The organism is Microlunatus soli (assembly GCF_900105385.1).
Lineage (GTDB): Bacteria > Actinomycetota > Actinomycetes > Propionibacteriales > Propionibacteriaceae > Microlunatus > Microlunatus soli.
This window is the reverse complement of record NZ_LT629772.1, coordinates 2,690,054-2,747,724: the sequence shown is the minus strand read 5'-3', so window position 1 is coordinate 2,747,724 and position 57,671 is coordinate 2,690,054. Positions and strand designations below refer to the sequence as shown.

The 57,671-nt window shown below is 66.1% G+C and carries 52 protein-coding genes (2 of these 52 running past the window's edge); 34 read left to right on the top strand and 18 right to left on the bottom strand.

Features of this window, described 5'->3' with window-relative positions:
• Together BLU38_RS12680 and BLU38_RS32050 are read left to right on the top strand one after the other, a co-directional pair.
• Positions 1 to 191: the end of a Gfo/Idh/MocA family protein gene (locus tag BLU38_RS12680; RefSeq protein ID WP_091525281.1), read on the top strand. It extends 844 nt beyond the left edge of the window; only the last 191 of its 1,035 coding nucleotides appear in the window; the start codon falls outside the window, past its left edge; the stop codon is at positions 189 to 191.
• Positions 191 to 316, top strand: coding sequence for a hypothetical protein (locus BLU38_RS32050; protein ID WP_269458175.1), 126 nt, complete (start codon positions 191 to 193; stop codon positions 314 to 316). The genes BLU38_RS12680 and BLU38_RS32050 overlap by 1 nt, the downstream gene beginning before the upstream one ends.
• 28 nt (positions 317 to 344) lie before the next feature.
• On the opposite strand, the gene BLU38_RS12675 is transcribed toward BLU38_RS32050, so the two are convergent.
• From BLU38_RS12675 to BLU38_RS12660, 4 genes are all read right to left on the bottom strand, one after another.
• Positions 345 to 1,121, bottom strand: a complete 777-nt coding sequence (locus BLU38_RS12675) for an SDR family NAD(P)-dependent oxidoreductase (protein ID WP_091525279.1) — start codon at positions 1,119 to 1,121, stop codon at positions 345 to 347.
• 59 nt (positions 1,122 to 1,180) lie between these two features.
• Positions 1,181 to 2,836 carry an extracellular solute-binding protein gene (locus tag BLU38_RS12670; RefSeq protein WP_091525277.1) on the bottom strand — a complete coding sequence of 552 codons (1,656 nt, stop codon included), beginning with the start codon at positions 2,834 to 2,836 and terminating at the stop codon, positions 1,181 to 1,183.
• 77 nt (positions 2,837 to 2,913) lie between these two features.
• Positions 2,914 to 4,956 (bottom strand): DUF4962 domain-containing protein, encoded by a 2,043-nt coding sequence (locus BLU38_RS12665; protein WP_091525275.1) that lies wholly within the window; start codon positions 4,954 to 4,956, stop codon positions 2,914 to 2,916.
• The gene (locus BLU38_RS12660) at positions 4,953 to 6,293 is read right to left on the bottom strand and encodes a heparinase II/III domain-containing protein (protein ID WP_231920315.1); all 1,341 of its coding nucleotides are present in this window, start codon (positions 6,291 to 6,293) and stop codon (positions 4,953 to 4,955) included. The genes BLU38_RS12665 and BLU38_RS12660 overlap by 4 nt, the downstream gene beginning before the upstream one ends.
• A 534-nt stretch (positions 6,294 to 6,827) precedes the next feature.
• Between BLU38_RS12660 and BLU38_RS12650 the strand changes: the two genes are divergently transcribed.
• Positions 6,828 to 7,868 (top strand): LacI family DNA-binding transcriptional regulator, encoded by a 1,041-nt coding sequence (locus BLU38_RS12650; protein ID WP_231920314.1) that lies wholly within the window; start codon positions 6,828 to 6,830, stop codon positions 7,866 to 7,868.
• A gap of 101 nt (positions 7,869 to 7,969) precedes the next feature.
• Here BLU38_RS12650 and BLU38_RS12645 read toward each other — a convergent pair whose 3' ends face one another.
• Both BLU38_RS12645 and BLU38_RS12640 read right to left on the bottom strand, forming a co-directional pair.
• Entirely contained in the window at positions 7,970 to 9,274 is a 1,305-nt protein-coding gene (locus BLU38_RS12645) for an ABC transporter substrate-binding protein (RefSeq protein ID WP_091525267.1), read from the bottom strand.
• Between the two features lie 47 nt (positions 9,275 to 9,321).
• A complete protein-coding gene (locus tag BLU38_RS12640; RefSeq protein WP_091525265.1) occupies positions 9,322 to 10,170 on the bottom strand; it encodes a phytanoyl-CoA dioxygenase family protein in 849 nt (282 codons plus the stop codon).
• A gap of 246 nt (positions 10,171 to 10,416) precedes the next feature.
• On the opposite strand from BLU38_RS12640, the gene BLU38_RS12635 reads away from it, so the two are divergent.
• A complete protein-coding gene (locus BLU38_RS12635) occupies positions 10,417 to 11,253 on the top strand; it encodes an IclR family transcriptional regulator (protein WP_091525263.1) in 837 nt (278 codons plus the stop codon).
• A 12-nt stretch (positions 11,254 to 11,265) separates the two neighbouring features.
• Entirely contained in the window at positions 11,266 to 11,646 is a 381-nt protein-coding gene (locus tag BLU38_RS32360) for an ArsR/SmtB family transcription factor (protein WP_197680100.1), read from the top strand.
• 36 nt (positions 11,647 to 11,682) lie between these two features.
• Here the strand turns inward: BLU38_RS32360 and BLU38_RS12625 are convergent, their stop codons facing one another.
• Entirely contained in the window at positions 11,683 to 12,705 is a 1,023-nt protein-coding gene (locus tag BLU38_RS12625; RefSeq protein WP_091525261.1) for a fatty acid desaturase family protein, read from the bottom strand.
• A gap of 226 nt (positions 12,706 to 12,931) precedes the next feature.
• Positions 12,932 to 14,266 (bottom strand): MFS transporter, encoded by a 1,335-nt coding sequence (locus BLU38_RS12620; RefSeq protein WP_091525259.1) that lies wholly within the window; start codon positions 14,264 to 14,266, stop codon positions 12,932 to 12,934.
• A 100-nt stretch (positions 14,267 to 14,366) separates the two neighbouring features.
• Between BLU38_RS12620 and BLU38_RS12615 the strand changes: the two genes are divergently transcribed.
• From BLU38_RS12615 to BLU38_RS12600, 4 genes are all read left to right on the top strand, one after another.
• A complete protein-coding gene (locus tag BLU38_RS12615) occupies positions 14,367 to 15,260 on the top strand; it encodes a dihydrodipicolinate synthase family protein (protein ID WP_091525257.1) in 894 nt (297 codons plus the stop codon).
• 39 nt (positions 15,261 to 15,299) lie between these two features.
• Entirely contained in the window at positions 15,300 to 16,055 is a 756-nt protein-coding gene (locus BLU38_RS12610) for a GntR family transcriptional regulator (protein WP_091532359.1), read from the top strand.
• 151 nt (positions 16,056 to 16,206) lie between these two features.
• Entirely contained in the window at positions 16,207 to 16,545 is a 339-nt protein-coding gene (locus tag BLU38_RS12605; RefSeq protein WP_091525255.1) for a hypothetical protein, read from the top strand.
• Positions 16,538 to 17,212: a hypothetical protein gene (locus BLU38_RS12600; protein WP_091525253.1), complete on the top strand. Its 675-nt coding sequence runs from the start codon at positions 16,538 to 16,540 to the stop codon at positions 17,210 to 17,212. The genes BLU38_RS12605 and BLU38_RS12600 overlap by 8 nt, the downstream gene beginning before the upstream one ends.
• A gap of 16 nt (positions 17,213 to 17,228) precedes the next feature.
• Here BLU38_RS12600 and BLU38_RS12595 read toward each other — a convergent pair whose 3' ends face one another.
• From BLU38_RS12595 to BLU38_RS12585, 3 genes are all read right to left on the bottom strand, one after another.
• Entirely contained in the window at positions 17,229 to 18,446 is a 1,218-nt protein-coding gene (locus BLU38_RS12595) for a glycoside hydrolase family 76 protein (RefSeq protein WP_091525251.1), read from the bottom strand.
• 236 nt (positions 18,447 to 18,682) lie between these two features.
• Positions 18,683 to 19,330 (bottom strand): FadR/GntR family transcriptional regulator, encoded by a 648-nt coding sequence (locus BLU38_RS12590; protein WP_172836129.1) that lies wholly within the window; start codon positions 19,328 to 19,330, stop codon positions 18,683 to 18,685.
• Positions 19,331 to 19,463: 133 nt separating this feature from the next.
• The gene (locus tag BLU38_RS12585) at positions 19,464 to 20,432 is read right to left on the bottom strand and encodes a glycosyl hydrolase (RefSeq protein WP_091525247.1); all 969 of its coding nucleotides are present in this window, start codon (positions 20,430 to 20,432) and stop codon (positions 19,464 to 19,466) included.
• A gap of 370 nt (positions 20,433 to 20,802) precedes the next feature.
• Between BLU38_RS12585 and BLU38_RS12580 the strand changes: the two genes are divergently transcribed.
• On the top strand, positions 20,803 to 21,762 hold the full coding sequence (locus tag BLU38_RS12580) for a sugar-binding transcriptional regulator (protein ID WP_091525245.1): 960 nt from the start codon (positions 20,803 to 20,805) through the stop codon (positions 21,760 to 21,762).
• Between the two features lie 42 nt (positions 21,763 to 21,804).
• Here the strand turns inward: BLU38_RS12580 and BLU38_RS12575 are convergent, their stop codons facing one another.
• The 3 genes from BLU38_RS12575 to BLU38_RS12565 form a co-directional block, all read right to left on the bottom strand.
• Positions 21,805 to 23,301: a sulfatase-like hydrolase/transferase gene (locus BLU38_RS12575; RefSeq protein WP_091525243.1), complete on the bottom strand. Its 1,497-nt coding sequence runs from the start codon at positions 23,299 to 23,301 to the stop codon at positions 21,805 to 21,807.
• 7 nt (positions 23,302 to 23,308) lie between these two features.
• Complete coding sequence (locus tag BLU38_RS12570) at positions 23,309 to 24,628, bottom strand: MFS transporter (RefSeq protein ID WP_091525241.1); 1,320 nt, start codon at positions 24,626 to 24,628, stop codon at positions 23,309 to 23,311.
• 215 nt (positions 24,629 to 24,843) lie between these two features.
• Positions 24,844 to 25,839, bottom strand: coding sequence for a LacI family DNA-binding transcriptional regulator (locus tag BLU38_RS12565; RefSeq protein ID WP_157683424.1), 996 nt, complete (start codon positions 25,837 to 25,839; stop codon positions 24,844 to 24,846).
• Between the two features lie 253 nt (positions 25,840 to 26,092).
• On the opposite strand from BLU38_RS12565, the gene BLU38_RS12560 reads away from it, so the two are divergent.
• The 21 genes from BLU38_RS12560 to BLU38_RS12460 all read left to right on the top strand — a co-directional run bounded on the left by BLU38_RS12560 (position 26,093) and on the right by BLU38_RS12460 (position 53,172).
• On the top strand, positions 26,093 to 27,340 hold the full coding sequence (locus BLU38_RS12560; protein ID WP_157683423.1) for an ABC transporter substrate-binding protein: 1,248 nt from the start codon (positions 26,093 to 26,095) through the stop codon (positions 27,338 to 27,340).
• Positions 27,337 to 28,269: a carbohydrate ABC transporter permease gene (locus BLU38_RS12555; protein ID WP_231920313.1), complete on the top strand. Its 933-nt coding sequence runs from the start codon at positions 27,337 to 27,339 to the stop codon at positions 28,267 to 28,269. The genes BLU38_RS12560 and BLU38_RS12555 overlap by 4 nt, the downstream gene beginning before the upstream one ends.
• The gene (locus BLU38_RS12550) at positions 28,266 to 29,087 is read left to right on the top strand and encodes a carbohydrate ABC transporter permease (RefSeq protein WP_091525233.1); all 822 of its coding nucleotides are present in this window, start codon (positions 28,266 to 28,268) and stop codon (positions 29,085 to 29,087) included. The genes BLU38_RS12555 and BLU38_RS12550 overlap by 4 nt, the downstream gene beginning before the upstream one ends.
• 90 nt (positions 29,088 to 29,177) lie before the next feature.
• Positions 29,178 to 32,387, top strand: coding sequence for a glycoside hydrolase family 38 N-terminal domain-containing protein (locus tag BLU38_RS12545; RefSeq protein WP_091525231.1), 3,210 nt, complete (start codon positions 29,178 to 29,180; stop codon positions 32,385 to 32,387).
• A 41-nt stretch (positions 32,388 to 32,428) separates the two neighbouring features.
• Positions 32,429 to 33,625 (top strand): MGH1-like glycoside hydrolase domain-containing protein, encoded by a 1,197-nt coding sequence (locus BLU38_RS12540; protein WP_091532355.1) that lies wholly within the window; start codon positions 32,429 to 32,431, stop codon positions 33,623 to 33,625.
• Positions 33,626 to 33,827: 202 nt separating this feature from the next.
• Positions 33,828 to 35,180, top strand: coding sequence for an MFS transporter (locus BLU38_RS12535; RefSeq protein WP_197680099.1), 1,353 nt, complete (start codon positions 33,828 to 33,830; stop codon positions 35,178 to 35,180).
• A complete protein-coding gene (locus BLU38_RS12530) occupies positions 35,177 to 36,442 on the top strand; it encodes an alpha/beta fold hydrolase (RefSeq protein WP_091525227.1) in 1,266 nt (421 codons plus the stop codon). Before BLU38_RS12535 ends, BLU38_RS12530 begins: the two co-directional genes overlap by 4 nt.
• A complete protein-coding gene (locus BLU38_RS12525; protein ID WP_197680098.1) occupies positions 36,439 to 37,926 on the top strand; it encodes an aldehyde dehydrogenase family protein in 1,488 nt (495 codons plus the stop codon). The genes BLU38_RS12530 and BLU38_RS12525 overlap by 4 nt, the downstream gene beginning before the upstream one ends.
• Before the next feature lie 10 nt (positions 37,927 to 37,936).
• Positions 37,937 to 38,875, top strand: coding sequence for an NAD(P)-dependent oxidoreductase (locus BLU38_RS12520; protein WP_091525225.1), 939 nt, complete (start codon positions 37,937 to 37,939; stop codon positions 38,873 to 38,875).
• A complete protein-coding gene (locus tag BLU38_RS12515; protein WP_157683422.1) occupies positions 38,872 to 39,726 on the top strand; it encodes an N-acyl homoserine lactonase family protein in 855 nt (284 codons plus the stop codon). The genes BLU38_RS12520 and BLU38_RS12515 overlap by 4 nt, the downstream gene beginning before the upstream one ends.
• Positions 39,707 to 41,173 (top strand): FAD-dependent tricarballylate dehydrogenase TcuA, encoded by a 1,467-nt coding sequence (gene tcuA, locus BLU38_RS12510; protein ID WP_091525221.1) that lies wholly within the window; start codon positions 39,707 to 39,709, stop codon positions 41,171 to 41,173. Before BLU38_RS12515 ends, tcuA begins: the two co-directional genes overlap by 20 nt.
• A 56-nt stretch (positions 41,174 to 41,229) precedes the next feature.
• On the top strand, positions 41,230 to 41,850 hold the full coding sequence (locus BLU38_RS12505; RefSeq protein ID WP_091525219.1) for a GntR family transcriptional regulator: 621 nt from the start codon (positions 41,230 to 41,232) through the stop codon (positions 41,848 to 41,850).
• Between the two features lie 375 nt (positions 41,851 to 42,225).
• On the top strand, positions 42,226 to 43,134 hold the full coding sequence (locus tag BLU38_RS12500) for an alpha/beta fold hydrolase (RefSeq protein ID WP_197680097.1): 909 nt from the start codon (positions 42,226 to 42,228) through the stop codon (positions 43,132 to 43,134).
• A gap of 378 nt (positions 43,135 to 43,512) precedes the next feature.
• Positions 43,513 to 49,377 carry a polymorphic toxin-type HINT domain-containing protein gene (locus tag BLU38_RS12495; protein ID WP_172836127.1) on the top strand — a complete coding sequence of 1,955 codons (5,865 nt, stop codon included), beginning with the start codon at positions 43,513 to 43,515 and terminating at the stop codon, positions 49,375 to 49,377.
• Positions 49,378 to 49,400: 23 nt separating this feature from the next.
• Positions 49,401 to 49,637 (top strand): hypothetical protein, encoded by a 237-nt coding sequence (locus BLU38_RS12490; protein WP_231920312.1) that lies wholly within the window; start codon positions 49,401 to 49,403, stop codon positions 49,635 to 49,637.
• A gap of 390 nt (positions 49,638 to 50,027) precedes the next feature.
• The gene (locus BLU38_RS12485; protein ID WP_172836126.1) at positions 50,028 to 50,366 is read left to right on the top strand and encodes a hypothetical protein; all 339 of its coding nucleotides are present in this window, start codon (positions 50,028 to 50,030) and stop codon (positions 50,364 to 50,366) included.
• Positions 50,367 to 50,800: 434 nt separating this feature from the next.
• Positions 50,801 to 51,031: a hypothetical protein gene (locus tag BLU38_RS12480; protein ID WP_091525208.1), complete on the top strand. Its 231-nt coding sequence runs from the start codon at positions 50,801 to 50,803 to the stop codon at positions 51,029 to 51,031.
• 335 nt (positions 51,032 to 51,366) lie between these two features.
• Positions 51,367 to 51,690, top strand: coding sequence for a DUF4926 domain-containing protein (locus BLU38_RS32355; RefSeq protein ID WP_157683421.1), 324 nt, complete (start codon positions 51,367 to 51,369; stop codon positions 51,688 to 51,690).
• Positions 51,635 to 52,120, top strand: coding sequence for a hypothetical protein (locus tag BLU38_RS31390; protein WP_197680095.1), 486 nt, complete (start codon positions 51,635 to 51,637; stop codon positions 52,118 to 52,120). Before BLU38_RS32355 ends, BLU38_RS31390 begins: the two co-directional genes overlap by 56 nt.
• A gap of 285 nt (positions 52,121 to 52,405) precedes the next feature.
• Complete coding sequence (locus BLU38_RS12465) at positions 52,406 to 52,819, top strand: hypothetical protein (RefSeq protein WP_091525202.1); 414 nt, start codon at positions 52,406 to 52,408, stop codon at positions 52,817 to 52,819.
• A 2-nt stretch (positions 52,820 to 52,821) separates the two neighbouring features.
• Positions 52,822 to 53,172, top strand: coding sequence for a hypothetical protein (locus tag BLU38_RS12460; RefSeq protein WP_091525199.1), 351 nt, complete (start codon positions 52,822 to 52,824; stop codon positions 53,170 to 53,172).
• Between the two features lie 9 nt (positions 53,173 to 53,181).
• On the opposite strand, the gene BLU38_RS12455 is transcribed toward BLU38_RS12460, so the two are convergent.
• The gene (locus tag BLU38_RS12455) at positions 53,182 to 53,727 is read right to left on the bottom strand and encodes a TetR/AcrR family transcriptional regulator (protein ID WP_231920311.1); all 546 of its coding nucleotides are present in this window, start codon (positions 53,725 to 53,727) and stop codon (positions 53,182 to 53,184) included.
• An 85-nt stretch (positions 53,728 to 53,812) separates the two neighbouring features.
• Here BLU38_RS12455 and BLU38_RS12450 point away from each other — a divergent pair, with 85 nt between their 5' ends.
• Together BLU38_RS12450 and BLU38_RS12445 are read left to right on the top strand one after the other, a co-directional pair.
• Entirely contained in the window at positions 53,813 to 54,553 is a 741-nt protein-coding gene (locus BLU38_RS12450) for an SDR family oxidoreductase (protein ID WP_091525191.1), read from the top strand.
• 108 nt (positions 54,554 to 54,661) lie between these two features.
• Positions 54,662 to 55,582 carry an alpha/beta fold hydrolase gene (locus BLU38_RS12445; RefSeq protein WP_157683420.1) on the top strand — a complete coding sequence of 307 codons (921 nt, stop codon included), beginning with the start codon at positions 54,662 to 54,664 and terminating at the stop codon, positions 55,580 to 55,582.
• A 19-nt stretch (positions 55,583 to 55,601) separates the two neighbouring features.
• On the opposite strand, the gene BLU38_RS12440 is transcribed toward BLU38_RS12445, so the two are convergent.
• The 3 genes from BLU38_RS12440 to BLU38_RS12430 all read right to left on the bottom strand — a co-directional run bounded on the left by BLU38_RS12440 (position 55,602) and on the right by BLU38_RS12430 (position 57,173).
• A complete protein-coding gene (locus BLU38_RS12440) occupies positions 55,602 to 56,249 on the bottom strand; it encodes a class I SAM-dependent methyltransferase (RefSeq protein WP_091525186.1) in 648 nt (215 codons plus the stop codon).
• Positions 56,250 to 56,291: 42 nt separating this feature from the next.
• Positions 56,292 to 56,813 (bottom strand): hypothetical protein, encoded by a 522-nt coding sequence (locus BLU38_RS12435; RefSeq protein ID WP_091525182.1) that lies wholly within the window; start codon positions 56,811 to 56,813, stop codon positions 56,292 to 56,294.
• An 84-nt stretch (positions 56,814 to 56,897) separates the two neighbouring features.
• Positions 56,898 to 57,173 carry an excalibur calcium-binding domain-containing protein gene (locus BLU38_RS12430; protein ID WP_091525179.1) on the bottom strand — a complete coding sequence of 92 codons (276 nt, stop codon included), beginning with the start codon at positions 57,171 to 57,173 and terminating at the stop codon, positions 56,898 to 56,900.
• 236 nt (positions 57,174 to 57,409) lie between these two features.
• On the opposite strand from BLU38_RS12430, the gene BLU38_RS12425 reads away from it, so the two are divergent.
• Positions 57,410 to 57,671, top strand: partial view of a hypothetical protein gene (locus BLU38_RS12425; RefSeq protein ID WP_091525175.1) — the 5' portion only. Its footprint extends 1,421 nt past the window's final position; 262 of the gene's 1,683 nt are visible here — the first part of the coding sequence; it begins with the start codon at positions 57,410 to 57,412; the stop codon falls past the right edge of the window.

The window sequence follows — 57,671 nt, the reverse complement described above, 5'->3', positions numbered from 1 at the left end:
CGGATCCGGACGCCGTCAGATGGACCGACACGGCCTTGGCCGAACCGTACGACGCGCTGCACTATCAGGCTATCGCCGCTGCCGGCTACATCGGCGAGGGGTTGGTCGAGTCACCGATCCACACCCATCAGGAGACGACGGCTGTCGTCGGTGTGCTCGAGCAGGCTCGGCGGCAACTGGGCGCACGCTGATGCGCCGCTACCTGCTCGATGATCTGAGCCGCATGACGTACCGCGACGCCTCGTCGGCCCGGAACGTTTTCCGGGCCTTCACGATAGAGAGCCGGGTGATTGTCGGCGACAGGATCATCAGCTGATTCCGGTGGCTGGATCCGCCGACGGACATCAGTGGAACCAGGCGCCCCCGGTGATGTCGACCGTCGTACCGGTGACGAACGCTGCACCGTCCGAGCACAGCCAGGTGACAGCCGAGGCCACCTCACTGACCTGACCGGCGCGGCCCAGCGGGATGCCGGCGATCATGGTCTGCTGGGCCTCGGGCGGGGAGAAACGATCATGGAACGGGGTGTCGCCGATGAAACCGGGCGCCAGCGCGTTGACCGTGGTTCCCGAGCCAGCGATCTCCTTGGCCAGCCCCTTGGTGAAGCCGAGGACGGCGGATTTCGCGGCCGCATAGATGGTGGAGCCATTGCCGCCGCCGTTCTGCGCGGCCAGCGACGACATGGTCACGATCCGACCGTGATCGGACTTCTCCAGGTGGGGGAGGGCAGCCCGGACCGTGCGGAACGTCGCTCCGATGTTCACCTCCATCACCGACGCGTAGTGATCGTCGGTCATCGTGGCGACGGCTTCACGTCCGACCAGATGGCCGGCGTTGCACACCAGGATGTCCAACCCACCCAGGAAATCCACGGAATCGGCGATCAATCGGTCGACCTCGACGGTCCGGGTGACGTCGGCCTGCAGGATCGTGCTGCGGACACCGTGCCCGGCAACCTGCTGGCGAGTCTGTTCCGCCTTGTCCGCGGACTGTCCGTAGTGCACGACGACATCGGCACCCGCCGCAGCCAGCGCCGTGGCGATGCCCGCGCCGATGCCGTGCCCGGAGCCGGTGACGAGTGCTCGTCGACCTGCCAGCGATCCGTTCGTTCCATCGACCATGTGAATTCTTCCTTCCACGTCGGGTGCGGCCCTTCGACAGGCTCAAGGGCCTTTGGGTGTCAGCCCTTCTTCTGCAGCTGGTCCAGGTATTCCTTCCGGATGGTGTCGCCGCCGCCGGAGCGCCAGCTGTCCAGCAGGCCGTCCAACTCGGTCAGCGGCTTGCGGCCCTGGATGATCTGGTTGACGCCGTCGTCGAGGTTCCCCGAGATCGTGTCGCCCTTGGACGCGAAGGTGTCGGAGAACAGCCCGAGCGTCGGATCCTGGATCCCGGTCGGGATCTCCTTGCTCTGATAGGCGTGCTGCAGCTTGACGTCCTGCGGCCGTCCGGGCTCATAGATCACCGACGGCGCGTCGGCCAGATACTTCGCCGGGACGACGGTGTTGGTCAGGCCGGTGGAGGTCAGCACCGGGTCGCCATCGGCGGTGAGCTTGTGATCAACACCCTCCTGACCGTAGATCCGGTACAGGTATTCCTCGGTGCCGAAGGGTGCTGCCAGCCAGTCCAACACCCGCAGGATCAACTTCGTCTTGTCCTTGCTGTCCTGCTTCTTCAGTCCGGTGAACGCGGTGTGGAAGATGCCCGGACCCTCGTGCCAGTGCGCGAGCGCGGTGCCGTCCCGGTTGTAGCTCTCCATCAGACCGAGCTTGAAGCCGGGAACCGTCTTGCCCTCGGCGGTGAACTGGGTCCAGGTCACGTAGCCGTCGTTGGCGTTGATGCAGCAGGTGCCGCCCATGAACAGCGCGGCCTTGTTCTGCGAGTCGTCGAAGGCATTCGGGTGGATGACGCCGCTCTTCCACATCGTCGCCAGATCGCTGACCGTGCGCCGGTATTCGTCGGTCTCGACCTGGTTGGTCAGCTTGCCGTCGGCGTAGCGCCAGCCGTTCGGCTCGTTGTTCATCATCCCCAGCAGATTGCGCGGTTGCTGGACCAGGCTGAACGCCCACCGCCGCTTCTTGGCATCGGTCAGCGCCTTCGTCGTCTCGACCAGCTCGTCGTAGCCCTTGGGGCTGCTCGACACCCCGGCCGCGTCGAACAGGTCCTGCCGGATGAAGTTGTAGTTCATGATCGTCGCGCGCGGGATCGGGATGCCGTAGATGTGGCCGTTGTAGATCGTGTGTTGCCACGCGACCGTCGGGACGTTGGCCAGGTTGGGGTAGTCCTTGATCGCGTCCCCGGCAAGGAACTCGTCGAGTGGCGTGAACAGCTTGTCCAGCATCTGCGGGAAGTTCGCCTGGACCTCGAGCAGCATGGTGTCCGGCAGATCCGACCCGGCGATCACCGTGGCGAGCTTCTTCTCGTAGTCGGTGCTGCCGACCATCTGCATCTGAAGATCAACACCGAGACGTTCGTTCAGCCCTGCCCAGTAGCTGTTGCTCTTCGGCCCCGGTGGCACGGCGTAGTAGATCGGCGCCATCCCGGTGATGGTCTCCTTGCCGGTGCCCGGCTTGTCGGCGACCGCGTTGGGTGGATCCTTCGGGTAGCTGAAGAAGCCGGGCATCACGCCGGTCTCGGTGCCGGCGAGGTCGGGTTTCGCACCGGTGTACTCGGTGTAGGTCGGCAGCTTGGTCGACGCGTTCTTGGTGGCGGTGTTGGCCTGGTCGGTCGACTTCGGGCTGCAGCCCACCGTGGTCGCGACACCTCCGACAAGGGCGGCCGACCCGGCTCCGGCAAGTAACGATCTCCGACTGAGCCGGGGATCCGAACTGATGGACATAGCTCCTCCTTGAGCTGATCAGGAATGCGCGTAGCTGGTCACGTCTCGCTGCTGGTGGACGGCCGCGGCGGTGGTGATCACTGCTCGACCACTCCGGTGTACGGACTGTCCCACCGGACGGGTGGTCCCTCCGGCCGTTCGATCTCGGTGGCGGCGACGACCGCCAGTCGCCCGCCGGAGAAGATCACCGCCCTCGCCCGACCTCGGACGTTGCGACCATCTATGAGACCCTTCCGACCGACGGTGATCCACTCGGCTCCGAAGTCGTAGCTGTCACCGTCCACCTCACGGAGCGCGGCCGGTGCGGGGTTCAGCGCGGAGGTGGTCTCCAGCACCGTACGGAAGGTCGCCTCGGTGACCGGTTCGGTCTGCCACGCGGTCGTCTGCAGGGTCCGGGTGATCAGCAGGCTCGGCGTCGACCCGGTCGGATTCGCCTGCACCTCGGTGGGTTCGAAGGTACGGTCCGTCGGAGTCCCCGGCAGCCGGATCACCCGGGCCATACCGGGTCCGCTCCGCAGGATGACCGACCGTTCGTGCGGGATCGGGAACGTCCCCGGATCCGGCGGCAACTCCTCGGCGGGCCAGTCACCATGCAGCAGCCACCGCCAACGGCGCGGTTGATCGGCGCGGCAGTCGTCCAGCACGAGAACGCGTCCCTGCGGGGTGGCGATCAGCGTACGGTCCAGCCGGGTGACTCCCAGTGCCGGGTCGAACATCATCGCCGTCCGCGAGGTCGCGTGCAGAAATCCCTGTTCTGCCAGCACATCGACCAGCTCCGGGCGGGCATCGTAAGGGAGGTCGCGGTAGGCGTTCTTGCCGCCCTCGCCGTGCCAGCCCTGTCCGTCAACCAAGATCAGATTGTGCTGCGCCGCGCGTTTGTTGTTGGCGTAGCCGTCGTCGACCACCAGCAGTGCGCCGTGCCCGGCCAGCAGGAACGCGCCGGCGTCGGGATGATGGTGCCCGGCGTTGAGCGTCTCCAGGTCCTGCTGCCGGCGGAACCGTTCCGCGGCATCCCAGGCGGTGTGCCCGCCACCGGGAGCCGAAGTGAAGCTGACGACCGTCGCGTCCGGATCGGTCCACGACGTCCGGGAGACGACCTGACCAAGATCAGGAAAGTGGGCGGTGACCGGATCGTCGTCGGGCGGCGTCGGTGTCACGCTCGGGTCATACCAGAGCAGCTCCAGGTACGCCTCCGGCTTCACGCCCGGCTTGATGCCCGACTCGTACGCTTCACGCCAGAACAGCTTGTCGGCAACGAGATCGGCGAGCCAGGCGGCCCGACCGTCCCGGTAGGCGGCGGCCAGCCGGTAGTACAGCGCGACACTGTGACCGCTGCGCCGATCATGGCAGTCACCGATGCCGAAGCTCTCCCCGAAACCGGGCAGGCTCTGCTGCAGCCGCCAACCGATCGTGTTGGCCAGGAAGTCGCAGTGCTGCCACAGATCCTCGCCGGTCGTCCGCTGCACAAGATCGAGATAGATCGCCAACCACGGCACGCCGTAGCGCCAGTAGGCGACACCCTCATAGTCGGAGCCGTCCGCGGCGAGCAGTGGCAGCACGGTGTCGAAGTTCGTCCGGGCACGTTCGGCCCACTCGTCGCGACCGAGCACCTGTGCAGCGGTCGCGAGTCCCGCGTAACAGATCCAGTTGTGATTCTGCCAGTAGTTGGTCGACCAGCCGTGGCCCTCGGTCTCGGCGGCGTAGTCGTAGAGCCGCTTCCCCTGCAGCTCCAACTTCGCTCGGAGCCGGTCACGCCGCGCATCATCAAGATCATCACCCAGCCAGTCGTAGGCCAAACTCAGACCGTGCAGCAGCCAGCCGGCGTCAAGATCATGATCGGGCAGCTTCGCCTTGCCCCAATGCGGATAGCCGATACAGGTCGAGATCCAACGCCATGCCTCCTCCCGGTAGTGCGGCTGGCCGGTCAGTCGATAGGCCAGCGCGAGATTGGCTGCGGCCGGGCCGAAGTAGGTGATGCTGGCGGTCGGGTGCTCGGTTGGCGGGACCTGTTCGCGATAGCTGTTGCACTGCTCGTACAGCCGCTGCCACTGCCGGGCCCGGGTGCTGCCGAGTTCGGTTCGCAGTTGCTCGAGGTGGCCGGAGTCACCGATCAAGATCATCGCGTGACCTCGTTCGCGGCTCGGTCGCCCTCGAGTGGCGGGGCGACCCGGTAGTGGGAAGTGAAGGTGATCTCCCGGCAGTCCTCGGCGATCCAGTCGATCTGCGGTACCTCCCGTTGCGGGTCGTCCGCCGGGCCAGGTCCGGGCCGAACAATCGGTTGCGCCGGTCCGGTCGCCTGGTGGGAACCCATCAGCACCTCCGCATCGGACGAACCGTGCCAGACGGTGCTGAAACCGTCGGCGGTGACGAGGGTGTCGACCGGGCCCACCGGGCGTAGCTGCAGGGCGACTCTGCGCGGCCGGTCGCAGCGTACGGTCACCTCGTCGTCGAGCCCTTCGACGGTGTGCCGCAGGGTCCGCGTGATCCGCACGCCAGGGTAGGCGGTGTCACAGCCGACGGTGACGGAGTCGTCATCGCGGCCCAACAGACTGCCGGTGCAGGCGGACTGGTCGGTGTCGTCGATGATCACGGTCGGGTGGGCCGCCGTGCTGGCGTAGTGCCTGCGCCAGAAGCGATTCCCGTACGGCACCTGCCCGGGATCGGCCTGCCAGCTGGTGGTGCGGCCGTAGAGGCTGAGGGACAACTTGTCGAAGTGTCCGTGCGACCCACCATGCGGTCCGAACGCGAGGATCGCGTGCAGGCCAGGACGGGACAGGATCGCATAGCCACCGTCGGGTTGGACGGTGATCGTCGCCGGGGCACCCACTGTTGCGCGGTCGGTCTCGTCGAGGTCGAGTTCGGCCAGCTCCTGGTCGTAGCCGTCGCGGCGATACGGACCGTCGTGCAGGGCGGGGAGTTCACCACCCGGCGACCGCAGCTCCCGCAGGACCTGGTGCATGGCTCGCAACCGTTCGGCAACCTCGGGCGGCGGAACGGCACCGGGAACGTTCGCGATCGCGATCAGGCATGCACGCAGCACGAACGAGTGGTAGTAGGTGCTCGCCTCCCATTGCCAACCGTCGGAGAGGGTGGCGGCCAACAGGTGCGGATAGATCCCGTGATCGCCGCTGAGCCACTGCTCGTCGCGACTGCAGACGGCACCGGCTGCGTCCAGCCAGGCCAGGTAGTTCGACGTCGAGCGATCTTGGTCCAGCAGCGTTGCCCGGCTGGCCACGGCAGCGCGGGTCAACTCGGCGAGCAGCTCGGTCACGGCCGTCGGCAACGTGACGCGATGATCATGAAGCGTCCAGGCGGCCTGTCCGATGTTGACCGCCCAGATCGCCTCGGTGAGGGCTTGGTGGAAGAGTCGGCCGGCCAGCATCCAGCCCTGGGCGCCGTCATGATCACCGGGCAGGCTCAGGTAGCGATCGGCGCAGCAGGTCAGAAAGTCCAGCACTCGGCGTCCCGACTCGCCCTGTGGGTCAACGGTCGCGAGCCGGCGAGCTTGTCGCGCGCGTGCCTGGTGAGCCAGCGTCGTCCAGGCTCCGCGGACGGCCGTCGTGTCGAGGCGGCAACCGTGTGGACACCGTGCGCCACCGTCGGGAAACTCGCCGATCAGCATGTTGTCGTGCAGGAGTTCGGTGCCGTGCGCGGGGCAGACGAAGTCGTGCCACCAACCACCACGTCCGGCCGGTGGGATCAAGACCTGCCCGGAGGCCGCGCTGTGCGGAGGCCGTGACTGGCGGATGCCGTGTGGCAAGGCTGTTGCTCCGATCGTGCGATGGCCGCGCCGATGTCGGTGATCACGTGTGGAGGCGTCGTTGTGCGACTCCGTCGCCGCTGAGTTGGTGCATCGGTTTACCGAGCCTAGAGCGAGACCTTCCGAGATGTCAACGATCGTCGTCCAGGCTGAAATGCGCCGTGTGACCGGGAAGTTCCGCGCGAATGTGTGCCAGACTGCGTGGTGGGTCGGTCTGCCGAGGAGGATCAATTGGGTGTAACGATCTACCAGGTGGCGCGAGCCGCTGGGGTGTCGCCGAGCACGGTCTCGAACGTGCTCAACGGTCGGGACGGGCGGATGCTGCCGGAGACCCGTTCCCGGGTCGTGCGTGCGATGCAGGACCTCGGCTACCGTCCCAACCATGCGGCCCGGCAGCTGCGCACCGGCCGGGCCAGCGCGATCGGCCTGGTCGTCCCGTCGGTGGCGAACCCGTTCTGGGGAGCGTTCGCCCAGCGGGTCGAGGCGGCTGCGCTGACCCACGGTCAACACGTGCTGCTCTGCAACAGCGAACGCGATCCCGATCGGGAACGGGCCTACGTCGACGAGCTGTGGGCCGAGGGGCTGCGGGCGATCGTGCTGTGCACGTCGCTGCCGTCCCTTGATCATCTTGCCGACAAGATCAGCGCCGGGCTGCGGCTGGTCGCCTTCGACCGGACTGCTCAGCTGGGTGATCCCGATCAGGTGATCAACATCAGCATCGACAACGTGCTCGGGACCAAGATGGCAACTCAGCATCTGCTGGACCTCGGGCATCGTCGGATCGCCTTCATCTCGGGGTCGTTGGGCAGCATCAACCGCAAGGAACGGCATCGAGGATTCGTCGAGGCGGCCGCAGCCGCGAAGCTCGGCGACGGAGCGATCACCTGGGCTGCCGACGATGACGATTTCGCCGATCTGGACGCTGCGGCACTCGGCCGGGCAGCCGTCGCGGAGTTGCTGCAACGCCCCGAGGAACTACGTCCGACCGCGGTGCTGACGATCAACGACATGACCGCGCTCGGCGTCTGTGCCGGCGCCCGTACGGCCGGACTGACACCCGGTCGGGACCTGTCGGTGATCGGCTTCGACGACATCCTGCTGGCCGAGCTGGCCTGGCCGCCGCTGACGACGATCCGGCAGCCGTTGGATGCGATGGCCACTGCTGCCGTCGACTATCTCCGGGCAGATCCCGACGGGGCGGTCACCGCCCCGTCGGTGCTGATCCGTCCCGAATTGGTGACCCGGGACTCCACCGGACCCGCAACGGCTTGAGTCGTGTGCGCCACCGCCGACCCAGGGTCGGTGCGCGGCTGGACTTCTGATCCACCGGGTGCGCGCGTCGGTCCGGGCGGATTGCGCAGCTGAAGGCGGGGTTAGGTGCTCGCCAGTGCTGCCTCGACCTGGCTACGGGCGGCGGTCAGGGCTTGCTTCGCCGTGATCTCGCCGGTGATGGCGCGCTGCAGTTGTGGCCGGTAGATCGCAACTGCCGCGGCAGTGCCCGCGGAGAAGTTGATGGGCTTGCTGTGGTCCTGGGCGTCGACGAACAGCTTGATGTTCTTCGGGTACTTCCCGGGGCTCGTCAACGACTCGGCCGCCTTCTTGTTGATCGGCACCACCAGGCCTGCCTCGGCCAGGACCTTGCCGCCCTCCGGGCTGATGATGTAGTTGAGGAAGTCCCAGGCATGATCCGGATTCTTGGCCTTCTCCGGGATCGTGTAGACGATCTGACCGCCCTCCTGGAACTGATGCTGGTTCCCGGGCACGGGGGCGATGTCCCACTCGAAGTCCTTCACGTTCTCCGCGTAGTAGGCGATCGCCGACGACGGCGCGAACAACATGCCCAGCTTGCCTCCGGCGAACAGTCGCTGTTCGGCGCCGTCGGCCTGGATGTCGCCGTAGGCCGGGGTGACCTTGTGTTTCAGGGTGAGGTCGTACACCCACTGCAGTGCCTCGACACCCGGCCCATCGGCCAGCGTGAACTTCTTGCCGTCCGCGGAGAACGTGCCGACGCCACCGTTGTTGAGACAGAAGGTGTTCTCGTACGCCGTGTCCTTGACGACCACCGCGCCCCAGGTTGTGGACCCCTTGGTCAGGGCCTTGGCAGCGCTCAGGAAGTCGTCCCACTTCCAGCCGTCATCGGTCCACGTCGTGGGAGGCAGGGGAATGCCTTCCTCCTTGAACATCGTCTTGTTGTAGATGATGCAGCGGGCCAGGGACCCGATGGACATGGCCCGTTGAGTGTCGCCGCGCTTGGTGAAGTTGAACGGTTTCTCGAAGAAGTCGGAGGTGTTGATCTTGGACTTCTGCAGATAGGGAGTCAGGTCCTGGGTCAGCTTCTTGTTGGTGACCTCGGCAACGAAATCGTCGTTCACCTCCAAGATGTCCGGTGGTTGGCCACCGGCCAGAAGAGTCCGCCACCGCGTCTGGTAATCGGCGAACGCGACACTGGCCTGCGGTTGCAAAGTGACACCCGACTTCGCCGCGAACCCCTTCGCGATCGGTCCGTAGATGACATCGGTGATCGGGTCGACCCAGGCGGCTGAGGTGATCGTGTTCTTGGTTGCGGCGACTGTCCCGGTTCCCTTGGCGCAACCGGTGGCAGCGGCCATGCCTGCCGCGATCCCGGCGGCGGCCAGAAATCGACGGCGGGACAGTGGTGATCGTGCGGTCGTCGACATTGGCGTCGGCCCCTCACCATTCTCTGAAGGTCGATTGCGTCCGTGGACTACTTCTCTGCGTGCCGTTCCTGGTCCACATCAGAGGGGCTGTGTTCGGCGAGCCAAGCCCGCAGGGGTACGTCGTCCTCGGTCGGGGTGTAGCAACCGTTGGCGCTGGTCGCATAGCCCAGGAGTTGCTTGCGGATCGGGTCGCTCTGGTCCCAGTACTCGGACAGGGTCATCTCGTCCTTCGGCTTGATCCAGCGATGTCCGTAGCCGTAGAAGAGCACCTTCCGAGTGATGTCGGACCAGTTCGGGCTGGCGGCGTGCCACAGTCTGCGGTCGAAGAGCACAGCCATGCCAGGCTTGGCCAACACCGGGACGGCACCCTCGGGTTGGCCGTCCCCGTCCGGAATCGTGACGTCCTCGTTCTTGTGGCTGCCCGGGATCACCCAGAAGTTGCCGCGGCCCGCTTCCGACACGTCGGACAGGAAGTAGGCGACCTTGACCGACAGTCGGGGGTGCGGGCCCGGCATGTCGAAATTCACCCGGCCGGAGTCCTGGTGCCAGCCGAACGTCTTCTCCGATCGGGTGGCACCCGAGGGCGGCGTCACGATCAGGTGGGAGTGATAGAGCGAGAGGTTCCAGCCGAGGATCCCCCAGATCTTGGGCAGGATCGGCTCGTAATCGACGAGGTCGAGATACAACTCGTCCTCCGGGATGAAGTTGGGCACGAACATCGCTTGGTTGTCAGGGTTCCCGGCTGCGACATGGCGCTCATGGATCCGGTCCGTCGCCTCAGTCAGGAGCTTGAGGTGGTCCGCCGCGATCGCGTCTTCGATCTGAAGGAACCCCTGGTCCTCGAAGGTCGCGCGCTCTTCTTCGCTGAGCCTGTGTTCCAGTGCTGAAACCTGCATCTGTTCGTTCCCTCCATTGGGTGATTCAGTTATGCTGAAAAGCGGTCTGTAACACTGAATGGCAGCTAAGCATCGGTGGATGGGGATGTCAATGGCGCGGTGGGCTGATGTCGAACACCTGACGCGCCGGACAGTCGCGTCGTATGCAGCCGGATCCCCAACCCTGCAAGGAGATTGATGTGATGATGGTCGCGGCCAGCCGGAGCCGGGCGCGCAATCGGTGGCTATCCGGTTACCCTTCGGGCCATGGCTAGTGCCGCAGATCCCCGGGCGGGGGACGTCCAATCGCTGCATCGGGCACTGGATCTGCTCGAGGAGATTGCTCGGCGCGGCGAGATGGGCGTCAGTGCGCTGGCTCGCGAGGTCGGGCTGAAGCCCTCGACGACACACAACTTGCTGAAGACCATGACGAAGAGGGGCTACCTCCTGGTCACCGACGGTCGTTACCGGCTTGGCCCCTCGGTGACCGCGATGACGGCACGATTCGATCCTGCCGTGGCGCTCCCGGCAATCATCCGGCCCGCCATCCAGAAGGCCAGCCGAGCAACCAAGATCAACGTCCTGGCGACGGTGCTGATCAACGATCGTCTGCAGAGCATCGGGTGGGCCGAATCGGCAAGTCTGATCTACCAGGTTGCGTCGCCACGCGAGGAGTGGGACCCCGCCGCAGTCCTCGATCCAGCCGCGGGTCGGGTCCTGGTGGCCTTCTCCGATCGCGCGAGATGGCCGGCATTCATCGATGCTGCCACCGGCGTCGAACCGGCTTGGACATCGGAAGATTGGGAGCGGCATCTGGCCGACATCGTCGATCACGGCCTGTGCGTGAAGTTCGATCCGAAGCGCTACCTCGCTCTGGGGGTGCCGGTGTGGTCCGGCGCCGGGGTGGTGATGTGCTCGCTGGCCTGCGCGCTGCCGGCCAATATGGCGAACTCCGAGCTGATGCAGTCGATCCTCGATGCGTTGTGGGCGGCGACCTCCGAGATCTCTTCACTTCTGGGTTGTCGCGATCTCCCCTATGACAAGCCGGTCCTGAGGCCCGAGCAGCTCTCGGCTGTCGACGACAGGTCGCCCGGCCGCCCATAGATACGAATCGAGATGATGATGACACCTGCTGTTGCGGACGAATCCGCGTCGTTGGCGAGGCTCGCGCGTGCGCTGTCGGATCCGGTCAGGCTTCGCATGCTGGTCGCACTCAGCGAATCGCCGGCTTACCCGTCCGATCTCGCCGACGCTCTGAAGGTCTCACCGTCCAACATGCTGGACCACTTGAGACACCTTCGTGAGTGTGGGCTGGTCGAGTCGGTCCCCGGCGGGGTCGGGAGCTTCGTCAGATTGGCCGATCTCCATCTGGTGACCGCGGTCGAGGAACTGCGCAATTCTGCGGCGTTTGCTGTGACTACACGCAATGCTCGTTCCGGTGATCGACCAGCGGGCATCGCCGACGAGAGCGTGATCCTCGCCGGCTCCTGTGGGTAACACGGGTCGGATCAGGCATGGTGGTCGAGTTGATCATCACCGGCCGGCCTCGCGCAAGTACGCAAGACATTCGCCGTACGACTCGATCGGTCCGCAGGATCGATAGGGCAGGCCGATGTCGGCGCAGTAGTCGCGGATGATCGGCGCGGCGAGCTTCAGGTGTGGCCGCGGCATGCTGGGGAACAGGTGGTGCTCGATCTGGTAGTTGAGGCCGCCGAGCATGAAGTCGACGAGCGGGCCGCCGGTGACGTCGCGGGAGGTGAGCACCTGCTTGCGGAGGTGGTCCATCCGCGATCCCTGCGGCGGCATCTCCATTCCCTTGTGATTCGGGGCAAAGGCCATCCCGAGGTTGAGCCCGTACAGTCCGCGATGGATCAGGATGAAGACGATCGCCACCGGCAGCGGCAGCACCATGATCAGGAATCCGAGATAGACCGCCCAGTGCAGCGCCAGTAGCCCGATCTCCAGGCTACGAGACTTGGCCGGTCGGGACCTGATCGATCGTAGGCCGGCCAGGTTGAGGTTCCAGCCTTCCAAGGTGAGCAGCGGGAAGAAGAACGCCGCCTGGCGCCTGGCGAACCAGCGGGCGAAGCCGGTCTTCTTGGCGGCCTGCTCCTCGCTCCAGGCGATCACGCCCTCGCCGACGTCGGGGTCCAGCCCCTCATGGTTGGGGTTGGCGTGATGCCGCAGATGCTTGTCCTGCCACCAGCCGTGCGAAATGCCGGCGAGCACGTTGGCGGCGATCAGGCCGGTCATCCTGTTGATCTTGCGGGAGTCGCTGATCTGCTGGTGTCCGGCATCGTGACCGTAGAAGCTGATCTGTGCCGACACGATCGCCGCAACCGGAGCGAGCAGCAAGACCCACCAACTGCCGGCTAGCAGGATGATGCCGACGGCGGTGGCGAGCAGCGCGACCAAGATCAAACCGCCGCGCAGCGCATAGTGTCCGACCCGCCGGCCGAGCAGCCCTTCGGCGACGATGCGATCACGCAGCGGGCCGAACTCGCTCCTGGCACGTCGACCGGATGATTCGGGAGCGGCGTGCACAGTCGTCGTCATGACTCAACAGTGCTTGCTGTCGCGCCGGCAATCACTGGGAGCAGCACCCGAACGCGTACGGGGGTTAACCGGTCCGCACGCAGCGGCAACGGCGGGACTCGGTCGGTGGGGAACGCGTTCGGTCTTCACCTGTGAGGGCTGCGCTCGGGTCGGCGTTCGCTCGCTCCCTGGTCGGCATTCGGTTTGGTTGCGAACTCTTGGTCCAGGCGACCCGATCAGCTCCTGATCAAGTTCGGATGCCGAGGGATTCCGTGCTGGACAGCGAATCAGCGCTCTCGCCACGCCGCAGGCCGAGGGCGGCCGCGCTGGACAGGACGGCGACGCCGATCACGTAGATCAACAGCGGCTGCCAGCCCGAGCCCGCGGCCAGCAAGGCCGTTCCGATCAACGGTGACAGCCCACCGCCGAGGGTGGCTCCGACCTGCTGGGTGACCGAGAGACCGGTGTAGCGGACGCCGACCGGGTACAGGTTGCTGAACAGGGCGGCCTGGGCGCCGTACATCGATCCGTGGCCGATGGCCAGGCCGAGGGTCAGGGCCAAAGCGGTGAGCGCGATGTTGCCGGTGCTGATCATCAGGAAGAACGGCACTGCCAGTACGGTCTGGAAGAGTGCGCCGGCGACATACACCCGCCGTCGGCCGATCCGATCGGACAGGGCACCGAACAGCGGCAGCGTCAGGCATTCGATCAAGCAGGCGATCAGGACTGCCACCAGGATCGGGCCCTTCGGATGCCCCAGACTCGTCGTCACGTAGGTGATCGCGACGACGTAGTAGATGTTGAACAGGCCGCTCTCGGCGATCTTGGCCAGGATCGACAACACCACCGAGCCGGGGAATTCGCCGAGCACCTGCTTGATCGGCACCTTGGTGGTGTCGCGTTGTTCGCGAGCGACGACGAATTCGGGAGTCTCGGTCAGCTTCAGCCGGATGAAGAAGCCGACGCCGATCAACACGATGCTGAGCAGGAACGGCAGCCGCCAGGCCCAGGCCAGGTAGGCGCCGTCGGGCAGGAACGTGTTGAGCAGTGTGACGATGCCGACCGGGATCAGCACGCCGGCCGGGGTGCCGATGTGCACCAACGAGGTGAAGAAGCCCTGCCGTTTGACCGGAGCATTCTCCAATGCCATCAAGACACCGCCACCGTACTCGCCGCCCATGCCGACGCCCTGGATCAGGCGAATCAGCACCAGCAGCAGCGGAGCCGCGATGCCGATGTGCTGATAGCTGGGGATCAGCCCGATCGCGAAGGTGCCGAGCCCCATCATCAGCATCGTGATCACCAAGATCGTCTTGCGGCCGAGTCGATCACCGAAGTGGCCGAACAGCACGCCACCGAGCGGCCGGGCCAGGTAGCCGACGAAGAAGGTGGCGAAGGAGTACAGGGTGCCGACCAAGGCATTGCCGGACGGGAAGAACACGGTGCCGAAGACCAGCGCCGCGGTAGTCGCGTACAGCGTGAAGTCGTAGTACTCCACGGTCGTGCCCAGCACGCTGGCCCAGATCACCCGACGCATCGGAGCGGGAGCGTGGACGGACGTGTCGGTGGCTCGATCGGACATGACGTCACCCCTTTGGGACATGGTTTGCACCTGCGCTGGTATCTAATATGATCAGATTTCAGATGTCAATCCATGTTTGCCACCTTCCCAGGAGGAACGGATGAAGGATCCGAAGTTTCACGGGATCATCTCGACCGTCGTCACGCCGTTCGATGAGAACGACGCCGTCGACCACGGACTGCTGAAGCAGGACGTCGACTACCTCGTCGAGTCGGGGATCACCGCGATCTGCGCCACCGGCAGCACCGGCGAAGGACACACCCTGTCGCTGGAGGAGAGCGTCGCCGTCGCGCGGACGGTGATCGACGCCGTGGGTGGACGGATCCCCGTCATCTCCGGGATCATCCAGAACTCCCTGGCACAGGCCAAGCGGTACGGCCTCGCCCTCAAGGACGCCGGCGTCGACGCCCTGCAGATCACTCCCGTGCACTACGTCTTCGCGCCGTCGCCGGAGGAGACCGTCGAGTACTACCGGGAACTCGGCGCCGAGATCGGGCTGCCGATCATCCTCTACAACGTGGTGCCGTGGGCCCTGGTGCCGGTCGACACCATCGAGCTGATCGGTCGCGCCGTGCCCGAGGTGGTGGCGATCAAGCAGAGCGGTGGCGACATGCACCTGCTGGGCCAGCTGCTGCACCGGACCCGGGACCGCTTCACCATCCTGGCTGCGCTGGACGATCTGCACTATCCGGCATTCCTGATGGGAGCCCACGGGGCGCTGGCCGCGATCCCGACCGTGACGCCCAAGCTCAGCGTGCAGCTGTGGGATGCCGTCCAGCAAGGCGACCTGGACACCGCCCGCGATCTCCACGAGCGGATCCTCACGGTGTGGACCGCTATCGATCGGCCGAATCTGCCGGCCACCCTGAAGGCTGCGCTCGAGTTGCAGGGACGGCCGGCCGGCTATCCGCGCAAGCCGTTCACGCCGGCAACCGATGAGGATCGGACGCGGATCGCAGCGGCGCTGCGAGCAGCCGGCGTGATCGGCGGATAAGCTCGGCTCCTGCTCAGTCGTCCTGTCGGAGAAATGATCATGACCCCCGGGAAGAGTTCCGCCAACGTGCCGTCGCCACGATCCGACGAGGTCAGCGACGGCCTGGTCGTCGACTCGATCGCCAGTCAGCTCCGGCAGATCCTCGCCCGCAGGATCGCGACCGGGATGCTCAAACCCGGCGAACGGTTGGACCGGGCAGCGATCGCCCGGGAGTTCGGCGTCTCGAGTGCCCCGGTGCGGGATGCGTTGCAGCGGCTCGAGGTCGATCAGATCATCGAGACCCGGCCGCGTTCGGGGACGTACGTGGCGACCCCGACGATCGCCGACATCCACGAGGTCTGCCAATACCGCAAGGGCATCGAGTGGGTGGCGACCGGGCTCGCTGCCCGGGTGATGCCGCGATCACTGCTGGACGAACTGCGCACCGAGGTGGTCGAGGCGCTCGCGGCCGCGGACCAGGGTGATTTCGAGCCGTTCTTCGCCAGTGACGCCCGGCTGCACGGAGAGATCGTCGCCGCCTCCGGCAATCAGCGGTTGATCCGTGCCCGCGCTGCCGTCGAACCGTACGTCTACTGGCTGCGGATCCTCGGCGCGACCGGACGGCATCGGGTGGCCGGCTCGACCCGTCGGCACCTGGAGATCCTGGACGCCATGATCACCGGCGACATCGAGGCGGCCAAGCGGGCCGCCGAAGTGCATCTGGACGAGGTCGAGGCCTGGACCGTCGAGGACATGCGGGCCTCGATGTCCGCCGGTGATCCCGATGTCGTGCCGAGCCCGTCAGTCGACGGATAGCAGCGCACCGCATCCGCGGGCGCTCGCGGCGGTCCTTGATCATCTCGCCGCGTTGCGGTGCCGACGCCGAACCCGGCGGGGCTCTGTCCCGGGTGTGCAGGCTGTGGATGAGTCGGTTCCGGGTCGGGTACGACGTGTGTAGCGTGACGGCATGGCCCCCGAATTCGAGCATCAACTACCCAACGGCGAACGCCTGATCGTTGTCGACTCCGACACTGCTGCGGAGTATCTCGCCCGCGTCCTGCAGAGCTTTGAGGACGGCAACTCCGAGCCGTTGATCGTCGCCAACGACGACAAGCCGCAGGGTGTGGTGATCCCCTTCGAGCAGTGGTTGGACTATCTCGACCTTGCCGAGGAGGCGGCCGGTGAGGAGCGGATCGCCAACATCGTACGGGATCGGATTCGGTCCAGCCGACCCGACGAGGGTGTCGACCTCGACGACTTCTTGAAGGAGATTGACGACTCGCCGAGCGGGCGCGGCGATGGCTGATCCGTATCGGGTCATCCTGCAGCATGATCTTGCGGCGCGGCTACGGGGTCTACGGAAAGGTGCGGCGGCAGATCCAGGCGGCGCCGATGCGCGTCTGCTGACCGCAGGGCTGAAAGCCGCACGGGCACTACGGGCCGGCCGCGAACGCGACTTCGCGGGCGAGCGGCTCGGCTACTCGCCCCGGCACTACGACCTTCGCGACTGCGCCGAGATCAAGGTGCCGGTCGTCCAGGACTTCACCCCGAGCGGCAAACCGATGGGACCGTCGCATCGGATGATCTACCGCGAATTCGAGCCGGCCCCGGACAGCCCACTGCCCATCCGCCAAGTGCTCGCCTTCGAACACCGAGCGAACGGTCTGCCGTTTGCCGTCGCGGCCGCCGCCCTCGATCGCACCAAGGGCCGCGGCGTCGATGCGCTGAAGGACTTGCCCGCAACACGGCCCGCGATCGGCAAGAACAAGGACCCGGATCGTCCGATCACCCCACCGCGACAGTCACTGCCGCCGGAGATCGCCGCGGCCGTGAGGACGTCGAACGCCAAGCGAACGACGGTGCAGAACCAGTTGGCGAACAGCCGAACCGCAGCCAACGGTGCGCGGCCTCCGCACCGTGACCGTGTGCGTCCAGCGCCGTCCGCAGCTCGCGGCCGGCCCCTGGGCAGATGATCTTGCTGGCTGGCCGTCAGTGTGGCGTCGCGACGGCGAGGGTGGCGAAGATCTGGATCATGGCCGACTGCTCCAAGGTCTCGGCCGGCGCATCCGGGTCGTAGTCACCGCCACCGGACGGCTGGAAGCGGTAGAGACCGGTCGCCGGATCCCGGTTGCTGGCATAGGTCGCGGCGGCGTAATCACTCATCGCGATCAGGAAATCCCGATTGCCGCGGATCGCGTCCAGCTCGAGCAGATCCTTGAAATAGAAGGCGTTGAAGATCGCCGGTTGATCATGGAGCCGCGTTCCCTGTGTCCAGTAGGCCAGTGAACTGCGCGCGTCCTCGACGGCGTTGGCCAGATACGACCGGTCGCCGGTGCTGCGGAAGAGCGAGGTCGCGGTGCCGATCATGGCTCCGGAGTTGTAGCTCCACAAGGTCGGGTTGGTGCTGCCGTCGTCGTTGCGGTCGTTGTCGTACAGTCCGGGTGCCTGCCGCATGCAGGTGTAGACCCAGCCGTACCACTGCTCGGCCTTGGCGAGGTAGTCGGCGTTACGGGTGCGTTCGTAGAGCCGGGCCGCCAGTTGGGCGGACAGGGCGGTGACGTTGGTGGCGCGGTAGACATTGTTGGGCGAGTCGTACCAGTCCATGCCGCCGGGGCAGGTCAAGCTGTCGTCGGTGTCCCAGGCCCGGGACACGATCGGAACGATCTGCTCGGCCCGCTTCAGGTAGATCGGCGATCCGGTCAGTTCGTATTGATCAAGTTCGCTCAGTCCGACGACGGCATTGTCGTCGTAGTAGACGTCGCCGCCGGTGCCCAGCGGAGCCGGCAGATAGGACTGGTAGCCGGGGCGTTCGCCATCGCCGAAATACAACTCGATGGTGTCGAAGCGCTCGGCAGCGTCATCGCGATAGGCGGCGCCTCGCCGCGGCAGTCGGGACATGTCGACGGCTGCCGCCGCTGCTTCCCGCATCGGCCACAGGTAGGAGTGATCACGGTCGGCATCCTGTTTCGGCGTGCGCTCCAGATACAGCCCATGATCATCGGCACCTTGATACAGCTCCCGCTGCAGGGCGCGGTAGGCGTCGGTGGCTCGGTTCGCCCAGGTCGCCGCCGACGCGGCCGGGGTGGCCGGTTGATCGGGGACGGCGTGCGCCGGTGTCGCACTCCAGATCAGTCCGGTGCTGAGGAGACCTGCGACGCTGGTGAGGACGGCGCGGGTCAGGCGTGCTGGGGGCAAGAACGTAGGCATGGTGAGCTTCCATTCGTCGTCGAGGAGGAAGGCGAGGTTCGCAGCGAACGATAACGATAACGTCGCCTGACGGCAATAGCTGGCGTTATCGGTACCGTTTCCTGCTGTGCGCTCGCCTCCACGGCCCACGCCGCGGATGACCATGCTCGGTTGTTCCGGCCGGCGAATCCCGGTCAGTCGGCGCAACCCGAAGGAACCGCAGTCTTCCTCAGGCGCTTCTGTTCGCAGCGTCTCGGTCAGGACGACGTTCGTGCGCTGGGATCAAGGTGATCCGTCATCGCGGCGACCGCAGCGTCCGCGTCGTGTCGTGACAGGGCATCGGCGATGCGGCGATGCTGCTCCATGACGGCGCCAGATTGTCGTTGATCATGGACGCCCGTCTGCCCGATGCCGCGCCGGACATCGGTCAGGGAGTTGATCAAGGCGCTGATGATCTCGTTGCCGCCGGCTCGGGCGATCGCACTGTGGAACTCCTCGGCGACGGCAACCCAGTTCCCGGCTTCATCGGGCAAATCCACCAGTGCGTCACGGCTGGCCAGGACCCGTTCAAGATCATCTTCGGTCGCCAGCGTGGCGGCGAGCTCGACCGCCCGGAGCTCCAGGCTGGTCAGGACCTCGTTGATCTTGTCCGGATCCAGCGCGTCACGCTGGGTCAGATACAGCTCGATCGACTCACTGATGGCCTCGTGTCCGATGCTGGCCACCCGCACCCCGGACCCGGTGCGGACCTCGAGGATGCCCTTGGCGGCCAGATGCCTGATCGCCTCTCGGACCACCGGACGGGAGACCCCGAACTGCTCGCCGAGCTCGCGTTCGGACGGGATCTTGTCGCCGGGGCCGAGCCCGGCTTCCTTGATCGCATCGGAGAGCCCTGCGCTGACCATTTGATACAGATTGGGATTCCGCTGTACAGAATCCAACCTGAGTGATGACATCTGATCATCATGCCAGACCGGATCGCAGAGCCCTCCGGGGCGGTCACAGACTCCTGAAAGGGCGATTCATCGGGGGGACTGATCAGAAGACTTCGGCGTATTTCGCGGCGGTCTGCGGCTGCACCGTCTGGTCAGCCGGGTAGAGCTGGAACTGGTCCGGCCACAGGTTGAACTGCACCTCGTACAGCAGCTTCCCCGCCTGTGGCGTGCCGTCGCCCGCATGCGCGGTCATCCAGCGGTGCATGCTCTCGATGAACTGTGGCGACTCGCCACCGCCACCTTCGGCGACACCGCGCCGAGCCCCTTGGTTGGACCATTCGTTGATCGCAACCGGCAAGCCCTGCTGGGCATAGAACTGGGCCAGATCGTTCAGGCTGTAAGCCCCAGCGGCGTTGTCAGCCTTGGCGTCGAATCCCGCTTGGCTCGTGACGAAGGGGTAATTGTTGTAGAAGTCGACGCCACCGACGTCCACGTATTCCTTGCCGGGGAAGGCCGAGTAGACGTCCGAGCCGTTGGCGGCCGATGCGCAGTAGACGAGTTGGACGCCGGGGAACTCCTGGCGGGCGATCGTCGCGACCCGGATCCAGGCCTGCTTGAACGCCGCGGTGTCACCGCCGCCGACCGCGTACGGCATCCAGTTGCCGTTGAATTCGTACCAGGGCCGGACGTAGGTGGTGCCCTTGCCGTCACGCAGCTTCTTCATGGTGGCGAACGCTTGCCGGTAGAAGTCGTCGTGGGCGCCGGCCGCCTCGGCCTGCCAGCCCTGCCAGTCCGGCGGCGAGATCCCGACATCCACCGGCTTGTCCCAGGCGCCGAGCTCGCCGCCGGGCTGCAGCGTGTAGAGCTCGGGGGAATTGACCCAGGTGCCGGCGATCTCGGTCTCGGCGCCGCGCCAACTGCCGAACGAGCCGTCCGCGGCCTGCGGACCGGATGCGCCACTCAGCCAGCCCGGACTCGCGTCGTCCGGCGCCGCGTGGGCCGTCACGGAGGGGCCGGCCAGGGCCAGGGTCAACACCGCTGCCGCGGCGGTGAACTTGGTCGAAAACCGCATATCGAAGCTCCTATGGGGGATCGGGGTGCCCCGCAGTTTGCTGAACCTGCCGGCTCCTGTCAACGATTGGTCTACCTGTCGGACCAGTTATTGGCTGATCCCTGAGCCTGTAGGTGGAACGTCCTCGACAAGCTCACGCCGCCTTGGGGAGCCGGGACTCCCCAGGGCCGGTATGCGTCGACGGCAGACGGCCGATTGCCGTCCTGCTCGGGCGGCCTGACGACGTGGCTGCCGACAACGCTCCGGGTCCCCCTGCCACGGTCGGTTGCCGGAACCGGCTCCGTCCTGGCAGCACTCGGCCCGCGGCTAGGATCAGGAGCCGTACGGACGGAAGGTGTCAGCGGTGTCGAGGTCGGATGTAGGTCGCACTGTGGATGCAGCGGGCGGCACGGACGCTGACCCGAAGCTGCTTGCCGAGGTCGCGCGTCGGTACTACCTCGACGACGAGTCCAAGGTTGCGATCGCTGGTGACCTCGGATTCAGCCGGTTCCAGATCGCAAGGATGCTGCGTACGGCACGCGACTCGGGGATGGTCCGGATCGAGGTTGGCGGTCGACCGGGAACGATCGACGACGAACTCAGTGCTGCCGTGCAGGATCGGCTCGGTGTACGGCGCGCCCTCGTCATGTCCTCGACGTCGCGGCAGCCGGCCTCGACGATCATCCAGCAGCTCGGTGCGTTGCTGGCCGACCTGTTCGGCAGGATTGTCGAGCACGGCGACGTGGTAGGTCTCGGCTGGAGTCGCGTCTGCGACGCGATGGTCGAGCAGCTGACCGAACTGCCGCGCTGCACCATCGTCCAGTTGGCGGGCAACCTCTCCCGACCTGGTGACACCTCGGGCAGTGTGGAAGCAGTACGTCGTGCCGCCGCGGTCGCGGGTGGCGAGTGTTACCCGATCTACTCACCGATGATCATCGAGGACGCCGGCACCGCAGAAGCACTGCGGCGGCAACCCGAGATCGCGGAGGCGCTCGACCGTGCCAGAGACCTGACGGTCGCGCTGGTATCAGTCGGAGCTTGGGGTTCGCCCCGGTCCCGGGTGTACGAGTCCGTTGCGCCGGAGCTCCGTGAGGCAGGGAAGGACGCCGGCGTCTGTGGCGAGATCTCTGGACGGCTCTTCGATCATCACGGTCGGCCGGTGACCGACCTGATCGACTCCCGGGTGATCAGCATCAGTCTGGAGAAGCTCGCTGGTGTTCCCGAGGTGGTCGCAACTGCCTGGGGCCCGGACCAGGCCACCGCCATGTCGGTTGCGGCCGCGGCGGGGTGGGTCCACACTGCCGTTGTCGACGAAACCCTGGCTCGCGAGCTGCTCGCCACCGTGGATTGACCGATCAGTCCCGATCGGATGACGCCAAGCGACCCTCGGAGATCACCACACCGCGACGCGTGGCCTGCTGCGGTCCTCGACGCCCGTCTGGGTATCGACGAGCTTGATCAACATCTCGGTCCGTAGTTGTTCGGACCCTGGTTGATGCCAGAGATTGTGCAGCTCGGCCGGATCCGTGTCGAGGTCGTACAGTTCACCTTCGGCCGCTCGGTCTGTCGCCGGATCGCCGTGCCAGATGGTGATTTTGTGCCGACCGGAGCGGAGCATGGTCGTGAAGATCGGCGGGTCCTGCGGAAAGTTGCTGTCCCGATACTCGACCAGTGCCCAGTCGCGCCCCGAGGCTCGTTTCGGCTCGGGCTGCGTGAGCGGGGCGAGATCCTGCCCTTGCGCCCACGGCATCGCCGCCGTCATGCCTGTCGCGGCCAGGATGGTGCTGGTGAGGTCCACGGTCTGAGTGACCGTCTCCACTCGGCTGCCTGCAGGGATATGGTCCGGCCAGCGGATCAGCAGCGGCACCCGCACGGCACAGTCATACATCATGGGACCCTTCAAGATCATCCCGTGATCACCGAGCATCTCACCATGATCACTGGTGAAGATGACCAACGTGTCCTCGGCGAGGCCCTGCTCGTCCAATGCTCGCAGAATCCTCCCCGCCTGGGTGTCCACCTGCGTCACCATCGCGTAATAGCTGGCAATGATCTCGGAGATCTCGTCGGGGCTGTAGTCCTGGAAGCCGGGAGCGGTGCCGCCGTACGACGTGGCTGACCAATCTGCTTGTGCGCTGGGCTTTCCGGCCAACTCCTCGACACTGCCGACCGGTTTGGGGAGCGTCTCGGCGTCGTAGAGTGCGCGGAATTCTTCCGGCGCGCCGAACGGGTGGTGCGGGTCGAAGAAGTTCGCGATCAGGAAGAACGGCTGATCGCCTTCCCTCCGGTCGTCGGTGATGAAGTCGAGCGCTGTCTCGGCGACCCAGGTGCTGTAATGCGCCTCTGGACGGACCGTGTCCAGGTAGAGCGCGCCCTTGGCCTGGTTCCCCGCCTCGGTCTCCCACGGTTGTGCAAGGGTGGCACTGAACTCGGCAAACACATCGGGATGATTCTCTGCCAGCCAACGATGATAGGCATTCTGCGGCGACGGGTGGATCGGATCATGAGCCCACTCGAACATCCGGAAACCGTCGTCAACACGCCGTTCGGTTCGGCCTTCCGCGGCGGCACCGAGATGAAACTTGCCGACCAGGCCGCAGTCGTATCCCGCATCGGTCAGCACCCGAGACAGCAGCCGATGCCGGTCGTCGATCTCCACACCATTGGCCCACAGGCCGTGGTTGCGCGGGAAGAGTCCCGTCATCAGGCTGGCCCTGGACGGAGCGCACATCGGGCTCTGGCTGTAGGCGTTCTCGAAAAGAGCGCCCTGGCCGGCGAGCCGGTCGAGTTCTGGGGTCCGGATGTGCTCGTTGCCGTAGCAGCCCATCGCATCGAAGCGTTGTTGATCACTGGAGATGATCAGGACGTTGGGTCGGCGGTTGGTGGGCATCAGTGGGTCAGACTTCCTTCCGGGTGGGTGAAGAGTTGTCAATCGCATCGAGTGCATCCAGGTCGGCGCCCCGGGTCTCCTTGCCCACTACGATCACGAAGACCACGAGCAGAGCGAAGGCCACGCCAACGCCGACGAAGTAGGTCGTCCAGCCGATACCGGCGATGGTCGCGGTGGTGAAGATGTTCAGCCCGATGAACTGACCGAGCTTGCCGCCAGCACTGCCGATCGATTGGCCCGTGGCCCGGATCCGGGTCGGCAACTGCTCGACCGACCATGGCCAGAACGGCACGGGCGCGACCTGGGTGGCGACCGCGAACACCCCGAACGCCACGACCAGAGCGACGGTCGTGTGTCCGAGGATGCCGGTGGCGATCGCACCGAGTGCCGCGATCGTGCAGACGACGGCCGCCAATCGTTTGCGCCCGAAGCGATCGAGGATCACGAACTGGGCGAAGACGTTGGCCAGTACGTACACGAACGACAGTCCGGCATTGAGCAGCAGGGCTTGGGAAGCCTCGAAGTGCAGCACCTTGTTGAAGATCAACGCCGTGTAGACGAACGGCGGGCCACCGAGGAACGATTCGACAACCCAGTAGACCGTGAAGAACCCGACGGCCGACCTGAAGGCCGGAGTTCGGAGAATTTCCGCTATCCCACTGCGACGACCCGGCAGACCGGCGGTCGGGACGACAGTCGAGCGAGCTGCCTTCCACCGCGGTGTCTCGGGTAGCGAGTGTCTGGCGATCGCGATGATCAACGCAGGAATCGCCGCGGAGGCGAACATCCAGCGCCACGAGGATGCGCCGAACAATTCGTGGAGGATGTAGCCGACGATCGCGGCAACCATCCCGCCGAAGACCCAAACGGTCTGCATCAGGCTGGTCAGGCGGCCCAGTAGTTTCGGGGGAGAGAACTCGGCCAGCATCGATGTACCGGTCGGCATGTCCATGCCGATGGCGACCCCGAGCAAGAAGCGCAAAATGACGAGCTGCCAGAACTCCTGGGCTCCGGCGAGCAACAGTGTGATCACCAGGAAGCAGCCCACGTCGATCATGTAGATCCGACGTCGGCCGAAGAGGTCGCACAGTCGTCCGGCGGCCAGGGCGCCGATCACCATCCCGATGAAGGGCAGCGAGGTCAGCATGCCGGTCCGTGCACCGGAGAGCCCGAATTGTGGAACCAGCGTCAACAGCGCGGCATTGATGATCAGGAGGTCGTAGCCGTCGAGGAACGCGCCGGCGGCGCTCAGCGCTGCCCGACGGCGAAGGGCACGTCCCTGCAGGTATGCGCCGCCGGCTCCATCGCCGGACCTGATATCCGCCATGATCAACGACCCTTACGGCTCGTGCACAGGTGAGCGCGGTCTCTGCGCTCACTTGATAATGTGTAGGGCAGTCGTTGGTCGGGTGTCAAGGTGCTGCTTCGCCATCCGGGATGTCTGCGTCGATCAGTTGTGTGTGGTCAGCACGGCTCTGCGGACACGGAGGCGCCAGTGTTCACCGATCCGTGTCGACCGGCATTCCGCTCGGGCCGCGACCGCTAGCGGTATCGGACGATCGAGGTCGTGATCATCTCGCGTGCGGGTTGGGACGGTCCTTCGTCGCGCAGCGCCAGTCGGTTGAACAGCAACTCGGCGCTGCGTGAGCCGAGCTGCTCCGCCTGGTACTTCACCACCGTGAGCGGGTGTTGGAAGAGGTCGGCGACCTCCAGATCGTCGAAGCCGGCGACGGCAGCGGTGGAACCGACGTCGCGGACCGCCCGCAGGACGCCGATCGTCATCTGGTTGTTGGTGGCGATGATCGCGGTCGGCGGGTCGTCAAGATCAAGAAGTCGGCGGGTCGCCTGGCTCGCGGTCTCGATGTCGCCCGCACGTTCGGCGATCAGCGCGCTGTCGATGGTCAGACCGGCCTCGGCGTGAGCCGCCGCGTAGCCGCGGTGCCGTTCGGAGCCGGTCCACATCGCGTGATTCAGCCCGATCAGCCCGATCCGGGTATGGCCCACGCTGAGCAGTCGGGTGCACAGCGACCGCATGCCGCCGAAGTCGTCGACGGTGACACTGTCGGCGTCGATGCCGTTGGGTGGGGTGGTGGCGAAGACCACCGGCCGGCCCTGATCGGTCAGGCCGGCGAGGTGTCGGTGATCGGGGGTGGCCGGAATGATGATCACCCCGTCGACCGGGCGGCGACGCAGGTCGGTGACGACCTCCCGTTCGGTGTCCAGGTCAGCCATCGTGCTCATGATCATCACCCGCGAACCGTGCGCGGCGGCCACTCGCTCGACACCGAGCGCCAGCTCGGCATAGAACGGGTTGGCGAGATGGGTGACGACCAGGGCGATCACATGGGTCGGGCCGCCGGTACGGAGCTGGCGGGCGAACTCGTTCGGCTGATAGCCGAGTGCCTCGACCGTCGCCAGCACCTGCGCTCGGGTCTGCTCCGACACCCCGCTGCCGCCGCTCAGCGCGCGCGAAACACTCATCGGGGAGACGCCGGCCTGGGCGGCGATGTCGCGCATGGTGGGGCGACCGTTGGCCACGGCGTCTCCTCTCCGACGAGCTGGCGGTGCTGATCGGGTCGAAGTCCCTTCGACAGGCTCAGGGACCTTGTGTGGTGCTGCGTGCTGCGACAGGCTTCGGGGGATTCTCGGAGCCCGTCGAGACGGTATCGGTAACTTAGCTTGTACGGAGCTCTTGTCGTCAGGCCGGTGGTATCGGTAACGTTACCTTTTGACGGACCAAGGGAGGTCTTCCATGCGGCACACCTCAACGAGATGGAGCCGGCGGGGGTTCATGGGACTCGCGGCGGCCACGAGCGGACTGGCGCTCTCGGGCTGCGCCGGGACGCTGACCAAGCCTGCGCCCGGCGACGTCGTCACGTTCATCAACACCAACGCCACCTGGGGCCCCGGCTTCGACGCGGCCAGCAAGGTGCTCAAGGAGAAATGCGGCTACGTCCTGCAGTCCCGGGGCGTGTCCAATACGGCGAACTTCCAGCAGATCGTCCGGATGTCGTCGCGGACCGATACCTCATCGGACCTGATCAAGTGGTGGAACGGCTACCGGCTCACCGACGTGGCCCGGGACGGGATGCTCGCCGACGTCACCGGCGCCTGGGACCTGGCCGAGAAGAACGGCTGGATCGACGACCCCGAGCTGAAGAAGTCCTTCACCTGGGACGGCAAGCAGTACGGGATGCCGCTCTACAAGACCTACTACGTGATGTTCTACTCCAAGAAGGCCTTCGCCAAGGTCGGCGCCGAGGTGCCGACCACCTGGCAGGAGTTCCTGGACGTCTGCGAAAAGCTGAAGAAGGCCAAGATCACGCCGATCGCTTCCGGCGGCGCCAGTTCCTGGGAATCCTGCATCTGGTTCGGCCAAGTGCTGAACGGCAGTGATCACCAGTTCTACCTCGATCTCGTCGAGGGTCGCGCGTCCTACCTCGATCAGAAGTCCGTGGACGCGATGAAGCTGTGGGTCGAGCTCTACCAACGCGGCTACTTCTCCGCCCCCGACATCGACTCCACCACCGTTCCCGGACTGTTCAACACGGCCAAGGCCGGCATGCAGCTCTACGGGACCTGGAACACCGGCTCTTTCACCGCAGCGGGCCTCACCGACAAGGACTTCGGCGAGTTCATCCTGCCCGCCATGCCCGGCGGCGAGGACTCGGTGATCGTGGAGAGCTCACCGTTGTCGATCTCCTCCGAGGCGCACAAGCCGGATGCGGCCATGAAGATCGACGAGGTCTGGCTCGACCCGGATGTGCAGACGGCCTGGGTCGGCTTCCTGCAGGACCTGTCGGCCAATCCGAACGTCGTGCCCAAGGTCAAGGCGCCACGCGACATCGCGGCGGCGGTCGCGGAGCGCAAACCGTCCCAGGCGATCCGCTACTGGGAGGCCTCACCGCCGCCCCTGGTGGAGGGCAACGTGTTGGACCTGAGCGCCTTCATGACCAACCCGACACCGGGCAACATCCAACCCACGTTGGAGAAGCTGCAGAAGAGAGCCGACATCGAGTGGAAGGCGTGGAACCTGTGAGCACCACGACCACCACCGAACGTCCGACCACCCGCCCGGCGGCGACCGACCAGACCCGCCGCCGCGCTACCGGCGGCTCGACTGCGGCGTTCGGCTTCCTGCTGATCCCGATCGCGTTCGTCCTCGCCTTCATGATCATCCCGTTCCTGATCACCGCCGGTGACAGCTTCTTCTCCGACAACGGTCTGAGCAGGACCTTTGTGGGCCTGAAGAACTACGGAGCGTTGTTCACCGACTCCGGCTTCGGTCACGCGATCATCAACACCCTGATGTGGGTGGCCGGCACGCTGATCCTTCCGGTACTGCTCGGGCTGATCTTCGCCGTCCTGTTCAACAGCGTCAGCTGGGGAGTGGTCGCCCGTTGGGCGGTCACCATCCCGTACGCGTTGTCCGGCTCTGCGACTGCGCTGATGTGGACCTTCATGCTGCAGAGCGACGGCGCGGTCAACCAGATGCTGGCCGCAGTCGGGCTGGACGCTCTGCAGCAGGAATGGCTGCTGCACTGGCCGATGAACACCATCACCATGATCGTCGTCACCGCCTGGCAAGGCACCGGCGCGGCGCTGATCCTGTTCCTGATCGGCCTGCAGTCCATCCCGGCCGAGACGATCGAGGCCGGCCGGCTCGACGGCGCCTCCGGATTCTCGATGTTCGCCAACGTGATCGTGCCCCAGCTGCGGCCGATGACGGTCGTCGTCGTCGGCATCTCCATCGTCAACAGCCTGAAGACCTTCGACCTGGTCTGGCTGCTCACCCAGGGCGGACCGGGCACCGAGTCCGAGACCCTGGCCCTGACCATGTATCGGGAGACCTTCACCCTCAACCGCTACGGCTACGGAGCCGCGGTCTCGGTCGTGTTGACGATCGTCGTCGTGCTCGCCTCCTGGCTCTATCTGCGCCGCCAGGTCGGCAGCACCAAGGGAGCATGATCATGAAGCCGTCCAAGATCGCTGTGAACGTCGTTGTCGCGTTGATCGCGCTGATCTGGCTGGTGCCGACCTATCTGATCGTCGTCAACGCGTTCACTCCGGCCAAGGAATACACCGGCAGCCCGAGCTGGTGGTTCGCCTCGGCCGACATCTTCAGCAACATCAAGGCCGCCTTCGCCGGCGCCAACGTCGGCGCCGGGATGCTCAATTCCCTGCTGTACGCCGTCGTCGGCGGCGTGATCGCCGTACTGGCCGCTGCACTCGGCGCCTTCGCGGTCACCGTGATCCCGGTCAAGCGGCCCGCCATCTGGTTCTGGGTGATCTTCATCGGCACCGTGCTGCCGTTGCAGACCTTCCTGGCGCCGCTGTTCAACGGCTACGCCGCACTGTCGCTCTACGACACCCAGTACGGGATGATCCTGATCTACGCCGCGCTCGCGGTGCCGTTCGCCTTCTTCGTCAACCGCAACTTCATGCTGACCATCCCCAAGGAGGTCTCCGAAGCGGCCCGGTTGGACGGAGCCGGCTGGTTGTCGATGCTGGTCCGGGTGCACCTGCCGCTGGCCAAGGGTGCGTTGGTGGCGGCGTTCATCTTCCAGTTCACCTGGATCTGGAACGACCTGCTCTTCGGCATCACGCTGTCGATCAGCCCCAACGTCCGACCGGTGATGGCCACCCTGGCCGACCTGTCCGGCTCCTACTCCACCGTCGGACCGCCGGTCATCCTGGCCGGTGCGATCGTCGCCTCACTGCCGACGATCGTGATCTTCTTCGCCGCACAGCGGTTCTTCGTGAACAGCCTGCGGCTCACCTCCTGACCTGACCACGGCCCTGAGCTTGTCGAAGGGTCGCTACCTCGCACGAACCAGCCCAACGACTGCGCTCAGGGCGCTTACCCGGAAGGAACGATGACCACCAAGGCGTTGATCAAGGACCATCCGTGGTCGAGTGAGAAGGCCCGTGCCGGCACGGTCGCGCAGGCCGTTGCCGCCACCGCCGAGCTCGGCGAGCTGACGGTCCGGGTGATCCCCGAGCACCTGGTCCGGCGCGGTGATCAAGGACGCGAACGGACCTTGCGGGTACTGATCGAACGCGACGGCGCCCCGGTGAGCGGCGCGCACGGCGCCGGCTGGTCCTACACCCTGCGCAGTGGCGCCGATCAGCTGCCGGTGCACGCCGAGCCGGGCCCGGCCGACACCGTACGGCTGTTCACTCCGGTCGCTGATCAGGCGAATCCGGTGACGTTGACGGTGGCCAACGCTGGTACGTCGGCGGATCTGGAGTTCGTCCTGGAACCGCCGCGGGACTGGACCATCCACCTGGTGCACCACTCCCACCTCGACATCGGCTACACCGATCCGCAGGGTGTGGTGCTCGGCGAGCACGTCTCCTTCCTGGACTCGTGCCTCGATCTCACCGGCAGCACCGACGACTGGGAGGACGACGCCAAGTTCCGCTGGGCGGTGGAGTCGCTGTGGTCCTTCGAACAGTGGGCCGCAGCTCGCCCGGAGCACCGGGTCCAGCAGCTGATCGACCGGGTCAAGGAGGGCCGGGTCGAGCTGACCGCGATGCCCTACAACCTGCACACCGACACCTGTTCCACCGACGAGCTGCACGAGCTGCTCCGGCTGGCCCAGCGGGTCGAGAAGAAGTACGGCGTCAAGCTCAAGTCGGCGATGCAGACCGACGTCCCCGGCACCGTCGCCGGATTGCCGGATGCTCTTGCTGCGTTGGACATTCGCTATCTTTCGGTGGCTCACAACTGGGCCGGACGGTCGGTGCCGCAGCTGGTCGGTGGCCAGCATCTGCCCCGGCTCTTCCGCTGGCGTTCGCCGGCCGGCAACGAGGTGCTGGTCTGGATGACCGACAGCCCGCACGGCCTGGCCTACATGGAAGGTCCGGTGCTCGGCTTCGACACCTCCTACGACATGGTCGACGACCTGCTGCCGGCCTACCTGACGTCGATGGCGACCAACCCGTACCCGTTCCCGCCCGGCATGTTCGGCTGGCACGGGCCCGCGGTCGAGGATCGCGAACCGTACCCGTGGGACATCCTGCACCTGCGCGTCCAGGGTCACTTCGGGGACAACGCGCCGCCGCGGTTGATCTTGGCCGAGACCGTCAAGCAGTGGAACGAGACCTGGGAGTCGCCGCGGATCCGGCTGAGCACCAACGCCGACTTCTTCGAAGACGCCGAAGCCCGGCTCGGTGATCAGATCCAGACCTTCGAAGGGGACTGGGGCGACTGGTGGGTCGAGGGTGTCGGTTCCGGCGCCCGGCAGCAGGCGATGGTCCGGCAGGCGCAGGCCTCGGTCAACTCGAGCCAGTCCGCCTACGGTCTGGCCGCCGCGGGACGGCCGGCGGAGCCGAGCAACACCGCCGGCCGGGTCGACACCGAAGCGTCGCAGGTCTACCACTTCGTGTCGTTGTTCAACGAGCACACCTGGGGTGCGGCCAATTCCTGGACCCACTCCGATGCGGGCATGAACTCCGGCTCCCAGCAGGAGATCTGGAAGTTCGCCAACGCGATCAACGGTTTCGACGAGGCCGCGACGATGGCCGATCATGCTGCCTCCGCACTCGGATCGGTGCTGCCGATCAACCCTGATGCGACGGTCAGCTTCTGGGCGGTCAACCCGACCGCCGTCCCGCGGGCCAGCGGCACGGTGCGGCTGTTCCTCCGGGAGAGCCGGGTCCCGCTGAACCGGCTCATCACCGTCACCGACGGCCGGACCGGAGCGGAGTTGCCGTTCGTGGAAACGCCGCAGATCAATCCCGATCACCGGGACGCCGGCCGGTTCGTGGACGTCCGGATCGCCGACGTTCCGTCGTTCGGGCAGGTGCGGATCGACATCACCCAGGGTGACCCCGTACCCCCGACCGACGGGGCCGGCGGCGATCTGGAGTGGGGCGCGGACTTCTTCGGACGCCCCTCCAGCGCCAACATCCCGGCACCGGGAACACCAGCGATCCTGGAAAATGATCACCTGCGGGTCGAGGTCGACCTGGCGAAGGTGGTGATCAGGTCGATCATCGAGAAGGGGACCGGCCGTGAGTTGGTCAACTCCGATGCGGTGGTCGGTTTCAACGGCTACGTCTACGACACCTACACGACCGCCGGCGGCTACAACCACCAGGCCAACAAGACCTCGGTGTCGGAGGAACTGGAGTTGCTCGGCAGTCGGACCCTGGCCCGGCCCGCCGCGCTGATCGAGTGGGTCGACGACGGGGTCGAGCAGCGGCTCGCCTACGAATGGACCGCGGACGGCGTCAACCGGGGTTGGACGATGCTGCGGCTCGGCGCCGACGACGCCCATCTGGTGATCGACAACCGCTTCGACAAGCCGTCCACGATGACCAAGGAGAGCGCCTACCTGTCCTTCCCGTTCGCGGTCGATCAGCCCGACGTCAAGTACGAGATCACCGGGGCACAGACCGGCAGCGGTCTTGATCATGTGCCCGGCGCTCCGCGGCACATGCGGGCCGTGCGATCGTTCGTCACCCTGACCGACGACCGGGGTCCGGTCGCCTGGGTGACCCGGGACGCGCCACTGGTGCAGAGCGAGACGATCGCGCTGCCGTACGCGCCGTTCCCCGACTCGACCGCACCGCGCGAACCGGGAACGCTCTACTCCTGGGTGCACAACAACATCTGGGACACCAACTTCCCCGCCCAGCAAGCCTTCGAGGCGACCTGGCGGTACGCGGTGGGTGTCCGTCGCGCCGACGAGACCGATCTCGACCCGGCCGTCCTCGGAGTGCGCACCGCAGCGGCGGTCGATCAACCACTGCTGGGAATCCTCGCTGCCGGTCCGGCCGACAGCACCGACGCCGTACGCAGCCTGCTGAGCGTCGACGACCCACGGGTCCGGGTGATCGCGGTCCGACCGATCGAGGGCCCCGATGGCCGGGATGATCTTCAGGTCCGGCTGCAGAGCTACGTCGACCAGCCGGTCACGGTCGCCATCAACCTGACCTCGACGCCGACCGCGGCCTGGGCGACGACGTTCCTCGGAGACGACCATGATCAACTCGAGGTCGCAGCCGCCGAGGACGGTGCGAGCGTGTCGGTGTCGGTTCCTCGGCTGGGGGCGGCGGCGGTCCGGCTGCGGTGGTGACGGCGGGACACGACACTCCTCCGGGTGAGCCGGCGCCGGTCATGCACGATCGATGCCTTCCCGATCCGTCCGGTCCGGCATTGCAGGCCCGCGCCCGGCACGTCCTGCAGCAGCATTGGAGTGACGATCGTGGCTACTGCCTGCCTCATCCGGGCGTCTATCCGCACCTGTGGCTGTGGGATTCCTGCTTCCACGCGATCATCTGGGCGGCACTGAACGATCGACGCGCAGGGAGCGAGTTGGATGCCGTCCTGGCCGGGCAGCTGCCCGGCGGGATGGTGCCGCACATGCGCTACGCCGGCGCCTCCGATACCTGGCTGGGTCCGCTGCAGGCGACCTCGTCGATCACCCAGCCGCCGATGTTCGGCCATGCCGCACGAGTGCTGACCGATCACGGGATGCGTCCCGGCGACGGCACCCTGGCCAGAGCGAAACGCGGGCTGGACTGGCTGTGGGAACAGCGGCGGACCGACCGCGGACTGATCTACGTCGTGCATCCCTGGGAAGCCGGAAATGATCATGGTCAACGCTGGGACGACTGGGGTGCTCCGGGCCGGTCGCCGGCCGACTACAGCCGACCTGCCAGGACCGCGTGGAACAAGGACCGGATGCGGGACGTCGAGTTCGCCGACGACGGGTCGGCCCGCTGGTCGTCGACCTTCGTGGTCTGCCCGGCGGCGTTCAACGCCTACGTCGCCGACAACATGATCGAATTGGCCGCCCTCCTCGATGATCAGGAACTCGCGGGTCGTGGTCGGGCGATCGCCGCAGCGATGGACAACGAGCTGTGGAACCCGGGCGAAGGGCTGTGGTCCGACCTGCCGGTGGTCGGCGGCGGGTCGTCCGCGCGGTTGCCGGTCAGCGACGGGGTGATGGGTGCGCTGGTCACCGCGGATCAGGAGAAGGCGACGACAGCGCTGCGGCAGCTCGACGACCCGAACCGGTTCGGTGCGCAGTTCGGTCCGGCCAACATGGTCCGGACCCACCCCTCGTACGATCCGCAGACCTACTGGCGTGGTCCGACCTGGCCGCCGCTGAACTACCTGTTCTGGCGGGCACAGCGTCGGTGGGGACTGACCGCGGCCGCCACTGACAACGCCCGCCGGACCGCCGCCGGTGCTCAACGGGCCGGCTGGGCGGAATACTGGAATCCCGAGGACGGCACCGGTCTCGGCGCGGCGCCACAGTCCTGGACCGGGCTGGCGGCCCTGATGGCGCGCCCGGACACGCGTCCGTGATCTTCGGCTAGCCGAATCGACAAGTCGGTCGATCGTCGAGGTCGACGCCCGCAACCCATCGCCTCCTTGCACCTCTACACACATCTGTATACAGTCGTGCACACGCGCTCACCGGCGGCAAGTCCGGGATGCCGGTTCAGACCGGCATGGGCGGGTGACTTCGAGAGGTAGCGGCGCCGGGGGTGCTGCGGAAAGGTCGAGGATGACTGAGGACTCAGCCACTCTGAGCACGCCGGAAGCTCGCGGGATGCGTCGACGGGTCGCCCAGGCGAGCTTCATCGGTACCACCGTCGAGTGGTACGACTTCTACCTGTACGGCACGGCATCGGCATTGGTGTTCAACCAACTGTTCTTCCCTACCTTCGACTCCGCGGTCGGCACCATCGCCGCGTTCGGCACCTTCGCCGCGGGCTTCCTGGCCCGACCGATCGGTGGAATCGTGTTCGGACACTTCGGCGACCGGCTCGGCCGGAAGAAGATGTTGATCATCAGCCTGGTGGGGATGGGCATCGCCACCTCCCTGATCGGGTTGCTGCCCACCTACTCCCAGGTCGGCTTGGCCGCACCGGTGCTGCTCATCCTGCTCCGGCTGATCCAGGGCTTCGCCGTCGGCGGCGAGTGGGGCGGTGCGGTGTTGATGTCGGTCGAACACGCCGAGCGCGGCCGTCGTGGTCTGGCCGGCAGTTGGACCCAGATGGGATCACCGGCAGGGTTGGTGATCTCGACGATCGCCTTCGGACTGGCGTCGCTGCTGCCGGACGCGTCGTTCACCGCCTGGGGCTGGCGGATCCCGTTCCTGTTCAGCGCAATCCTGGTCGCCGTCGGACTCTTCATCCGACTGCGAGTCGTGGAAAGCCCGGCGTTCACCGCCGTCGAAGAGTCCGGCCGCAAGTCCTCGATCCCGCTGCTCGATGCCCTGCGCCGGCACCCGCTCAACATCCTGCTGGCGATCGCAACCTGCCTGGCACCGTTCGTGAACTTCTATCTGTTCGCGATCTTCATGCTCAGCTACGCAACCACGAGTCTCGATATCCAACGCCCGGTAGCCCTGACGATCCTGGCGATCGCCGGAGCCATCGAAATCTTCACCACCCCGATCGCGGCCGCGCTGTCCGACCGCTTCGGCAGGCGCCGGGTGTTCCTCACCGGGACGGTGCTGTTGGCCGTCTACTCCTTCCCGTTCTTCATGATCAACGAGGCCGCGCACAGCCCGGTGGTGCTCGCGATCACCACGATCGTCGGGTTGTCGCTGATCCACCCGCTGATGTACGGGCCACTGGCGACCCTGTTCACCGAGCTCTTCTCCCCGGAGGTCCGCTACAGCGGCGCGTCGCTCGGCTATCAGATCGGCGGCATCCTCGGCGGCGGTTTCGCGCCGCTGATCCTGACCGCGCTGATGGCCACCGGGATCGGTGCCTCGGTCGCGATCCCGCCCTACATCATCCTGCTGTGTGTGCTCACCTTCATCGCCGTCTGGGTGGCCACCCGACCAGGCCGTCGCTGGGAGAGCGACGAGCACCTGACCAACACGACGCGGACGGGTAGCGCTGCATGACGGACCGTCCCCGATCCGCATCACCGTTCGACGATCCGGCCGGCTGGATCCGGCACTGTCACGATGATTCGGAGCTGGCTGCGGCCGGCAGGCACGCCGCCACGACCTTCGCCGTCCGGTCGGGCGACCAACGGTTGATCATCGCCTGCGATCACGGCCGGTTGGCGCGCGGCACGGATCCGACGGATTTCGAACTCGTCGCCACACCCGAAGCGTGGAAGGGCTTCTTCGAGGCCGAGCCGGAGCCGCTCCACCATCACTTCCTGGCCATGCGGATGCGACTGCCCGGCACCACAGTCGACGGCGACGAACGCAGCTACGCCCAACACGCCGGCATCGTGCACCGCGTGCTGGCGCTCGGACGTGAGTTGCTGCACGGCTCGCCGCAACGTGACCCGGACCCGATGATCGACCGCACCGGGATCCGCGAACAGTTCGTCCCGGTCGAGATCGACGGTGCGCCGGTCGATCTGCATGTCACCCGCGCGGGCAGCGGCGTGCCCTTGCTGGTGCTGCACACCGCCGGCGCCGACGGGCGACAGGCGCACGCTCTGATGGCCGATCCGTCGCTGACGGACCGCTACGAGGTCATCGCCTTCGACCTGCCCTGGCACGGCAGCTCCGGACGGTTGCCAGGACCGATCGGCAACTGGACGCTGACCACCCAATGTTACGGCGACATCATCCTGGCGGTCATCGCAGCCCTGGAGCTCGACCGTCCGATCCTGCTCGGCGCATCGATGGCCGGCGAGATCTGTTTGGAGATGGCGCATCGAGCGCCGAAGCGATTCCGCGGCGTGATTGCCTGTGAGGCAAGCGAAAGGGTGCCCGGCCGGACCACTGCCTGGGCACGTGATCCGCGGGTCGACACCGCGACCTTCGTGCCCGAGTGGATTGCCGGACTGATCGCACCGCGTTCGCCGCAGAACTGCCGCGACGACATCCTGTGGACCTACTCCCAGAGCGGCGCCGGCACCTTCGCAGGCGACATCGACTTCTACAGTGGCGACTGGGACGGCCGGGACAAGGTCGGCGCGATCGACACCGAAACCTGCCCGGTGATCATGATGACCGGACAGTACGACTACTCCTGCACGCCGACGATGTCGGAGCGGACCGCCGCCCGGATCCCCGGGGCAGTGTTCTGGGAGATGGCCGGGCTCGGGCACTTCCCGATCTGTGAGAATCCGAGCGTGTTCGCACCGCACCTGGAACGGGCGCTGCACAAGATCGACGCCGCGTCGAAGAGGAGAACCCTGTGACCAAAGGAAACGTGACCGACACCCGGATGCTCATCGGTGGCACCCGGCCGCCGGTCGACGATGCTGCTTCGATCATGGTCAGCAGCCCGATCGACGGCACCGAACTCGGCCGGATCGCCGACGCGACGGACGAGCAGGTCGCCGATGCCGTCACGGCCGCGGCGGACGCATTCGCCGGTTGGCGCCGCACCTCCGGTGCCGAACGGGCCCGGCTGATGCACACGCTGGCCGATCTCATCGATCGGGATGCCGAGGACATTGCGCGGCTGGAGACTTCCGACAACGGCAAGCTGCTGCGCGAGACCCGAACCCAGGCACGGTTCGCGGCCCGCAACTATCGCTTCTTCGCCGGCCTCCCCGACAAGATCAGTGGCCGGACGATCCCGCTGGATGCCTGGGACTCCTTCGACTACACCACGAGGGAGCCGGTCGGCGTCGCCGCACTGATCACCGCCTGGAACTCGCCGATGCAACTGCTGGCCAACAAACTGGCCCCAGCATTGGCGGCCGGCTGTACGGTGGTGATCAAGCCCAGTGAACTCGCGCCCCTGACCACGCTGCGGCTCGCCGAGCTGGTCGCCGAGGCAGGCTTCCCCGACGGTGTGATCAACATCATCACCGGTGGTGCCGAGACCGGCATGGCGTTGACGACGGATGCGCGACTGGGCCGGATCAGCTTCACCGGTTCGGTGCGGACCGGGCAGGCGATCCAGCATGCTGCGACCGCGGCGCTGGTGCCGGTCACCCTGGAGCTGGGTGGCAAGTCGGCGAACATCATCTTCGATGATGCCGATGTGGAGCGGGCGGTTCCCGGCGCGGTGGCCGGCATCTTCGCTGCGGGTGGGCAGACCTGCATCGCCGGCAGCCGGCTGCTCGTCCACGAGCGGATCCATGATCAACTGGTCGAACGTGTCGCCGAGGCGGCCCGCCGGATCGTCCTCGGTGACCCCACCGACGATGCCACTCAGTTGGGCCCGGTGGCCAGCGCGTCCCAGCGGGAACGGATCCTCGATCACGTCGGCCGTGCCCGCGCCGCGGGCGCCCGACTGCTCGCCGGCGGCGGCGTTCCCGATGACCCCGCGTTGGCGGCCGGCTGTTTCGTGCAACCGACCGTGTTCGGTGACGTCGACCCGCACGCGGAGCTGGCTCAGCAGGAGGTGTTCGGACCGGTCCTCGCCAGTCACCGATTTGCCGATGAGGACGAGGCCGTGGCGATCGCGAACGCGACCGAGTTCGGTCTGGCCAGTGGCATCTGGACGACCAGCCTGTCCCGGGCGCATCGGGTCGCCCGTGAGCTGGCTGCCGGCACCGTATGGGTGAACACCTATCGCTACAGCGCCGCGCAGGCACCCTTCGGCGGAGTGAAGAAGTCCGGATACGGACGCGAGCGCGGCGTCGAGGCGATCGAGGAATACCTGCAGACCAAGAACGTGCTCATCGACCTTTCCGACGAGGTCCGTGACCCGTTCTCGATCAAGGCGTGAAGGGCCGGCCATGACTAAGAACCAGAGGACTGGAACAAGAGTCGGGCTCTGCGGACTCGGGCAGATGGGATTGCCCGTCGCGGCTCGACTGGCGACCGCACACGACGTGCTCGGCTACGACATCACCGCGGACCGAAGGACGATGGCGCACCAGATCGAGCGGGTCACCACGACCGATCGACTCGCCGACCTCGCCGGCTGCGACACGATCGTGCTCAGCCTGCCGAACCCTGCCATCTCCCGTACGGTGCTGGCCGATCTCGCACCGCAGCTCAACACCGGGACACTGGTGGTGGAGACCAGTACGGTGCTGCCGTCCGACGTCCGCGAGTGGGCTCAGCTGCTGGCGCCGACCGGTGCCCGGGTGATCGATGCGGCGATCCTGTCCGGTGTCGCACAGATGTCCGGGGGGACGGCGACACTGCTGGTCGGCGGAGACAGGGCAGACATCGAAGCCGCCGGTCCCGTGCTCGACGCGCTGGGCGGTGCCGGTTGGTCACGGTTCGGTGATCTTGGTGCCGGGATGGCAGCCAAGGTCGTCAACAACGGCGTCGCCCACGCCGTCATGGTGGTGCTCACCGAGGCGTTTGCGATGAGCCGGGCCGAAGGCCTCGACCTTGCCGACATCGCCGCCATGCTGGAGCGTCCCGACGGCGGTTTGATCCGGCCACTGACCCATCGGGTAATGGAGCGAATGGCCGCCGCCGACTACGACGGCGGGATGCCGTTGGAGGCCGCCCGGAAGGATTCGACGCTCGCACTGGCGATGGCCCAACGTTCGGGAACACCCTTGTTTGCAATGCAAGCGGCGCAGAGCGTCTACGACCTCGCCATGGCGGCGGGCTTCGGTCGCGACGACTACGCTGCGGTCGCCCGGCTCTGGGAGGACTGGGGCGGAGCCTCGCTGGGCTTCCGGCCGCAGACGGCGGACGACGGGGCGGACTCGTGACCGGCGGCGCGACCCGTGGGGTCTTCGCGTTGCGCTACGCCTACCGGACGGTGTCGGTTCGCGGTGAGCACTTCTACGGCCATCCGGATGGTTGCCTCGACCCGTGGCCGATCGACTACTTCACCTGGGTGATCATCGACGGCGACCGGACCGTGGTCATCGACGCCGGCTTCACCCCCGCGACGGCGGAGCGACGAGGAGATCGGCCGTATCTCGCCACCCCACCGGAGCTGCTGCGACGGCTGGGAACCGACGCCTCGGAGGTAACCGACCTGGTGCTGACCCACCTGCACTACGACCACACCGGCTTCGTCGGCGACTATCCGAACGCCCGGCTGTGGCTGCAGCGTTCCGAGCTGGAGTTCTGGTCCTCTCCGATCACCGCGCGGGCAGGTTTCGACCACCTGCTGGACCGCGACGATCTTGAAACGATCACCGGGCTCGTCGACGACGGCCGGGTCGAGCTGCTTGACGGCGACGCCACGATCAACGATCGGGTGAGTGTGCATCGGGTCGGCGGTCACACACCCGGCACCCAGGTCGTCCGAGCCAGGACCGGCGCCGGGGACGCAGGCGTGATCGTTCTGGCGTCCGACTCGAGCCACTTCTACGCCAACATCGACCAGGACAAGCCGTACGGCGTGGTCTGCGATCTGCCGGATATGTACCGGGCGTTCGACCGGCTGCGTGAATTGGCCGGCCCGACCGGTGTGATCGTGCCCGGGCACGACCCCCGCGTCAAGCAACACCATCCGACCGTCGCCGGCACCGACGAGCTGGTCTACGACCTCACGACGACAACACACATCCCAACCAGTCAAGGAGATTCGCATGCCCCAGAAGAGCGCTGACGTCCTCGTCGTCGGGGGTGGCAACGCCGGCTTCTCGGCGGCACACGCGGCCGCCGAGCGGGGCCGCACGGTGATCCTGCTGGAGCGGGGCACGGCCGAATCGGCGGGCGGGAACTCCTTCTACACCGCCGGCGCGACCCGGATCGCACACGCAGGCCTGGATGACCTGCGCGACATCGTGGAGCCGGACGAGCGGCAGCGGGCGACCGAGGTGCCGCCCTACAGCGAACAGGAATACCGCGATGATCTTGAACGGGTCACCGACGGCAGAACCGATCCGCAGATGGCACAGGTGCTGGTCGCCGAGGCAGCCGCGGGAGTCCGCTGGCTGCATGGTCTCGGCCTGCGCTACCGGTTGATGTATGAGCGGCAGGCCTACACCCGGCCGGACGGTGGCTACCTGTTCTGGGGTGGCCTGCATGTAGGCAACGTCGACGGCGGTGTCGGCCTGATCGCCGACCACACCCGGGTCGCCGAACGTCTCGGCGTGCAGATCCGCTACGGGGCGGACGTCCGGGGTTTGATCACCGACGGTGGCTCCGTGATCGGTGTCCGCTATCGCGATGACGATGGTGATCATGAACTGCGGGCCGACAGCGTGGTGATCGCCGCCGGCGGCTTCGAGGCCAACCCCGAGATGCGGGAGCGTCATCTCGGCGCCGGCTGGGGTCATGCGAAGGTCCGCGGGACGCCGTACAACGACGGTGCGATGATCTTCGCTGCACTCGAACTGGGCGCCGCCAAGGGCGGTGACTGGTCGACCGCGCACAGCGTGCAGTGGGATGCCTGCACACCGCAGAACGAATCCAACCGCGAGCTGACGAATCGACTGACCCGGCAGAGCTACCCACTGGGAATCATCGTCAATCGCGACGGCGAACGCTTCCTGGACGAGGGCGCGGACTTCCGCAATTACACCTACGCCAAATACGGACGCGAGATCCTCGCCCAACCCGGCAGCATCGCCTACCAGATCTTCGATGCCGAGTTGCGACCCAGCCTGCGGGCCGAGGAGTACGAGATGCCCGGGATCAGTGAGGTCATCGCCGACTCGGCCCGCGAGCTGGGCGAAAAGCTCGGTATCGATGCCGGGCAGTTCGAGCAGACGATCAAGGAATTCAACGCCGGGATCGATCGGAAGTGCCCCTTCGATCCGACGATCAAGGACGGACGCCGATCCGCCGTCGAACCACCGAAGTCCAACTGGGCGGCGGCGCTGGAGACGCCGCCGTTCTATGCCTATCCCGTCACCTGCGGTATCACCTTCACGTTCGGTGGACTCAGAGGTGATCTTGATGGTCGCGTCCTCGATGAGAACGGAACACCGATCGGCGGTCTGTTCGCCTGCGGAGAGGCGCTCGGCGGGCTCTTCAGCGGAAATTATCCTGGCGGCTCGGGACTCGCGGCCGGGATCGTCTTCGGACGCCGGGCGGGTTCGGCGGCCTGAGCGCGATAGCACGACAATAGGACCAACTGATCGATCGGCGGAGGAGGAGCGGGCTGATGGCAACCGGCGTGTACGACCGCATCCGCGAGGCGATCGTCCGGGGCGAGTTCGCCCCGGGTGACGCGCTCGGCGAAGTCGCCTTGGCGCGGCAGTTCGGCACCAGCCGTACGCCGGTCCGGGAGGCTTTGCATCGTCTGGAGATCGAGGCGATCGTCGAGCCGGGCCCCCGCGGGGTGCGGGTGCGGGCATCCTCACCCGAAGAGATCCTGGACATCTACGAGGTCCGGATCACCCTGGAGAGCGCGGCCGCCAAGGCGGCGGCCACCCGGGCGACCGAGCTGGACCAGATCCGGTTGCGTGCGGCGCAGGATGCCATGATCGCGACGGGTGATGATCCGGCCGACCGCGCGCAGGTGAACCGGGTATTCCACGAGGCCATCTGGAACGCCAGCCACAGTCCGACCTTGGTCGACCTGCTGCATCGTCTGAACGTGCACCTGATCAGGTATCCGACCACGACCCTGACCTATGGCGACCGCTGGGACGAGGTGCTGCGTGAGCATCAGGACCTACTCGATGCGATCGAGCAACGGGACGCAACCGCAGCTCAGTCCATCGCCGAGCGGCACATGACCGGCGCCCGTGAGGTCCGGTTACGGATGTACGCCGACGGCTGACGTGACCCGAAACCCGGCACACGTGCTGCAGTTCAGGCGGTGCAGATCGCAGCGATCGTGGTGAGACAAGTCGTGCAGGCTGACGAGGCCAGGTAGTCACTCGCGATCTGTGATCGGCGCAAGGTCCGATAAACCAGCAGTCCGGCGAGGACGTCGCCCACGCGAGCGTGATCACCGGGCTCTGTAAATGTGCATCTTTCGACGCGGGCGGCGGATCCGGGAGGACACCGGGGGCGGCTCTGAATCCAGCGCGGCCGGTATAACCCCGTGCACCGGCTCTTCGGACAAGTCACTTCCCGGACCCGCCACTGAGCATCGTACGAGGTCGGCCGTGCGCCAGCCGGACTCGCGGGTCTCCGTCTCTACAATTCAGACGTGACCGACAACGGCGATCCCGACACCGTGGATCCGCGACATCCGCAGGGGACGCCGGGCCGCGCCGACATCACCGACGGCCGAGAACTCTTCTACCAGGAGCTGCCCGGCCCGACGCCGACCGTCGTGTTCGAGGCCGGGCTGGCGTCGACCCGTTCGATCTGGGGTCTGACCCAACCGCGCCTCAAGGGAGTGGCCCGGGCCGTCGTCTATGACCGGGCCGGGATGGGGCACAGCCCGCGCGCCGCGGGACCGCGCCGACTGACCGATCTTGCCGCCGATCTGAACGGCCTGCTCGACGCGCTGACTGCGGACCCGGCGGATGATCAAGGCTTCGTCCTGGTCGGACACAGTCTCGGCGGCCCGATCGTCCGGCTCGCGGCCGCCGCGCGTCCGGACCGGATCGCCGGCATCGTGCTGGTCGACCCTGCCGACGAGGACTGCGACGTCTACTACGCCGAGAGCACTGCCAGGATCGACAGGATCCAGAACACCCTGTTCCCGCCGTTGGCACGGATCGGGCTGCTCCGCCGGATCTACGGCCTGACCGTCGGTGCGATGCCGCCGACGGTCCGCGCCGACCTGTGCCGCGAGATGTACACCCCGAGCGCGGTCGCCACCCAGATCGCCGAGTCCAGCACCATGACCGAGGGACTACGTGCCCTGCAGACCGACCCGGCGGACCTGGCAGACATTCCGATGACCGTCATCTCGGGCGGCACCAACGCCGGGATCGGCGCCGACGCGCGACGCAAGATGATCACCGCGCATCGGGCTCGCGCCGCTCGGTCGGTCCAGGGCCGGCACCTGGTCGCCGAGAAATCCGGACACCTGGTGATGATGACCGAACCGGAGCTGATTGTCGCCGAGATCGAGCGGATGCTGGCCGCACGGGCCGCTCAGCAGTGATCATTTCTTTGCGTCGTTAAACACATCGATCGCCTCGCCCGATGCAACTGAGCCGAATCTGAGCCGGCCAGGCTCGGTGTTTCGGGGCTTTCCGGCAATAGCGACGCCGACCACCTCGTACTGGATAGGGAAATGCCCCTGCCGATTGCTACCGTTCATCGGTCGCTCGACACCGGTCCGCAGCCGGACGAGCGGCGGACGTGGCAGCCAGGCGAGCGATCGGGGCGCTCACCCGGGCGAGTGGGGCAGTCGGGAACCATTCGGACGAGCCCGCGCGGTCCAAGCGGAACGGATCGCTCGGGCGCTGCGTCAACGGTGAAGGAATGCGCGATCCGAACGCGGGTCGCGGGCGTCGGCGACAGGGGTTATAGATCAGTCATGGGTAGTGCGAAAGATCTGAATATCGATGACCTGAAGGGCATGCCCGACGTCAAGTTCGACTTCACCGTGTCCTCGGACCTGAAGCGGACGTTCCGCGCTGCGGCCACCCTGCTGTCCGGCCAGCGATCAAGCCGATCGACCTGGCGCTCCACGGCCGCGACCGACTTCAAGGGCTACTTCTCCGAGATCTTCACGTCCAACGGCACCACCCAGCTGAACGATCTGGACGAGATCGTCAGCAATCTGCGGTTGGTCGCGACCCAGGTCGAGGGCGTCGAGCAGGACGCCCGCGAGGAGAACAGTCGCCGCAAGACTGCCCGCGAATGGGCGCAGCGGCAGAAGGACCGCAACTGGCTCGAACGTCGCCGGGACGACATCTTCGGGGGCGAGGATCCGCCGGACGTCGAGATCTCCGATTCCGGTCCGAGCAAGAGCGTTCCGGCGAAGACGCCCGGGACCCGTCAGACGCCGCCGCCCGGCTCCGGCGGCGGCAGCGGCGGCACCACGTCGGCCCGCCCCTCCGACCTGCGGACGTTTGCCACCAACACCTCCGGCGGCGACGACTCCTTCAACGGCACCGTCAGCGGATTGAACACCCAGGTCACCAACTTCAGCACCTCCTGCTCCTGGGCAACGCTGGACGCCTCCGGGCCGATCGACGCGCTCAAGGAGTGGTTGCGGCTCAACGGGGAGGACGGCAAGTGGGCGACCACCGTCGCCGACGCGTTCAAACGGGCCGGTGGCGAGGGGAACATCTCCTATCTGAACAACAGCACGATCGCCCAGACCCTGAAGAACAAGGGCATCGCGGTCAGCCGATCCGACATCAAGGTCGACCCGCCGACCGCCTACGGCAGCCCGCCCACCACCGGCTACTCCGACGACCCGATCAACACCGCCACCGGCAACTTCATCGAGAACGAGGTCGACCTCGGCTTCACCGGTTCGGCATCGGTGCTGAGCCTGGCACGGACCTACAACTCGCTCAGCGACGCAACCGGCGGCTTCGGCCGCGGCTGGAACTCCTGGAGCGAGGCCCGTCTGACACTCACCGACGAAGCCGCCAGACTGCGGCTCTTCGACGGCCGAGAGATCGTCTTCCCCCGGCTGGGTGAGGGCTGGGACCGCGCCACCGGTCAGAACATGTGGCTGTCCCGTGAGCCGTCTGGCAACGGCCAGCAGCCGGGTCTGATCGTCACCAACTCCGACGGCCTGCGCTGGATCTTCACTGCCGACGGGCGGCTGCTGTCCACCGACAACGGCCCCGGCACCACGATCGACTTCGGCTACGACGACGCGGGTCGACTGGCCACGATGCGGCACGAGTTCGGCCGGTCGATCCGACTGGACTGGGATGACCGGAGCGGCCTGATCGCCGGTGCCGAGAGTTCCGATGGCCGTCGGGTTTCCTACTCCTACGACGATTCCGCGCGACTGGTCGCCGCGATCACCCCGGCCGGGACTCGCACCTATCGGTGGAACGAGGACGATCTGATCGAGGCCGTGATCGACGCCGACGGCGTGGTCGAGGCCGAGAACACCTACGACGAGCAGGCCCGGGTCGTCACCCAGCGGTCGCCGTTCGGCCGGGTCAGCCGGTTTGTCTACCTCAACGGCGGCGTGACCGCGGTCTCGGACGAGGACGGGAACCGGAACAACACCTGGATCTCCGACGGCAAGGGTCGGCTGATCGGCGTGATCGACGCCGAGGACAACCGGCAGTCGACCAGTTACGACCGCTACGGCAACCCGGTGATGATCACCGAACGCAACGGTGCAGTCACCGTCAACAGCTACGACGACCGCGGTCGGCGGACCGAGCAGGTGATGCCGTCCGGTGCGCGGGTCCGGTGGACCTACGACGCCACCGATCGGCCGGTCACCGTCGCCGTCACCAGCACCGATGATCATGGGGCCGCGGTCGAGGCGACCACGCACTACTCCTACGACGGTGACGAGCGCGATCCGTCCCGGGTGATCGACCCCGAGGGTGGGGTCACGCTGATGACCTGGGCCGACGGTCTGCTGAAGAAGATCGTCGACCCCGAAGGAGTCACCCTTCGCTTCGACCATGATCAACACGGCGAGCTGATCGCCTCCACCGACGCCGACGGCAACGTTGCCCGATTGGAACGCGATGATCTCGGCCGGGTCGTCGCTGCCGTGACCCCGTTGGGGAATCGGACCAGCTACCGCTATGACGGTGCCGGTGCGCTGCTGTCCCGGCAGGATCCGGACGGCGCGATCTGGCGCTACGAGACGACCGCCGGCGGCCGGGTGACCGCGATCATCGATCCGCTGGGCGGCCGGACCGAGGTCGAGTACGGCGAACACGGTGAGCAGTCCCGGATGATCGACGAGTTGGGACGTGCTGTCACGTCGGCCTACGACGACCTGGGCAACCCGACACGTTCCGAGCTGCCCGACGGCAGCGCCTGGGAGTTCGGCTACGACGCGATGTCGCGACTGACCTCGACCACCGACGCCAATGGTGCGAGCTGGCAGGTCGACTACGACAAGCAGGGCTTCGTCTCCCGGACGGTCGACCCGACCGGCGTCGAGGAGACCGTCGAACGCGACATCCAGGGACGCCCGACCCGCGCCGGCGACCTGCTGGCACACAGCACGGCGTCCTACGACGCGCTCGGTCGTACGGTCACCGAAGCCGGTCCGGACGGTGCCGCCGACCGTTACCGCTACGACCTGTGCGGACGACTGATCGAACACACCGATCCGACCGGTGCCACCACCAAGATCAAGAGGGACGCGGCCGGTCGGCCGGTGGCGATCACCCACCCGATGGGCACCACCTACCGCTATGAGTACGACGACTGTGGCCGACGTGCTGCCACCATCGATACCGACGGCTCACGCTATGCGTTCAGCTACGACGGCGACGGCCGACTGATCCGCGAGGACTGGCCGACCGGCGAACAGGCCTGGCTGTCCTACGACGAATGCGGCCGCGTGGTCCAGCGATTCGAACCGGGCAAGGGAACCGCGACCTTCGGCTACGACAAGCTCGGCCGCGTCGTCCGCCTGACCGACGGCTGGTACGGCCGACGCAAGGTGCAGTACGACGCCGCCGGTCAGCTGGTCGGCGTCACCAACGCCGCCGGTGGTCAGACCCGCTTCGAATACGACGAGGTCGGCCAGTGTGTGGCGACGATCGATCCGCTCGGTAGCCGTACCGAACGCCGCTTCGACATCGTCGGACGGCTGATCGCCGAGATCGATCCGCTGGGCCGGACCACTCGGTACGGCTATGACGCCGCCGGACGGCAGACCCGTCGGATCGATCCGACCGGTTCGGAGCTGTCCTGGAGCTACGACCGGACCGGTCGGTTGACCGACACCCTGGCCGGTGACCGGCTGCTGTCCACGATCGAACGCGACTTCACAACCCGGACGATGCGGGTCCGTGAGGGTGACACGATCAACGAGCTCGTTTGGGACGAGAACGGTCAGCTGATCCGCCGGATGCGGAGCAGGGACAGCGTTCCCGGCGGCGGCATCGGGCTGTCCTGGAGCTACGACGGCGACGGTCGGCGGACCGCGTTCACCCGTAGCGACGGAACCCAGACCCAGTACGAGTACGACCAGGCCGGCCGTGTCACGGCGTTGACCGAGCCGGGGCTGGGTCGGGCGGTGATCGATCGGGACGCGATCGGTCGGATCGTGTCGATGACCGCACCGGGTCTGCATGCGACCTGGGTGTGGGACGGCGGCGTGATCGTCCGTCATCAGGTCACTCGCAACGGTGAGACCGAGACCACCGAGATCGAACGCGACGACGCCGGACGGGTTGTCGCGCAGCGGACGAACGATGTCCGGATCAGCTACGGCTACGACGCCGCCGGCCAGTTGGTGGAGGCTCGTCGCAGCGACGGCTCGGTGACCAGCTACGGCTACGACGCCAGCGGCCGGTTGATCAAGGAGACCACCGACGGTCGGTCCACCTCCTACACCTACGACTCGGCCGGGCAGCTGCTGTCGCGGCGGGGCCCGGACGGTGTCACCGACTTCGGTTACGACGCCGGCGGCCGCCGGATCTCCGAGGCCGGCCCGGAGGCCGATCGTCGGTTCAGCTGGGATCCGCAGGGTTACCTGTCCAAGATCACCACGATCACCCACGCAAACGACAAGATCACCGCGCGGACGCAGGATGTGTCGGATGATCATGATCTTGTGGCTGGTGTCACCGGGCAGACGTCGACGCAGAGTTTCCAGGTGGATGCCCTCGGCGAGCTGGCTGCGGTCGACGGACAGTCGGTGGCGTGGGACTCCGCGGCAGGTCTGCCGGCGTTGGCGCAGGTCGGTGAGATCTCGATCTCCAACTACGGTCCGCTGACCGCGTTGTTGCCCGATGCTGCCGGTCATGCTGGCGAGTCGGGTGGTTGGTTGACCCCGGATTGGCGTCCGCGGTCGACGGGTGTGGATCCGTGGGGTGTTGCGCCGGGTACGCAGGCCGCCGGTCTGCCGTCCGGTGTGGCGATCGGTGGCCAGGCGAATCTGGTTGTCGGTGGGATGGAGTGGATGCAGGCACGGGTCTATGACCCGGGTAGCCGCGGCTTCTTGTCCACCGATCCGTTGGATCCGGTGCTCGGGTCCGGTTGGGCGGGTAACCCGTACTCGTTTGCCGGTAACGATCCGCTGAACCAGTCCGACCCGTGGGGTCTGAAACCCGTTACGGACAAGGAACTTCAGGCCTACCGCGATTCCAACAACGGCGCGATCTCCAACGCCTGGAACGCGACCACGTCGTGGGTGAAGAACAACTGGGAGTACATCGCCGCCGGAGCCATGATCGTTGGTGGTGTGGCGTTGATGTGTACCGGTATCGGTGGCCCGGTGGGTCTGGCGTTGGCCGGTGGCGCGCTGTCGATGGGTATGTCGGTCGCTTCGCAGAAGGCGACCACGGGCAAGGTCGATTGGGGACAGGCCGGTGTTGACGGTCTGACCGGCATGATTCCAATCCCAGGAGCCGGCGCAGCGGGTGCGGTCTTGAAAACCGGAGCCAAGACCGCCGTCAAGGAGGGGCTGGAGAGCACAGCGAAGAACGGAATCCGAACGACCGCATCCGGTGGGCTCAGAAGCGCCGAGTCGACGGTTGCACGGACAGCCTGTTTCGCGGCGGGGACGCAGGTTCTCATGGGTGACGGCTCCTCCAAGAGCATCGAGGACGTCCAGATTGGTGACGAAGTCGTTGCAGCCGATGTCGAGACAGGGGAAACCCAAGGTAGGCGGGTTCTAGAGACGTACGTCCATCAGGATGTCGCCACGGTTGAGGTTGAGACGTCGTCTGGCAGGATCACGTCCACCGACGAGCATCCCTTTTATGTGGAGGGTAGAGGCTGGACGCCGGTCCGCGATTTGAGACCCGGCGATCGACTGGTCGACCCGAAGGGATCATCGGTTGAAATTGCCGCAATCCGGTACACCGGGAACAAGGAGGTCGTGTACAACTTCAATGTCGAGGGTCTCCATAATTATCATGTTCAAACCGATGGGCAAACGTGGATCCGCGTCCACAATACGTGCGGGACATATGCTGCCAGTGCACGTAGTGGAGCTCTGTTGAAGACCCATCTTCGGCAGGTTGAGAAATACGGCAAGGGCGGAGTAAGGGAGCTCGAGAGCGGTCGATTCCGGTACTACGACACCCTGAACCCAGCGAGGAAAGAAGGGGAGATGGCGGGACGTCGCCTTGTCAGGGAGTGGGACCCCGCGACCGGTGGAACGCGGACCTGGCATGAGACTCTGGATCATTCCGGTAGGGTGCGTATTGTCCGTCCGGAGACGGGCGGGCCGAAGGTGCACTACACGTTTGACAGGTCCGGGAACTATGGAGGGTCATGGTGAGATCTGTGCCGGACCGAGACTCTGTGCGTGAACGGCTGTTGGCCCTGCTATCAGGGCGGATGTCGCGAGAAGAAGTAGCTGATTGGGCTAACCCGTGGGTGACAGCAGACGATCCGAGCATTGAGGACTCCGTCGTATGGGAGGCGCTCAAAGAGTTGGCTGGGGCCGATCTCAAAGTGAGTCCCAGCGCCTACCTGCACGGAGAAGACGATTTCCATGCGTGGCTGGATGCAATCGAAACGGCTAACGCGAGCGAATGATCCAAAGTTTGCGCTTCCCCGGCGTTCTCCGTGGCCGCTCAACGCCGCACAGGCGCTCGCCGGATCCAACGCGACGGCCGGTGTTGACCTGGTCACGTACTTCGGGAGGCAATTCTGACGGGCGATGCATTTCTCGACAAGTTCACTGAGGTCGTCGCTGACGCGGGCGGCTCTGCGCCGGAGTGGCCAAGCCGCCTGATCGATCGGTGGGACGCGCTCGTGTCCGAGGTAGAAAGTGGCTACGACTCGACAAACTACGAGTACGAGAATGATCTCGCTGTGCGTAACCTGCTTGCTGCGGTGATCACCGACTCGCAGTTGGGTCACGAGCGACCTCGAGAGTATGCGCCCTCGGCTAGGATCAGTCGGAGGACCTATGTGGATACGACCATGAGTTGGCCATCGCCAACCGACCTGGCTGACGCGCCCCTATGGCGAAACTATGTCGTCGCGCAGTGTGTGCAGGCTGCCCTCGGAGAGCTTCCTCGACATGTTGTCGCATACGGCGTCTCCATTGACGAATCCGAGATCGAGTTGCAGTTTCAGCTCTCGGAGATCGTGCCGGATGATCGCGATAGCATCGATGAGATCGTCGATGATCTAGAGACGCTGATCGGCCCACACGTCAACGTGGCCGTGACTCGCAAGCACGTAAGTCAACCGAACATCAGTCCGCACGATGGCATCGCGTGGATCTTCATCGCACCTCCTGAGCATCGCGGCCCGTGATCGTCCGTGTAGCCCTGGTTGCAAGTGCGTATGCGCGTGACGTGCTGACGGACATCCGGTCGACGCGTTCACGGGCGTGGCGAGACCGGACGCACGTGGAACTGGAGCCATAATGAGCAGCAAGCACGAAATCACCAGCCTGCTGCCACTTCGAGTGGACAGATCGTTGCGACCGAACAGTTCTTGAACCTTACCGGAGAAAATTGGAATATCAGCGTCAACTGCAATTGGGAGCTTCGGCGACAGGATGGATCGCTGATTTCTACCTGGGAATCTCCGTTGGGGTCGACTACTGCGGCGGCGGGTGACCTCGTCGGCAGTTCGGTCGTGAGAGTTGACATCGACGAGGACATATACGATCCGACCCTCCAGGGAAGAGACTTTGTTGCGGTCTCGGGCACAGGCTCCGAATACATCGTTACAGTGATGATCCCATGAGGTACCAAGCTGAGGTCGTGGCGGCGGCTCGACGTGTCGTTGGCGGGGATGACTCGACCAACGCCGCCGCTGACCTGGAACGAAGCATCCACAGCAACCACCCGAGTTCCGAAGAGTTGGACGACCTGCTGGAGGCCTTGGCGCTATACCAGCCCCTGGCCGGCGCCCCATATCTCAACCATCATGAACTGGTTGAGGCGATTCGAAATTCGGGTGTTCTCGATTGATGTGGTGACGCATTGGTCGACCCGAAGGGCAGCGAGGGCGTGGTTATCTGGCTCTTCACAATCGAGGGTGTAGTCGGGGTCTGAATCCGCCGGTCGCGAGTAGGCAGCGGGCGAGATCTCTCGGTCGAGGGCAACGGCGCGGAGTTCTACGTGGGCAACGTCCCTGGTGGTGACGAACCTCCGCCGGACTTCACCTCAGCTAGTGAGTGGGAGATGCACGACGGGTTGGCCAGCTGGACTTCCGAGTTCGAGGTTGTCGGGGCGTCGTTCGTTCCGTGAGTGCGCCGTTCGCGAGCCGTCGAGGGCGAAATGGCACGTAGGAGCTGGACGAGAATGTGAGGGAACCAGGGCGACGCACTGTCAGCGGGGCCGAGTTATTCCAACCGTTCGACGTCGTTGTCCTGCCGGAGGGCATCCCGGAGGCGGGAGTCCCCGCGGGATCTCGGGCGGTCGTGGTCGAAGTCCACCGCGCGACCCTGGGTCTCGCCTATGAGGTGGAGGTGTCGCGCGCCGACGGGCGAACAACACTGCTATCGCCGCGGCGAGCTCTCGTTCACCGGCGTCAGCCGTCTGCAGTGGTCGGCGGCCGACGTCCGTCCCGCCGTGGACGCTTCGGGCGAGCAGGACTACGGCAACATCGACACCTTCGAGTGGGATGAGCGTGCCGCCCGATTGGAGGGTGATTGGGGACAGATCGACGTCAGCTGGTCTGGGGTCGAGGTGTCTCTCGAGGACTCCACCGACGCGGCCCAACACCTGGGAGCTTCGGCGATCAAAGACGCCCATGACCAGAAGCAGCTGGGGACCGGCAGGACTGTGGAACTCGGCGAGAGCGAGGCGATAACCATCTTTCGGGCGCTCAACGAGGTCGTCGTCTCCCTCGACCGCATCGGCAGCCGCCAGGCGGGTGGCGAGGACCCGGATCGCTTGTACCTCGACGGCTACTTCTCTGAGGACGGTGCAACACTGCGGCTGGCGGAGGCGCGGAGCGTGATCAACAGTGCGGTCGAGCGCGTGTTCGGCGAGGACGAGTCGGATGCCCTGGGCGAAGCGATCGTGTACTGGACCGATCGTCATCCCGACCTCTGAATCGACCGGCACAGGGGCGGCGATTTGATCATGAGAATGCGTGAGGACCCCAGCTTGCTTGCTCGGCTGCGGTTGCTGAGGCTCGGCGAACAGTCCTATGCAGACGAACTGGCGGACGAGTTGGATGATGGAGCCCAGCTGGGTCCGTGTCCGTCTCTCCGCACGGATGCACTGTTCACCAGCGAGTAACACGGCTCGTTCGCCGTCGAGTGCCGTGCAGCCGTGAGATGGTGGGGCGGTGAACCGCGGCCACCGAATAGTCGCACTGATAGCGGTAGTGACGTCATGACTGACTCGATCGAATTCCTCCGGCGTTACCGGGAACTTGCGCGGTCCAGCGGCTGGCGGGCCGTCGATTCGCCGTTTCAACTCGTTGACCGCTGGGCGGAGTTCGTCGGGCTGTGCACCGAGGACTACGACGAGACGATCTACGAGTACACCAATGACCGCGCTGTCCGTGACGCCCTGCAGATCGTCCTGGACGATCCCGAGCTCGCGCGTTACGAACGCTTTGATCTGCTGCTCGAGGCGGTTCGTTCACTTGATGCGCAGTTCCTCGCCGCCTGCCGTACCGACGTCGCGATGGCGCCGGCCGGATCGCCGTGGTGGCAGCGATGTGTGCCGCGCACCGCGAGCGGCGAGTTCGCCGACGACCTCCGACGGCTCCACGGCATTGAGCCGGCAAGAGACGGACCCTGATCATGAACGCTGAAACCGATCTCAGCGGCGATCACCCGGCTGCCCGTCCGGCAACGATCCGCTTCCTGACACCCGAAGAGGGCGGCCGGATCACGCCGGCGAGGTCCGGGGTGCGACCGCAGCTCGCCCTGGACGACTCCTTCACCTCGTGCATCGTGGAAGCAATCGGATCGGGTGACCTCCCCGCTGGAGTGCAGGTCGATGTGCGGATCAGGCTGTTGTTCCCGTGGATGGAGCAGGAGTTCTGTCGACTGCGGATTGTGCGGCTGTACGAGGGCAACAAATTGGTGGCAACCGGTGAGTTCGGTGATCAACAGGTCGATGATCATGAGCCAAGCGAGCAGCCGGGCTGACGCAGGTGATCAGGATCGGATGCCGGTGCTCTGCATGCCCTGCAGGAGTACGTCCAGCAGCCTGGGGACCCGGTCGTCCCATTCTTCCGGCTGGACGTGAGCCAGGAACCAGGACAGCAAGATCACGTCCCGCGGATCCAGGTCGGTCCGCAGCACGCCCGCGGCAGCGCCGGCACTCAGCAGCTCGTTCAGCGCCCGGCCGAGCTTGGTGTGGGTGTGGGCGGAGATGTCGGCCCACACTGAGGATTCGACGGCGTTGATCACCCCACCCTTGACCCGGGCATAGCCGGCGAGCTGATCGAACCAGCGCTCGAGCGCCTCCAGTGGCGAGTGCTGCTCAAGCAGCAGATGCGCCCGCTCGACGAGTTCGTCGATCTCCTGCTCATACAGCGCGCCGACGAGTTCGTCCCGGGTCGCGAAGTGCCGATACAGGGTGCCCTGTCCGATACCGGCGCGCTTGGCGACGGCGCTGAGTTTGAGCTCGCCCGGTTCGGCGATCAACTCCCGAGTGGCGTCCAAGATCGCGGCTCGGTTGCGAGCAGCGTCGGTGCGCACAAGCCTCCAACCTCCCTTGAAAGCGGACAACATGTCCGGTTAAATGTAAGTGGACAACGTGTCCGTTACGGGAAGAAGGATATTCATGGGACCACTCGACGACAAGGTCGTGGCGATCACCGGGGCGAGCAGCGGGATCGGTGCCGCCACTGCCCGCCGGCTCGCCGGCGCGGGCGCTGCCGTTGTGCTGGGCGCTCGCCGAGCCGACCGGCTGGACGCCCTGGTCGACGAGATCCGTGCCTCCGGTGGGCGGGCGGAAGCCGTGGCGACCGACGTGACCGATCCCGCCGCGGTCGTCCGACTGGTCCGGACAGCGGTGGAGTCCTTCGGGCGGCTCGACGTGCTGGTCAGCAGCGCCGGCATCGGTCCGATCTCACCGATGGCATCACGACGCACCCAGGACTGGGACGCGATGATCAACGTCAATCTGCGCGGTGTGCTGAACGGGATCGACGCGGCCCTGCCGGTCTTTCGGACGCAGGGTCGTGGCCATTTCGTCACGATCGTCTCGACAGCGGGCATCAAGATCGTCCCGACCATGGCTGTCTACGCCGGCACCAAGAACGCGGTGCGCACCGTGCTGGAGGGCTTGCGGCAGGAGTCGACCGACGGAACGATCAAGACCACGGCGATCTCGCCCGGTTACGTACGCACCGAGTTCGGCGACTCGGTGACCGATCCTGAGATCCGGGCGCAGGTCGGGCAGGGCATGGAAACCTTCGCGCTCGATCCCGACGCCGTCGCCCGGACGGTCGAATTCGCCGTCGATCAGCCCTGGGAGGTAGAGATCGGCGAACTGTCCATCCGCCCGACGGTGCAGGGCTGATTGGCAGGCTCACGAACAGGTTCAACGGTACGAGGCCGAGGATCGCGCCCGAACGGAGCTGACCGAATCGCGATGCACCCAAGCCGCTCATCCGGTAGAACCACATACATGGCCCTACCCGTCGAAGTCGTCCCGACCACGAAGGTCGAAGTCAGTCCGGGACATCAGCTGGCCGTGCGACGCCGTGGCGTCGGCGGGGTCCCGTTGATCCTCATCCACGGCTTCCCCTGTACCAGCCGGATCTGGTCCCACAATCTCGTCCCGCTGGCCGACGCGGGATTCGATGTCGTCGCACCCGACCTCCGCGGCTACGGCGAATCGGACTTCGCCCCGGACGACTTCTACGATCTGAACGCCTTCAACACCGACCTGATCGGGCTGCTCGAGCAGCTCGGCTGGGACCGTGCCGTCGTAGCCGGCCACGACCTGGGAGCGATGATCGCGATCGACCTGGCCAATCGGCATCCCGATCGGGTGGATCGATTGGTGATCTTGGACGACTCGATGCCCGACCTGCCGGACGTGTTCGCTGCCGCGGGTATCCCGCCGAGCCGGCCGAAGCCTGCCGTCTACGACTACCAACGCCGGCAGGGACGTCACGCGGACTCCTTGATCGCGGAGTTGGCTACGCCGGAGCAGCGACGGCGCTACGTCGCGGAGTTCTACGGGCACCGGCTCTGGTGCCCGCCGGACGCGTTCGACGAAGATGATCTTGCCTTCCTGACCGAACCGTACGGCGACGCCGACCGACTTCGTACGTCCTTTGCCGACTACGAGATCGTGATGGGGACCAGGCCGCGATCGGCTCCGGAGATGCTGGACCGGCCGGTCGCACAGCGAGCGCTCGTGCTGATCGGTGCCGACCAGGTGACGATCGGTGATCATGTCGAAGAACGGTGCGCAATCGCCCTGCCGCAGGCGGTGGGTCCCTTCTGGATGAAGGGTGCCGGACACTTCCTGCCGTGGGAACGATCGGACGTGGTCAACCGTGCGATCAGCTCGTTCTGTGGTGATCTGCTGCAGCACTGACGCCCGGCGGCGTTGCCTGTTACCCGGTCGATCTGGTGAGCTCGGCAACCCACCGCTCACCGCCGCGCATCGGCAGGCGGGCGAGATTGATCAGATCGACGCCGTCGGTGGCGACATCGCGTACCTCGTCCTCGGTGAGCAACCACGGCGGCCCCGGCGGGTCGTCGGGTGTCGGAACCCGGGCAACCACCAAGATCATCCCGCCAGGAGCGCACAAGGACGCAATGCCGCCGGCAGCCTCACGGTGCAGCTGTGGCGGCAGACACTGCAGGGTCGTGCACTCGATCACAAGATCGAAATGCCGGTCCCAATCGGCCGGGAGATCCAGTAGGTCAGCGCGACAGTAGTGCACCGGAGAGTCGGGATGTCGACGCTGTGCAGCGCGAATGGCTGAAGAGGAGATGTCGAACGCCGTCGTCGTGAAGCCGTGCCGTGCAACGAGCTCGGCGTCATCGCCGAAGGCACACCCGACGACGACCGCTCGGCCACGTGGCGGATCCCCCGGGAAGCGCTCGGCCAGCCATTCGACCAGATACGGTGTCGGCTCGCGGTGGTCCCAGGGGACCTCACCCGCCTCGGCGTACAACTGGTCATACCAAGCCAACGGCCGTCCGTCCGCGATCGCCGACGTCGCCAGCTGCTGCATCCGTTGCTGCCCGTGATCCACACGCCCTCCAGGAGTCAGGCTCAACCATAGGAGGTCATCTTGTCAGCAGAACGGAGTCCAGTCACCGGCGACGTCCACAGCGACGTAGGCCCGCGGACGAGAGTCCGTCAACGCGCCGAGAGCGCAGGAGGTGTCGACCCCGCGAAGCGCATGGAGGACGGTTCCCTTGGGCAGGCCGGTGGCGGTCCCGTCCGGCCATGGTCCCGGCGCGATCATCTGGCCGTCGGTCGAGGATCGGTCGGCAAGGCTGCAGTTGACGGTCGCCACCCGATCATCAAGAACGACATCCTTGACGATCTGCCGAACGGACTCCGGGTAGCCCGCTGCCCACTCGGTCCGAACGTAGAATCGACCCTGCCAGGTGACCATGTCCGCGAAATCCTCTGCGGCGTTGTTGGATCCGACCAGGACGGCCGGGCAGCCGGGCGCAATCACGGCTCGCTCGGTGAACTCTCGCAGCCGACTGAACGTCAACCACGCAAAGAACGCGGCCGGCCCGGCCACAACCAGCGCGCCGACCATGATCAACACAATCGCACGTCGAGGCAGACTCCGCAGTCCCATCCCTGCATTGTCGCCCTGATCAAGCCCGGCGTCAGCCCTTCGACAAGATCAGGGTCCCTTCGGCAGGTTCAGGGGCGGCGAAGTTCAGAGCTTTTCGCAGGCGATGCCGTCGTGGTCGCGGTCGGAGCCGCGGTTGGCCTTGTAGAGGGCCGTGTCGACCTTGAAGGTGCGAACCTTCCGCGCGCCCGAACGTGTGTGGTCCTTCGCACCCTTCTTGCCCACGCCGTGCTTGTAGACCTTGTTCATGGCAGTGCAATTCTTGAAGTGACGCGGTTTGGTGGTCGCGTCGGCCTGCGGTGCGGCGACGAGCAGCGGGGTGCTGGCCAAAACGGCAGCAGCGACCAAGGTGCGGATCTTCATCAGGGCTCCAGGGCTTGGGAGAAGGCCGAAAGAGAAGGTGCCAGAGCTGGCAGGAAAATGATGAGGCTGTCGCGGTCATTCGCCAAATCGGAGGTCGTCGCCGATCGCGTCCGCCGGCCGGGCTGGCACCGGGATGAGGATGGGCGGTGCGACACGGCGGTCGCCGTACGGCACGCGAGTGCAGCGTCGGTCGGCTAGCGTCAGGAGTGCAACGCAGTCGGGTTGGGAGGAAGGCGATGTCGGACTACTTCGACCTCGGTGACTACGGACGCCGGGTCTCCACCAGGTCGGACGAGGCACAGACCTGGTTCGATCGTGGCTTGATGTGGACCTTCGCCTTCAACCACGAGGAGGCGGTGACCTGCTTTCGGGCGGCATTGAAGGCTGACCCTCGCCTGGCGATCGCCTGGTGGGGAATCGCGTACGCGATGGGGCCCAACTACAACAAGCCGTGGGAGGCCTTCGACGACGCCGAGCTGGGCAGCACCGTGACGCAGG

Bases quoted from the DNA above. Each gene is read 5' to 3' on its own strand.
- BLU38_RS32050 (WP_269458175.1), top strand. From the start codon at position 191: ATGCGCCGCTACCTGCTCGATGATCTGAGCCGCATGACGTACCGCGAC.
- BLU38_RS12675 (WP_091525279.1), bottom strand. From the start codon at position 1,121: ATGGTCGATGGAACGAACGGATCGCTGGCAGGTCGACGAGCACTCGTC.
- BLU38_RS12670 (WP_091525277.1), bottom strand. From the start codon at position 2,836: ATGTCCATCAGTTCGGATCCCCGGCTCAGTCGGAGATCGTTACTTGCC.
- BLU38_RS12665 (WP_091525275.1), bottom strand. From the start codon at position 4,956: ATGATCTTGATCGGTGACTCCGGCCACCTCGAGCAACTGCGAACCGAA.
- BLU38_RS12645 (WP_091525267.1), bottom strand. From the start codon at position 9,274: ATGTCGACGACCGCACGATCACCACTGTCCCGCCGTCGATTTCTGGCC.
- BLU38_RS12640 (WP_091525265.1), bottom strand. From the start codon at position 10,170: ATGCAGGTTTCAGCACTGGAACACAGGCTCAGCGAAGAAGAGCGCGCG.
- BLU38_RS12635 (WP_091525263.1), top strand. From the start codon at position 10,417: ATGGCTAGTGCCGCAGATCCCCGGGCGGGGGACGTCCAATCGCTGCAT.
- BLU38_RS32360 (WP_197680100.1), top strand. From the start codon at position 11,266: ATGATGATGACACCTGCTGTTGCGGACGAATCCGCGTCGTTGGCGAGG.
- BLU38_RS12625 (WP_091525261.1), bottom strand. From the start codon at position 12,705: ATGACGACGACTGTGCACGCCGCTCCCGAATCATCCGGTCGACGTGCC.
- BLU38_RS12620 (WP_091525259.1), bottom strand. From the start codon at position 14,266: ATGTCCGATCGAGCCACCGACACGTCCGTCCACGCTCCCGCTCCGATG.
- BLU38_RS12615 (WP_091525257.1), top strand. From the start codon at position 14,367: ATGAAGGATCCGAAGTTTCACGGGATCATCTCGACCGTCGTCACGCCG.
- BLU38_RS12610 (WP_091532359.1), top strand. From the start codon at position 15,300: ATGACCCCCGGGAAGAGTTCCGCCAACGTGCCGTCGCCACGATCCGAC.
- BLU38_RS12605 (WP_091525255.1), top strand. From the start codon at position 16,207: ATGGCCCCCGAATTCGAGCATCAACTACCCAACGGCGAACGCCTGATC.
- BLU38_RS12600 (WP_091525253.1), top strand. From the start codon at position 16,538: ATGGCTGATCCGTATCGGGTCATCCTGCAGCATGATCTTGCGGCGCGG.
- BLU38_RS12595 (WP_091525251.1), bottom strand. From the start codon at position 18,446: ATGCCTACGTTCTTGCCCCCAGCACGCCTGACCCGCGCCGTCCTCACC.
- BLU38_RS12590 (WP_172836129.1), bottom strand. From the start codon at position 19,330: ATGGTCAGCGCAGGGCTCTCCGATGCGATCAAGGAAGCCGGGCTCGGC.
- BLU38_RS12585 (WP_091525247.1), bottom strand. From the start codon at position 20,432: ATGCGGTTTTCGACCAAGTTCACCGCCGCGGCAGCGGTGTTGACCCTG.
- BLU38_RS12575 (WP_091525243.1), bottom strand. From the start codon at position 23,301: ATGCCCACCAACCGCCGACCCAACGTCCTGATCATCTCCAGTGATCAA.
- BLU38_RS12570 (WP_091525241.1), bottom strand. From the start codon at position 24,628: ATGGCGGATATCAGGTCCGGCGATGGAGCCGGCGGCGCATACCTGCAG.
- BLU38_RS12560 (WP_157683423.1), top strand. From the start codon at position 26,093: ATGGGACTCGCGGCGGCCACGAGCGGACTGGCGCTCTCGGGCTGCGCC.
- BLU38_RS12550 (WP_091525233.1), top strand. From the start codon at position 28,266: ATGATCATGAAGCCGTCCAAGATCGCTGTGAACGTCGTTGTCGCGTTG.
- BLU38_RS12545 (WP_091525231.1), top strand. From the start codon at position 29,178: ATGACCACCAAGGCGTTGATCAAGGACCATCCGTGGTCGAGTGAGAAG.
- BLU38_RS12540 (WP_091532355.1), top strand. From the start codon at position 32,429: ATGCACGATCGATGCCTTCCCGATCCGTCCGGTCCGGCATTGCAGGCC.
- BLU38_RS12535 (WP_197680099.1), top strand. From the start codon at position 33,828: ATGACTGAGGACTCAGCCACTCTGAGCACGCCGGAAGCTCGCGGGATG.
- BLU38_RS12530 (WP_091525227.1), top strand. From the start codon at position 35,177: ATGACGGACCGTCCCCGATCCGCATCACCGTTCGACGATCCGGCCGGC.
- BLU38_RS12520 (WP_091525225.1), top strand. From the start codon at position 37,937: ATGACTAAGAACCAGAGGACTGGAACAAGAGTCGGGCTCTGCGGACTC.
- tcuA (WP_091525221.1), top strand. From the start codon at position 39,707: ATGCCCCAGAAGAGCGCTGACGTCCTCGTCGTCGGGGGTGGCAACGCC.
- BLU38_RS12505 (WP_091525219.1), top strand. From the start codon at position 41,230: ATGGCAACCGGCGTGTACGACCGCATCCGCGAGGCGATCGTCCGGGGC.
- BLU38_RS12495 (WP_172836127.1), top strand. From the start codon at position 43,513: ATGGGTAGTGCGAAAGATCTGAATATCGATGACCTGAAGGGCATGCCC.
- BLU38_RS12485 (WP_172836126.1), top strand. From the start codon at position 50,028: ATGAGTTGGCCATCGCCAACCGACCTGGCTGACGCGCCCCTATGGCGA.
- BLU38_RS12480 (WP_091525208.1), top strand. From the start codon at position 50,801: ATGAGGTACCAAGCTGAGGTCGTGGCGGCGGCTCGACGTGTCGTTGGC.
- BLU38_RS12465 (WP_091525202.1), top strand. From the start codon at position 52,406: ATGACTGACTCGATCGAATTCCTCCGGCGTTACCGGGAACTTGCGCGG.
- BLU38_RS12460 (WP_091525199.1), top strand. From the start codon at position 52,822: ATGAACGCTGAAACCGATCTCAGCGGCGATCACCCGGCTGCCCGTCCG.
- BLU38_RS12450 (WP_091525191.1), top strand. From the start codon at position 53,813: ATGGGACCACTCGACGACAAGGTCGTGGCGATCACCGGGGCGAGCAGC.
- BLU38_RS12445 (WP_157683420.1), top strand. From the start codon at position 54,662: ATGGCCCTACCCGTCGAAGTCGTCCCGACCACGAAGGTCGAAGTCAGT.
- BLU38_RS12435 (WP_091525182.1), bottom strand. From the start codon at position 56,813: ATGGGACTGCGGAGTCTGCCTCGACGTGCGATTGTGTTGATCATGGTC.
- BLU38_RS12430 (WP_091525179.1), bottom strand. From the start codon at position 57,173: ATGAAGATCCGCACCTTGGTCGCTGCTGCCGTTTTGGCCAGCACCCCG.